Origin of the sequence: Streptomyces sp. NPDC050617, from assembly GCF_040654795.1 — a bacterium.
Classification (GTDB): domain Bacteria; phylum Actinomycetota; class Actinomycetes; order Streptomycetales; family Streptomycetaceae; genus Streptomyces.
On the sequence record NZ_JBFAIS010000005.1, the window covers coordinates 1 to 54,701 of the forward strand.

The 54,701-nt window shown below is 72.2% G+C and carries 53 protein-coding genes and 1 rRNA gene (1 of these 54 running past the window's edge); 22 read left to right on the top strand and 32 right to left on the bottom strand.

What is annotated here, in order from left to right:
* Window positions 1-146: 146 nt before the first annotated feature.
* The 3 genes from rrf (at window position 147) to AB0I49_RS08530 (ending at window position 4,473) form a co-directional block, all read left to right on the top strand.
* Window positions 147-263 (top strand): 5S ribosomal RNA (gene rrf, locus AB0I49_RS08520).
* A gap of 467 nt (window positions 264-730) precedes the next feature.
* Window positions 731-2,533 (top strand): cellulose synthase catalytic subunit, encoded by a 1,803-nt coding sequence (locus tag AB0I49_RS08525; RefSeq protein WP_363226390.1) that lies wholly within the window; start codon window positions 731-733, stop codon window positions 2,531-2,533.
* Window positions 2,530-4,473: a kelch motif-containing protein gene (locus AB0I49_RS08530; RefSeq protein ID WP_363226079.1), complete on the top strand. Its 1,944-nt coding sequence runs from the start codon at window positions 2,530-2,532 to the stop codon at window positions 4,471-4,473. Before AB0I49_RS08525 ends, AB0I49_RS08530 begins: the two co-directional genes overlap by 4 nt.
* A gap of 150 nt (window positions 4,474-4,623) precedes the next feature.
* Here the strand turns inward: AB0I49_RS08530 and AB0I49_RS08535 are convergent, their stop codons facing one another.
* Window positions 4,624-5,781 (bottom strand): glycoside hydrolase family 6 protein, encoded by a 1,158-nt coding sequence (locus AB0I49_RS08535; protein WP_363226080.1) that lies wholly within the window; start codon window positions 5,779-5,781, stop codon window positions 4,624-4,626.
* Between the two features lie 134 nt (window positions 5,782-5,915).
* Entirely contained in the window at window positions 5,916-6,917 is a 1,002-nt protein-coding gene (locus AB0I49_RS08540) for a hydroxyacid dehydrogenase (protein ID WP_363226081.1), read from the bottom strand.
* A gap of 178 nt (window positions 6,918-7,095) precedes the next feature.
* Between AB0I49_RS08540 and AB0I49_RS08545 the strand changes: the two genes are divergently transcribed.
* From AB0I49_RS08545 to AB0I49_RS08560, 4 genes are all read left to right on the top strand, one after another.
* A complete protein-coding gene (locus AB0I49_RS08545; RefSeq protein WP_363226083.1) occupies window positions 7,096-7,662 on the top strand; it encodes a GNAT family N-acetyltransferase in 567 nt (188 codons plus the stop codon).
* On the top strand, window positions 7,659-8,876 hold the full coding sequence (locus AB0I49_RS08550) for a histidine kinase (protein ID WP_363226084.1): 1,218 nt from the start codon (window positions 7,659-7,661) through the stop codon (window positions 8,874-8,876). Before AB0I49_RS08545 ends, AB0I49_RS08550 begins: the two co-directional genes overlap by 4 nt.
* Window positions 8,876-9,547, top strand: a complete 672-nt coding sequence (locus tag AB0I49_RS08555) for a response regulator transcription factor (protein ID WP_363226085.1) — start codon at window positions 8,876-8,878, stop codon at window positions 9,545-9,547. The genes AB0I49_RS08550 and AB0I49_RS08555 overlap by 1 nt, the downstream gene beginning before the upstream one ends.
* Window positions 9,548-9,788: 241 nt before the next feature.
* On the top strand, window positions 9,789-10,964 hold the full coding sequence (locus AB0I49_RS08560; RefSeq protein ID WP_363226086.1) for a serine hydrolase domain-containing protein: 1,176 nt from the start codon (window positions 9,789-9,791) through the stop codon (window positions 10,962-10,964).
* Here the strand turns inward: AB0I49_RS08560 and AB0I49_RS08565 are convergent.
* The 7 genes from AB0I49_RS08565 to AB0I49_RS08595 all read right to left on the bottom strand — a co-directional run bounded on the left by AB0I49_RS08565 (window position 10,900) and on the right by AB0I49_RS08595 (window position 20,059).
* Window positions 10,900-12,399: an amidohydrolase family protein gene (locus AB0I49_RS08565; protein WP_363226087.1), complete on the bottom strand. Its 1,500-nt coding sequence runs from the start codon at window positions 12,397-12,399 to the stop codon at window positions 10,900-10,902. The genes AB0I49_RS08560 and AB0I49_RS08565 overlap by 65 nt on opposite strands.
* Window positions 12,400-12,520: 121 nt before the next feature.
* Window positions 12,521-14,242, bottom strand: a complete 1,722-nt coding sequence (locus AB0I49_RS08570) for a type VI secretion protein (RefSeq protein ID WP_363226088.1) — start codon at window positions 14,240-14,242, stop codon at window positions 12,521-12,523.
* A gap of 1 nt (window position 14,243) precedes the next feature.
* Window positions 14,244-15,656, bottom strand: a complete 1,413-nt coding sequence (locus AB0I49_RS08575; RefSeq protein WP_363226090.1) for an ATP-binding protein — start codon at window positions 15,654-15,656, stop codon at window positions 14,244-14,246.
* Between the two features lie 9 nt (window positions 15,657-15,665).
* Window positions 15,666-17,225 carry an SCO6880 family protein gene (locus tag AB0I49_RS08580; RefSeq protein WP_363226091.1) on the bottom strand — a complete coding sequence of 520 codons (1,560 nt, stop codon included), beginning with the start codon at window positions 17,223-17,225 and terminating at the stop codon, window positions 15,666-15,668.
* Complete coding sequence (locus AB0I49_RS08585; RefSeq protein WP_363226092.1) at window positions 17,222-18,556, bottom strand: hypothetical protein; 1,335 nt, start codon at window positions 18,554-18,556, stop codon at window positions 17,222-17,224. Before AB0I49_RS08585 ends, AB0I49_RS08580 begins: the two co-directional genes overlap by 4 nt.
* Window positions 18,546-19,454: a hypothetical protein gene (locus AB0I49_RS08590; protein WP_363226093.1), complete on the bottom strand. Its 909-nt coding sequence runs from the start codon at window positions 19,452-19,454 to the stop codon at window positions 18,546-18,548. The genes AB0I49_RS08585 and AB0I49_RS08590 overlap by 11 nt, the downstream gene beginning before the upstream one ends.
* Window positions 19,455-19,750: 296 nt before the next feature.
* Window positions 19,751-20,059 (bottom strand): hypothetical protein, encoded by a 309-nt coding sequence (locus AB0I49_RS08595; protein WP_363226095.1) that lies wholly within the window; start codon window positions 20,057-20,059, stop codon window positions 19,751-19,753.
* A 386-nt stretch (window positions 20,060-20,445) separates the two neighbouring features.
* Between AB0I49_RS08595 and AB0I49_RS08600 the strand changes: the two genes are divergently transcribed.
* On the top strand, window positions 20,446-21,735 hold the full coding sequence (locus tag AB0I49_RS08600; protein ID WP_363226096.1) for a serine/threonine-protein kinase: 1,290 nt from the start codon (window positions 20,446-20,448) through the stop codon (window positions 21,733-21,735).
* A 119-nt stretch (window positions 21,736-21,854) separates the two neighbouring features.
* Here AB0I49_RS08600 and AB0I49_RS08605 read toward each other — a convergent pair whose 3' ends face one another.
* Window positions 21,855-22,052 carry a DUF397 domain-containing protein gene (locus tag AB0I49_RS08605; protein WP_363226097.1) on the bottom strand — a complete coding sequence of 66 codons (198 nt, stop codon included), beginning with the start codon at window positions 22,050-22,052 and terminating at the stop codon, window positions 21,855-21,857.
* A gap of 142 nt (window positions 22,053-22,194) precedes the next feature.
* Between AB0I49_RS08605 and AB0I49_RS08610 the strand changes: the two genes are divergently transcribed.
* Both AB0I49_RS08610 and AB0I49_RS08615 read left to right on the top strand, forming a co-directional pair.
* On the top strand, window positions 22,195-23,202 hold the full coding sequence (locus AB0I49_RS08610) for a bifunctional lytic transglycosylase/C40 family peptidase (protein ID WP_363226098.1): 1,008 nt from the start codon (window positions 22,195-22,197) through the stop codon (window positions 23,200-23,202).
* 194 nt (window positions 23,203-23,396) lie between these two features.
* Window positions 23,397-24,086, top strand: a complete 690-nt coding sequence (locus AB0I49_RS08615) for a phosphatase PAP2 family protein (protein ID WP_363226099.1) — start codon at window positions 23,397-23,399, stop codon at window positions 24,084-24,086.
* Between the two features lie 51 nt (window positions 24,087-24,137).
* Here the strand turns inward: AB0I49_RS08615 and AB0I49_RS08620 are convergent, their stop codons facing one another.
* Window positions 24,138-25,712 (bottom strand): FAD-binding oxidoreductase, encoded by a 1,575-nt coding sequence (locus tag AB0I49_RS08620; protein ID WP_363226100.1) that lies wholly within the window; start codon window positions 25,710-25,712, stop codon window positions 24,138-24,140.
* A gap of 78 nt (window positions 25,713-25,790) precedes the next feature.
* Complete coding sequence (locus AB0I49_RS08625; RefSeq protein ID WP_363226101.1) at window positions 25,791-25,979, bottom strand: hypothetical protein; 189 nt, start codon at window positions 25,977-25,979, stop codon at window positions 25,791-25,793.
* 100 nt (window positions 25,980-26,079) lie between these two features.
* Here AB0I49_RS08625 and AB0I49_RS08630 point away from each other — a divergent pair, with 100 nt between their 5' ends.
* Window positions 26,080-26,985, top strand: coding sequence for a hypothetical protein (locus AB0I49_RS08630; RefSeq protein WP_363226102.1), 906 nt, complete (start codon window positions 26,080-26,082; stop codon window positions 26,983-26,985).
* A gap of 108 nt (window positions 26,986-27,093) precedes the next feature.
* The gene (locus AB0I49_RS08635; RefSeq protein WP_363226103.1) at window positions 27,094-27,309 is read left to right on the top strand and encodes a hypothetical protein; all 216 of its coding nucleotides are present in this window, start codon (window positions 27,094-27,096) and stop codon (window positions 27,307-27,309) included.
* Window positions 27,310-27,372: 63 nt separating this feature from the next.
* Here AB0I49_RS08635 and AB0I49_RS08640 read toward each other — a convergent pair whose 3' ends face one another.
* On the bottom strand, window positions 27,373-27,762 hold the full coding sequence (locus tag AB0I49_RS08640; protein WP_363226105.1) for a metal-sensitive transcriptional regulator: 390 nt from the start codon (window positions 27,760-27,762) through the stop codon (window positions 27,373-27,375).
* Window positions 27,763-27,975: 213 nt separating this feature from the next.
* Here AB0I49_RS08640 and AB0I49_RS08645 point away from each other — a divergent pair, with 213 nt between their 5' ends.
* Together AB0I49_RS08645 and AB0I49_RS08650 are read left to right on the top strand one after the other, a co-directional pair.
* Complete coding sequence (locus tag AB0I49_RS08645; protein ID WP_030892276.1) at window positions 27,976-28,596, top strand: DUF47 family protein; 621 nt, start codon at window positions 27,976-27,978, stop codon at window positions 28,594-28,596.
* A 6-nt stretch (window positions 28,597-28,602) separates the two neighbouring features.
* A complete protein-coding gene (locus AB0I49_RS08650; RefSeq protein WP_363226106.1) occupies window positions 28,603-29,601 on the top strand; it encodes an inorganic phosphate transporter in 999 nt (332 codons plus the stop codon).
* Window positions 29,602-30,019: 418 nt separating this feature from the next.
* Here AB0I49_RS08650 and pstB read toward each other — a convergent pair whose 3' ends face one another.
* From pstB to pstS, 4 genes are all read right to left on the bottom strand, one after another.
* Window positions 30,020-30,796, bottom strand: a complete 777-nt coding sequence (gene pstB, locus AB0I49_RS08655; RefSeq protein WP_363226107.1) for a phosphate ABC transporter ATP-binding protein PstB — start codon at window positions 30,794-30,796, stop codon at window positions 30,020-30,022.
* Between the two features lie 58 nt (window positions 30,797-30,854).
* Window positions 30,855-31,937: a phosphate ABC transporter permease PstA gene (gene pstA / locus AB0I49_RS08660; protein WP_363226108.1), complete on the bottom strand. Its 1,083-nt coding sequence runs from the start codon at window positions 31,935-31,937 to the stop codon at window positions 30,855-30,857.
* Window positions 31,934-32,902, bottom strand: coding sequence for a phosphate ABC transporter permease subunit PstC (gene pstC / locus AB0I49_RS08665; protein WP_363226109.1), 969 nt, complete (start codon window positions 32,900-32,902; stop codon window positions 31,934-31,936). Before pstC ends, pstA begins: the two co-directional genes overlap by 4 nt.
* Window positions 32,903-32,998: 96 nt before the next feature.
* Window positions 32,999-34,126 (bottom strand): phosphate ABC transporter substrate-binding protein PstS, encoded by a 1,128-nt coding sequence (gene pstS / locus AB0I49_RS08670; protein WP_363226110.1) that lies wholly within the window; start codon window positions 34,124-34,126, stop codon window positions 32,999-33,001.
* 599 nt (window positions 34,127-34,725) lie between these two features.
* Between pstS and AB0I49_RS08675 the strand changes: the two genes are divergently transcribed.
* Window positions 34,726-35,904: an NlpC/P60 family protein gene (locus AB0I49_RS08675; RefSeq protein ID WP_363226111.1), complete on the top strand. Its 1,179-nt coding sequence runs from the start codon at window positions 34,726-34,728 to the stop codon at window positions 35,902-35,904.
* A gap of 200 nt (window positions 35,905-36,104) precedes the next feature.
* Here the strand turns inward: AB0I49_RS08675 and AB0I49_RS08680 are convergent, their stop codons facing one another.
* Entirely contained in the window at window positions 36,105-36,707 is a 603-nt protein-coding gene (locus tag AB0I49_RS08680) for an O-acetyl-ADP-ribose deacetylase (protein ID WP_363226112.1), read from the bottom strand.
* Between the two features lie 222 nt (window positions 36,708-36,929).
* Between AB0I49_RS08680 and AB0I49_RS08685 the strand changes: the two genes are divergently transcribed.
* Window positions 36,930-38,210, top strand: a complete 1,281-nt coding sequence (locus AB0I49_RS08685) for a fused response regulator/phosphatase (RefSeq protein WP_363226113.1) — start codon at window positions 36,930-36,932, stop codon at window positions 38,208-38,210.
* A 92-nt stretch (window positions 38,211-38,302) separates the two neighbouring features.
* Here the strand turns inward: AB0I49_RS08685 and AB0I49_RS08690 are convergent, their stop codons facing one another.
* From AB0I49_RS08690 to AB0I49_RS08705, 4 genes are all read right to left on the bottom strand, one after another.
* Window positions 38,303-38,650, bottom strand: coding sequence for a DUF2516 family protein (locus AB0I49_RS08690; protein ID WP_363226114.1), 348 nt, complete (start codon window positions 38,648-38,650; stop codon window positions 38,303-38,305).
* A gap of 143 nt (window positions 38,651-38,793) precedes the next feature.
* A complete protein-coding gene (locus AB0I49_RS08695) occupies window positions 38,794-39,366 on the bottom strand; it encodes a hypothetical protein (RefSeq protein WP_363226115.1) in 573 nt (190 codons plus the stop codon).
* Between the two features lie 17 nt (window positions 39,367-39,383).
* Window positions 39,384-39,779: a helix-turn-helix transcriptional regulator gene (locus AB0I49_RS08700; protein ID WP_363226116.1), complete on the bottom strand. Its 396-nt coding sequence runs from the start codon at window positions 39,777-39,779 to the stop codon at window positions 39,384-39,386.
* 103 nt (window positions 39,780-39,882) lie between these two features.
* Window positions 39,883-40,362, bottom strand: coding sequence for a hypothetical protein (locus AB0I49_RS08705; protein WP_363226117.1), 480 nt, complete (start codon window positions 40,360-40,362; stop codon window positions 39,883-39,885).
* A gap of 350 nt (window positions 40,363-40,712) precedes the next feature.
* Between AB0I49_RS08705 and AB0I49_RS08710 the strand changes: the two genes are divergently transcribed.
* On the top strand, window positions 40,713-41,141 hold the full coding sequence (locus AB0I49_RS08710) for a hypothetical protein (RefSeq protein WP_363226118.1): 429 nt from the start codon (window positions 40,713-40,715) through the stop codon (window positions 41,139-41,141).
* Window positions 41,142-41,233: 92 nt separating this feature from the next.
* On the opposite strand, the gene AB0I49_RS08715 is transcribed toward AB0I49_RS08710, so the two are convergent.
* Together AB0I49_RS08715 and AB0I49_RS08720 are read right to left on the bottom strand one after the other, a co-directional pair.
* Window positions 41,234-41,812: a TetR/AcrR family transcriptional regulator gene (locus tag AB0I49_RS08715; RefSeq protein ID WP_363226391.1), complete on the bottom strand. Its 579-nt coding sequence runs from the start codon at window positions 41,810-41,812 to the stop codon at window positions 41,234-41,236.
* A gap of 22 nt (window positions 41,813-41,834) precedes the next feature.
* A complete protein-coding gene (locus AB0I49_RS08720; RefSeq protein ID WP_363226119.1) occupies window positions 41,835-42,680 on the bottom strand; it encodes an alpha/beta hydrolase in 846 nt (281 codons plus the stop codon).
* A 151-nt stretch (window positions 42,681-42,831) separates the two neighbouring features.
* On the opposite strand from AB0I49_RS08720, the gene AB0I49_RS08725 reads away from it, so the two are divergent.
* Window positions 42,832-43,788, top strand: a complete 957-nt coding sequence (locus AB0I49_RS08725; protein ID WP_363226120.1) for an aminoglycoside phosphotransferase family protein — start codon at window positions 42,832-42,834, stop codon at window positions 43,786-43,788.
* A gap of 73 nt (window positions 43,789-43,861) precedes the next feature.
* Here AB0I49_RS08725 and AB0I49_RS08730 read toward each other — a convergent pair whose 3' ends face one another.
* Entirely contained in the window at window positions 43,862-44,161 is a 300-nt protein-coding gene (locus AB0I49_RS08730; protein ID WP_363226121.1) for a muconolactone Delta-isomerase family protein, read from the bottom strand.
* A 135-nt stretch (window positions 44,162-44,296) separates the two neighbouring features.
* Here AB0I49_RS08730 and AB0I49_RS08735 point away from each other — a divergent pair, with 135 nt between their 5' ends.
* A complete protein-coding gene (locus AB0I49_RS08735; protein WP_363226122.1) occupies window positions 44,297-44,644 on the top strand; it encodes an ArsR family transcriptional regulator in 348 nt (115 codons plus the stop codon).
* A gap of 69 nt (window positions 44,645-44,713) precedes the next feature.
* Here the strand turns inward: AB0I49_RS08735 and AB0I49_RS08740 are convergent, their stop codons facing one another.
* The 3 genes from AB0I49_RS08740 to AB0I49_RS08750 all read right to left on the bottom strand — a co-directional run bounded on the left by AB0I49_RS08740 (window position 44,714) and on the right by AB0I49_RS08750 (window position 47,595).
* Window positions 44,714-45,994 (bottom strand): RNA polymerase sigma factor, encoded by a 1,281-nt coding sequence (locus AB0I49_RS08740; protein WP_363226392.1) that lies wholly within the window; start codon window positions 45,992-45,994, stop codon window positions 44,714-44,716.
* A 101-nt stretch (window positions 45,995-46,095) separates the two neighbouring features.
* Window positions 46,096-46,452, bottom strand: coding sequence for a YciI family protein (locus AB0I49_RS08745; RefSeq protein WP_363226123.1), 357 nt, complete (start codon window positions 46,450-46,452; stop codon window positions 46,096-46,098).
* Window positions 46,453-46,602: 150 nt separating this feature from the next.
* Window positions 46,603-47,595: a LysR substrate-binding domain-containing protein gene (locus AB0I49_RS08750; RefSeq protein WP_363226124.1), complete on the bottom strand. Its 993-nt coding sequence runs from the start codon at window positions 47,593-47,595 to the stop codon at window positions 46,603-46,605.
* An 84-nt stretch (window positions 47,596-47,679) separates the two neighbouring features.
* On the opposite strand from AB0I49_RS08750, the gene AB0I49_RS08755 reads away from it, so the two are divergent.
* A complete protein-coding gene (locus AB0I49_RS08755; protein WP_363226125.1) occupies window positions 47,680-48,915 on the top strand; it encodes a pyridoxal-phosphate dependent enzyme in 1,236 nt (411 codons plus the stop codon).
* A 37-nt stretch (window positions 48,916-48,952) separates the two neighbouring features.
* On the opposite strand, the gene AB0I49_RS08760 is transcribed toward AB0I49_RS08755, so the two are convergent.
* On the bottom strand, window positions 48,953-49,942 hold the full coding sequence (locus AB0I49_RS08760; RefSeq protein WP_363226126.1) for a CopD family protein: 990 nt from the start codon (window positions 49,940-49,942) through the stop codon (window positions 48,953-48,955).
* Between the two features lie 303 nt (window positions 49,943-50,245).
* Between AB0I49_RS08760 and AB0I49_RS08765 the strand changes: the two genes are divergently transcribed.
* Window positions 50,246-51,007 carry a phenylalanine--tRNA ligase beta subunit-related protein gene (locus AB0I49_RS08765; RefSeq protein WP_363226127.1) on the top strand — a complete coding sequence of 254 codons (762 nt, stop codon included), beginning with the start codon at window positions 50,246-50,248 and terminating at the stop codon, window positions 51,005-51,007.
* Window positions 51,008-51,387: 380 nt separating this feature from the next.
* Here AB0I49_RS08765 and AB0I49_RS08770 read toward each other — a convergent pair whose 3' ends face one another.
* Entirely contained in the window at window positions 51,388-52,026 is a 639-nt protein-coding gene (locus tag AB0I49_RS08770; protein WP_363226128.1) for an NAD(P)H-dependent oxidoreductase, read from the bottom strand.
* Window positions 52,027-52,121: 95 nt separating this feature from the next.
* On the opposite strand from AB0I49_RS08770, the gene soxR reads away from it, so the two are divergent.
* Window positions 52,122-52,577, top strand: coding sequence for a redox-sensitive transcriptional activator SoxR (soxR, locus tag AB0I49_RS08775; RefSeq protein ID WP_363226129.1), 456 nt, complete (start codon window positions 52,122-52,124; stop codon window positions 52,575-52,577).
* An 86-nt stretch (window positions 52,578-52,663) separates the two neighbouring features.
* On the opposite strand, the gene AB0I49_RS08780 is transcribed toward soxR, so the two are convergent.
* Window positions 52,664-53,932 carry a GNAT family N-acetyltransferase gene (locus AB0I49_RS08780; RefSeq protein ID WP_363226130.1) on the bottom strand — a complete coding sequence of 423 codons (1,269 nt, stop codon included), beginning with the start codon at window positions 53,930-53,932 and terminating at the stop codon, window positions 52,664-52,666.
* A 64-nt stretch (window positions 53,933-53,996) separates the two neighbouring features.
* Window positions 53,997-54,701 carry the 3' portion of an asparaginase gene (locus tag AB0I49_RS08785; protein ID WP_363226131.1) on the bottom strand. The gene runs 282 nt beyond the window's last position, so only the last 705 of its 987 coding nucleotides appear in the window; the start codon falls outside the window, past its right edge — the gene reads right to left on this strand; its stop codon occupies window positions 53,997-53,999.

The following is a 54,701-nucleotide window of genomic DNA, read 5'->3' on the forward strand; positions in this document are numbered from 1 at the left end:
GGTTGATAGGCCAGATATGGAAGCCTGGTAACGGGTGGAGTTGACTGGTACTAATAGGCCGAGGGCTTGTCCTCAGTTGCTCGCGTCCACTGTGTTGGTTCTGAAGTAATGACCTGTGTTGTTGCCGGGTGGTTATTTCATAGTGTTTCGGTGGTCATTGCGTTAGGGAAACGCCCGGTTACATTCCGAACCCGGAAGCTAAGCCTTTCAGCGCCGATGGTACTGCAGGGGGGACCCTGTGGGAGAGTAGGACGCCGCCGAACAATTTTTAGCCGGTGTCCCGGACCTTGTGGTCCGGGACACCGGCATTTTTGCGTTCTGAGGCGGTTGTCGTCGACGAACGGTTTGATCCTCGGCCCCGGCCCCGGCCTCCGGTTCCGGTCGTCGGCCGCCTCTGTGTGCAGTGCCGGCGGCTGGGTGTGTGCTGCCCGCTCATGGGCTCAAGTGTTCTACGGCCTTTCGTGTGATCCACGCCACGCCGAGGTTCGTCCTACGTCCTGATGGTCGGTCAGATTAGTTATCTTTCCTTCGCCATTATTCTATTTTCTGCCCATTTGGGGCAGGAGAAGGACGTGGGGATGCCGTGCCCACCACACAGAGAACTGCCCACCGAGACAAGGACCGTCAGCGCCGGCGCATTCCGGCTCCTGCCGCTGCCCGTGGGGGCGGCCAGGAGGCGGCACGGGACCAGGACCGCGGTCAGAGCTATGACTATGAGCGTTTCAGCCGGTTGGCCGGGCCGCTCACCGAACCAGACCGTACGGGTGACGCGCCGTACCGCGTTCGCTATCACAGCCTGCTCGGGCGCGGGGCGCACCGGGTGCGTACCGCGCTGCTGCTGACCGCGGCGCCGATCGTCTCCCTCGTGCTTCTGGTGTGGCTGGTCCGGCCGGATCACTGGGTGCACCGGCAGTACGTCTCGGGCTGGGAGACCGCCGCCGACTGGGTGATGCTGGTCTCGATCGGGCTTCTGGAGACGTTCCGCTTCGTGAACGTGGTCTCCAACGCCCATGCCACGCTCGTGGCCCGCGATCCCGTTCCGGTGACCGCCGAGCCCGGCACCCGGGTGGCGTTTCTGACCAGCTTCGTTCCCGGCAAGGAGCCGATGGACATGCTGCGCGCCACGCTGGAGGGCGCGATGCGGCTGCGGCACGACGGGACGCTGCATGTCTGGCTGCTGGACGAGGGCAATGACCCCGAGGTGCGGCGGATGTGCGAGGAGCTGGGGGTCCGGCACTTCTCGCGCAAAGGGGTGGAGAAGTGGAATCAGCCCAGCGGGTCCTTTCGGGCGAAGACCAAGCACGGCAATTACAACGCGTGGCTGGACGAGCATGGCTCCGGCTATGAGTTCATGGCCTGCGTCGACACCGACCATGTGCCGCTGCCGGAGTTCCTGGAGCGAATGCTCGGCTATTTCCGCGACCCGGATGTGGCGTTCGTCGTCGGTCCGCAGGTGTACGGGAACTATGACAGCACCGTGGCCAAGGCGTCCGAGAGCCAGCAGTTCCTCTTTCACGCGCTCATTCAGCGGGCGGGCAACGCGTACGGGTCGCCGATGTTCGTCGGGACCAACAACTGTGTGCGGGTGAGCGCGCTCCAGCAGGTCGGGGGGTTGTTCGACTCGATCACCGAGGACATGGCGACGGGGCTGGAGATCCACCGGCAGCGCAATCCGCGGTCGGGGAACCGGTGGCGGTCCGTCTACACGCCCGATGTGCTGGCCGTCGGGGAAGGGCCCTCGACCTGGACCGACTTCTTCAACCAGCAGTTGCGCTGGAGCCGGGGCACGTACGAGACCCTTTTCCGGCAGTTCTGGCGGGCGGCGTTCACGCTGTCGCCGGGGCGGATGCTGAATTACGGGCTGCTTGTCGCGTACTACCCCATGACCGCGGTGAACTGGATTCTCGGCGGGGTCTCCTGTGTGCTGTTCCTGGGGCTCGGGGCCTCGGGAATCCATATCGAGTCGCAGATGTGGATGATGCTGTACAGCGATGCCGCCGCGCTGCAGATCGGTCTCTATCTGTGGAATCGCCGGCACAACGTCAGCCCGCATGAGCCGGAGGGTTCTTCGGGGGCAGCCGGTATGGCGATGTCGGCGCTGTCGGCTCCCTTGTACGCGCGGTCGCTGGTCGGCGCGGTGCTGCGGCGGAAGGCGGGTTTCGTCGTGACCTCGAAGGGCGATTCGGCCAGCCCCGACCGGGTCAGGACGTTCTCCACGCATCTGCTGTGGGCGGGCCTGTTCGGCGGCTCGGTCGTCGCTTCCGGGTTTCTCGGCCATACCCATATCGCGATGCGCACCTGGGCCGGTCTCGCCACGGTGATCTCGCTGGCTCCGGTGGCGCTGTGGCTGGTCGCGCTCGTACGTGAGCGGCGTCGGGGGCGGCGGGAAGCGGCGGTGGTCGAGGCCGTACGGACCGAGGCGGGCGGGGCGGTCCAGGCGGATGAGGGGAAGGCCGGCGGCGGTCGGGTTCCGGCTATGGCCGGGCGGGCGGGGCGAGAGGAAAGAGCAGCAGGAAAGGGAGGAGCGCAGTGAAGTACCGTCCCAGTTCACGCACGCGGAAGCTGGCGTTCGGCGCGGCGGCCGTCGTGGTGCTCGGCGGCATGAACGCCCCGGCCGTCTATGGTTTCGCCGAGAGCGCGTACCACGACTACACGATCAACAAGCCCGAGTACATGGCGCGTTACGGCCACTGGGACCTGGTCGACGTGCCGGAGAAGTACCGGATCAATTCGATCCACGCGGCGCTGCTGCACACCGGGAAAGTGCTGATGATCGCCGGTTCCGGGAACGACGAGAAGAACTTCCGGGCGGGCACGTTCCAGAGTGTGCTGTGGGATCCGGTGAAGAACACGTTCAAGGAGATCGACACTCCGAAGGACATGTTCTGCGGCGGCCACGCCCAACTCCCCAATGGCAACCTCCTCGTGGCGGGCGGCACCGCGCGGTACGAGAAGCTGAAGGGCGATGTCACGCGGGCCGGCGGGGCGATGGTCATCAAGAACGAGGACCCGGACGCCCCGAAGACCTTTCCCAAGGGCACGGTGTTCCGGGGGCCGGGCGGCAAGGAGTACGTCTCGCAGCTCAATGTCCTCGTCCCCCGTGCCGAGAAGAAGTTCGCCGGGCGCGGCAAGGGGAAGCGGGCGAAGGGGAAGGTCACGGTCACCGCCGGGCAGGCCCGCGTTTTCGTGGAGGCCGTGCGCAAGGGCGAGAAGGGTATTTCGAACGAGGCGGCGCAGTACGAGATCGTGGGGGAGAAGGGCGCCGACGCCCGTAACCACTACGGTCTGGCCACCAAACTCGGCCTGGACAAGAAGGACTTCCAGGGGCTGAAGGAGGCTTACGAGTTCGACCCGATCGCCGAGCGGTACATTCCCGTCGACCCGATGGCCGAGGCCCGCTGGTACCCGACTCTGGTGACGCTCAAGAACGGCAAGGTGCTGGCCGTATCCGGGCTCGACGACATGGGCGAGATCATTCCGGGGGACAACGAGATCTACGATCCGAAGTCCAAGAAGTGGTCCGAGGGCCCGCACCGGTATTTCCCCACGTATCCGGCGCTCTTTCTGACCAAGGGCGGCAATCTCTTCTACTCGGGTTCGAACGCGGGTTACGGCCCGGCCGACAAGGGCCGGCGGCCGGGGCTGTGGAACCCCGACGCGAACACCTTCAAGCCGGTGCCGGGGCTGCGCGACAGCGATCAGACGGAGACGTCGGCGTCGGTGCTGCTGCCGCCCGCCCAGCGCCAGAAGGTGATGATCTTCGGGGGCGGCGGCGTCGGCGAGTCGCACCGCTCCACGGGCCGTACGGCCATCGCGGACCTCACGCAGGACGATCCCGTCTTCCGTCCCGGTCCCGGTCTCGGGCGGGGCACTCGGTATTTGAACGCGGTGCTCGCGCCGGATGACTCCGTCTTCACCACGGGCGGTTCGAAGGACTACCGGGGCAAGGGCGCCAGCGACATCCACAAGGCGCAGTTCTACGACCCGGCGCGGCGCTCGTTCCGGCCGGCGGCCGATCCGGCGGTGGGGCGGGACTACCACTCCGAGGCGATGCTGCTGCCGGACGGCCGGATCGCGGTGTTCGGTTCCAACCCGCTCTTCGCGGACCGGGCCAACACGGCCGTCGCCGAGTTCGAGAAGCGCATCGAGGTCTACACCCCGCCGTATCTGTACGGGCGTACGCGGCCCGAGCTCGGCGCGGGGACGACCGAGGTGGAGCGCGGCGGCTCGGCGGAGTTCGCCGTTCCGGCCAAGGCTTCCGTGCGGACGGCGCGGCTCATGCGGCCCAGCGCGGTCACCCACGCCACCGACGTCGAGCAGCGCTCCATCGAGCTGGCCTTCGAGCGGCACGGCGGGCGGATGAAGGTGACGGTGCCGCGCGACCGGGCGCTGGTGCCGCGCGGCTGGTACATGCTCTTCGTCACGGACGGGCGGGGGACGCCGTCGAAGGCCCGGTGGGTCCACGTGCGGTGACGTTTCTCCAGAAGGGAGAGCGGAGCGGGCGGCCCCTCGGCGGGCCGCCCGCTCCGCTTTCGGCTACGCGCGGTCGTCCGCTCCGCTTTCGGCTACGCGCGGTCGTCCGCTCCGCTTTCGGCTACGCGCGGTCGTCCGCTCCGCTCTCGGCTACTCGCGGTCGTCCGCTCGTCGGTCCGGGCCGCCCGCGTCCGGCTCGCCCATCGCCTCGCGCGCGAGCCCCAGCGCGTACTCCGTCCACCACTGCCCCGCGGGCGGGCCGCCGCGGCACGCGCCGTCCGACTCGCCGGGGCGCTTGATCCACAGGTACGCGTCCACGGTCGGGCTGCCGGTCTTCGTGGTGGGCGGCGTGCCCAGGGCGCGGCCGGGGGGATTGCACCACGGCTCGGCGTCGCCGCCGCGGTTCGTGTGCTCCTGCACCGGCCCCTTGCCGTTGCGGCTGGTGTCGATCACGTAGTGGGCGCCGCCGAGCGCGGCGGAGAGCCGGTTCCCGTACTCCTGGCTGGCGCGGGTGGTGTGGAAGCTGGAGACGTTGAGCGCGAAGCCGTCGGCCGACTTGACGCCCGCGTTCTTCAGCGCGTCGGCGATCTGGCCGATGTCCCGGATCCACCCGGCGTTGCCCGCGTCCACGTACACCGCCGCGCCGGGCCGCGCCTTGAGGGTGCGGACGGCGTCGGCGAGCAGCGCGCGGCGGTCGGAGCGGGAGCCGGGGGCGGGGCGGAGGCCGGCCGCGGAGCCCGATTCGGTCGTGGCGTCGACTCGGGACCGGCCGTCGCAGCCGGTCGCGGCCTGCGGCACGGCGTCCGGCTCCAGGACGACGACGGCCCGGCGGCCGCCGATGCCGTCGGCGATCCGGCCGACCCACTGGCGGTATTCCTCGTCGCTCGACGCGCCGCCCGAGGAGTACTGGCCGCAGTCGCGGCCCGGAATGTTGTACGCCACGAACACCGGGACCTGCCCGGCGAGCGTCGCCTCCCGGGTGGCGCGGCGCACCCGTTCCGCCGGGTCCCGTTCGGTGAGCCAGACGGCCGTGGGCTGGTCGGAGATCCGGCGCAGCAGTGCCGCGTCGCTTGCCCGGCCGCGCTTCTCCACCATGCGGGTCTGGTGCAGCGCCTCGCTCCGCGGGTCGATCCAGAAGGGCGAGTACTGACCGGCGGGGGCGCTATTGGGGACGGGGATGGTGGCGGGGGCGGCCCGCGCGTTGTGGCCGGACGCCCAGCCGATCGCGGTCAGCAGCCCCAAGGACATCAGCAGCCCCGAGGCCGCTCTTGCGGAGCGGGACCGTCCGCTCGCGCGCTGCTCGGTCATGGAATGCCTTTCGCTCGCGCCCCGGTGACACCTCGGCAACCGGCCGACCAGACAAGGTTTGCCGCTGACGGGGCGTCATGCCGCATTTTGCTGGGCCGAACGGGGCGGCGGGCCGGCGCCGAGCCGACGGTCCGTCATGCCAGGCGCGGCAGGTCCGCGGCGGTGACGCGGCCGAGGAGCGGTTCGCCGCGCAGGCAGCGGGCGACCTCGTCGACGGCGTACGCGCCGAGGCGGCGGGCCTCGCTGCCCTGGGCCCCGGCGATATGCGGGGTGACCAGCACATTGGGGAGGGCGGGCAGCGGGTGGCCGGCGGGGAGCGGCTCGGGGTCGGTGACGTCGAGGAACGCGTCGAGGCGGCCGGCGGCGCACTCGCGGGTGAGGGCGTCCGTGTCGACGAGGGGGCCGCGCGCGGTGTTGATGACCGTGCCGCCGTCGGGGATCAGGGCGAGCCGCCGGGCGTCCAGCATGCGGAAGGTCTCCGGGAGTTCGGGGGCGTGGACGGTGACGATGGAGGAGGAGCGGCAGAGCTCGTCGAGGGCGACCGGCTCCGCGCCGAGCCGCGCGGCGTCGTCCTCGCGTACGTACGGGTCGTGCAGCAGGAGCCGGTGGCCGCGGCCGGAGTCGCGGAGCCGGGCGAGGACGAGGCGGCCGATGCGGGAGGCGCCGATGACGCCGATGGTGCGGCCGTCGGCTCCTTGGCGGTCGCGGAACGCGGGTCGGCCGGCGGGATGGGCGGCGGCCGCCGGCAGGGCCTTCTTCGCGGCCAGGACGACGGCGGCGAGGGTGAAGTCGGCGACCGGCCCGGCGTTGGCTTCGGCCGCCGACGAGACGATGATGCCGCGGTCCCAGAGCGCGTCGCTGACCAGGTCTTTGACCGAACCGGCGGCGTGCAGCACGGCCCGTAGCCGGGGCGCGTGCGCGAGGACGTCCGCGGTGAGGGCGGGGCAGCCCCAGCCGGTGACGAGGAGGTCGGTGCGGGCCAGGACCGTACGGGCCGCCGGGCCGTCCAGCGGTCCGGTGAGCGGCTCGGGGTGCAGCTCGGTGAGGCGGGCGAGGCGGGCGCGCAGCTCCGGCGGGAGTACGGCCTCGGCCTCGTCGGCGCCCATGGCCATGGCGGCGGTCGGTCGTTCCGGCACGCGCGTCCCCTCGGGTGACGGCGGGCGGTTCCCGCCGGGCGGCCGGAGGCTATGGGGGCGGCGGGGGAGCGGGCAAGGGGGCCTGGGCGCGTACGGGGGCGTGCGCGGGGAACCGGGAGCGCGCGGGGCGGGAGAAACCGGCTTTACCGGGGCGGCGGGGCCGGGCGACGATCTGCTGATGGAGTACACCATCAGACCCATACGCCCCGAGGAGTGGGCGGAGAGCAAGGCGCTGCGGCTCGCCGCCCTCGCCGACCCCGACGCCTCCGTCGCCTTCGTCACCACCCTCGCCGAGGCGAACGCCCGCCCCGACGGCTACTGGCGGGAGCGCACCCGCGAGACCGCCGCGGGCGACACCGCGCTCGCCTTCGTCGCCGAGAGCCCGGACGGAGAGTGGGTGGGCACCGTGACCGCCCAGGTCGAGAAGCCGGACGGCCCGGACGCGGAGCACATCTTCGGCGGGGCCCCGACCGCCCCGCAGACGCAGTTCATCGGCGTCTACGTACGCCCCGAGCACCGGGGAACCGGTCTCGCGCGGGAGTTGGTACGGGCGGGGGTCGAGTGGTCCTGGTCCCTCGCGGACCCGCGCATGGAGCGCGTACGCCTCCACGTCCACCAGCGGAACCCCCGGGCGCTGGCCTTCTACCGCAAGCTCGGCTTCGAGCCGACCGGGAGGACCCCGGACATGCCGGGCCGGCCCGGGGAGCACGAGTACGAGCTGGCCCTGCCGCGGCCGGAGGCGTGAGCGGCGCGACGCTGCCCCGTGTGCTGGGGCGGGCGGGGCGCGGGGCCGGATCGTGGGCCGTGGACGCGGTGATCACGGCCATCGTGCAGGCGGCGGTCACGATCCCCTTCGTGGTGCCCCGCGCCGCCGACGTCCCTCCCGCAACTTGGGCGGCGTACGGGGTGACGACGCTCTCCGTGCTGCCGCTGCTGTGGCGGAGCCGCGCGCCGTTCACGGTGCTGGTGGGCATTGTGGTGGCCGGGTTCGCGTACGTACCGCTGGACGGGCCCGGCCAGCCGCTCCCGTACAGCCCGCTCGTCGCAGTCTTCACCGTCGCCGCCGAGGCGGGGCGGCGGCAGCGCCGGGCGGCGCTGCTGCTGAGCCTGCCGCTGGTCACCGTCGGCACGGCGCTGCACACCGACACCGCCCGCGAGTACCTCTTCGCCTTCTTCGTGTTCGCGGCGGCGTACGCGCTGGGGGCGCTGACCCGCGTCCGGCAGGCGTACACCGCCGCGGTGGAGCAGCGGGCGGAGGCGGCGGAGCGGGCGCGGCGGGCGGCGGCCGAGCGGGCGGCGGAGCGGGAACGGGCCCGTATCGCGCGGGAGATGCACGACGTGCTGGCGCACGCCGTCAGCGTGATGGTGGTGCAGGCCGAGGCCGGGCCGCTGGCCGTACGGGCGGACCCGGACCGGGCGGAGGCGGCGTTCGACGCCATCGCGGACGCGGGGCGGGACGCGATGACGCAGCTGCGGAGGATGCTCGGCGTCCTCAAGGACGAGGCCCCCGAGGACGGAGCGCGCTCGGCACGCGTCCCGCAGCCCTCCCTCGCCGACCTGCCGGAACTGGTGGAGCAGGTGCGCCGTACGGGGCTGGAGGTGGCGCTGGAGACGGTCGGCGAGGCCGCGAGCCCGTCGGCCGATGTGCAGGTGACGGCGTACCGCGTGGTGCAGGAGGCGCTGACGAACGTGCTGAAGCACGCCGATGCCGCCGCCGCGACCGTACGGCTGGGCTGGGCGGCGGACCGGCTGACGATCACGGTGACCGACGACGGGACGGGCGGCCCCCGGCCTCCCGGGCGCGCTTCCGGGCGTACGGGCCAGGGCCTGATCGGCATCCGTGAGCGGGCCGCGGCCCATGGGGGAGCGGCGACCGCCGGGCCAGCGCCGGACGGGCGCGGCTTCGCCGTTGCCGTCGGCATCCCCCTCGTGATCTCCTCCCCGGTGGGGGTGGGGTGATGACGATCCGCGTGGTGGTGGCCGACGACCAGGAGCTGGTGCGCGGCGGCTTCGCCATGATCCTGGCCGCGCAGCCGGACATCGAGGTGGTCGCGGAGGCCGGGGACGGCGTCGAGGCGGTCGCGGCGGTGCGGCGGCACGACGCCGACGTGGTGCTGCTGGACGTCCGGATGCCGCGCATGGACGGCATCGAGGCGGCGCGCACGGTGTGCGCGGAGACCCGGTGCAAGGCGGTCATGCTGACCACCTTCGACGAGGACGAGTACGTCTACGAGGGGCTGCGCGCGGGCGCGAGCGGCTTCCTGCTCAAGGACGTGCGGCGGGCCGATCTGGTGCACGCGGTTCGGGTTGCCGTCGAGGGCGATTCGCTGCTGGCGCCGTCGGTCGCCCGGCGGCTCGTCGCGGACTGCGCGGCGCGCGGCCCGCGCCCCGGCCCGGGGGCCGACCGGCCGCTGGACGTGCTGACGTCGCGGGAGCGGGAGACGCTCGCGCTCCTCGGCCGGGGGCTGACCAACGCGGAGCTGGCGGCGGAGCTGGTGGTGAGCGCGCACACGGTGAAGACGCATGTGAGCAATGTGCTGACGAAGCTGGGGCTGCGGGACCGCGCGCAGGCTGTGGTCTGCGCGTACGAGACGGGGCTGGTCGCTGTCGGGGAGGGCTACCGGGCGTAACTCCCTCTGGGGAGGGGGCCCGCGGTCGGGGAGTTCGCTCGCTCCGGCGATTCGCCGGGGGGCCGCGGTGAACAGGATGGTTCCCGTCCGCAGGAACCGTTCCGCGCAGGGGAGCCGCCTTATGAGCCGTAGCCGAATGAGCCGTAACCGAATGAGCCGTCGCCGATTGAGTCGCAGTCGTTCGAGCCGCAGTCGTTCGGCCCGTAGGAGAATCGCCGTCGCCGCCCTGGGGCTGGTCCTCATGACGCCGGCCGTCGCCTCGGCGCAGACCGGGCGGGCGGCGGCCCATGCCGGTACGTCCCCGGACGCCGCCGCGCTGCGGGCGGCGATCGCCGGGCTGCCGGACGCGGACTCCACGGCCGCGCTCGTACGCGTCGGCGGTACGGGCGGAAGCTGGCGCGGCGCGGCGGGCGAGACCGACCGGCGGACGCACGCCGCGCCCAGGGGCGACGAGCGGTTCCGCGTGGGCAGCGTCACCAAGACGTTCACGGCGGCCGTGGTCCTCCAGCTGGTCCACGAGGGGAAGCTGGCGCTCGACGGCACCGTGCAGCGGTATCTGCCCGGCCTGCTGCCGGCGCGCTACCCGGACATCACGGTCGCCCAGCTCCTCGACTACACGAGCGGCCTGCCGAGCCCCGGCCTGCCCTCCGGCTTCGGCTGGCAGAAGGCGCACCGCTTCACGACCTGGGGGCATCGGCACCTGGTCGAGCTGGCCGTCCGCCAGGACATGAAGTTCGCGCCGGGCACCGCGCAGGACTACTCCAACATCGACTACAACGTGCTGGGGCTGCTGATCGAGAAGGCGACGGGGAGTTCGTACGAGCGGCAGGTGCGGGAGCGGATCATCGAGCCGCTGGGGCTGCGCGGCACGTACAGCCCCAGCGACGATCCGAGGCTCCACGGGCGGCACACGCACGGCTATCAGGCGGTGCGCGGCAGGTTCGGCGACGCGCGCCTCCTGGACATGACGGACTGGAACCAGTCCGTCACCTGGGCCTCCGGGGACCTCGTCTCGACCGCCGGCGACCTGGAGCGCTTCATGACGGCGCTGTTCAGCGGCGCGGTCGTGCCCCAGCACGAGCTGAAGTCCATGTTCACGGTGCCGCGTGTGAAGGAGTACGGGAGCGAGGGCGGCAGGCCGGCCGTCCACTCCAGCGGGCTGACCCGGGCGAAGCTGCCGGACGGCACGGAGGTGTGGGGCAAGTCCGGCGCCCGGTACGGATACAACGCGGGCATCGCCGCCACCCGCGATCTGCGCCGCACCCTCGTCTACTCCGTCAACTCCACCGACGGCAAAGGCGAGGAGGCGAACCCGGCCGTCGGGAAGATCACCGCAGCCGCGTTCGCTCACGTCAAGGCCGAGTCCGCGTCCGGGGATGGGGCCGGGGGTGGAGGGAGCAGCCGCAGCCGCCGCTGATTACGGTGTCGGCGGGGGGCGGCGCGGCGGCGGCGGCTTTTTCGACGGTGGCCAGCAGGCGGCGGCGTTTCGCGGCGCCGATGAGCCGGCCGCGCAGGACCACGGAGTCGATCTTCCGGGTGTTGCGGATGTCGTGCAGCGGGTCGGCGTCGAGTACGAGGAGGTCGGCGGCCCGGCCCTGTTCGACGGTGCCGGTGCGGTCGCCGAGGCCGAGGAAGCGGGCCGGGGTGCGGGTCGCGGACTGGAGGGCCTGCATGGGGGTCAGTCCGGCGTCGACCAGGAGGTTCAGCTCGTCGTGGAGGGCGAAGCCCGGCACCGCGTACCCCGTGCCGGTGTCCGTGCCCGCGAGGATCGGCACGCCGCAGCGGTGCAGCTCGGCGACGAGGCGCAGCCGGTGCGCGTAGGCCGTCCGGACCAGCTCGGCCTGGCGGGCCGTGCGGCCGCCGATCAGGGCCTCCAGGATGTCGGGCCAGGCCGCGGTCATCCAGCGCGGCAGATACGTCCACTCGGGCGCGTGCGAGGGCAGTTCGCCCGGCCGCTCCAGCATGTGATGGACCGTCAGCGTCGGCGTGACGTGCGTGCCCTCGGCGGCCAGCCGGTGGAAGAGGGACCTCGCGCGCTCGCGGTCGTAGGACCGTACGGCCTGGCCCTCCAGTTCGTGGATCTGCTGGAACCAGCGGTGGTAGCGGTCCAGGCTGCTCGGCACCGGTTCCAGGCGGACCTCGGCGAGGCCGCGGCGGATCTCCGTCTCCTGCTCCCGCGAGGCCGTCGACAGCAGGAGCGCGTGCAGGTGCTCGATGCTGCGCTGGCCCGCGCCGCTCGCCTCGGCGACCGGCACGGCGTCGGGGCAGTGCCCGGCGAACGGTATGCCCAGGCGGCGCGCCTCGTCCGCGACCGCCAGATACGCCCCGCGCGAGAGCCGGGAGTAGACCTTCACGAAGTCCGCGCCGTCCGCCTCGGCCCGGCGGACTGCCTGGCGGGCGGCGTGTTCGTCGCCGGCCAGGAGGACGGAGCCCGCGTCGTCGGCCCACAGGGACGGCGTTCCGTCGACCATGGCGCTGCCGATGACCCAGCGGGGGCCGAGCAGCTCCCCGTCGTCGATCTTCCGCCGCCACTCGTGGTGCAGCGGCTCGCCCCACATCTCGCGGACCGTCGTGACGCCGGCGAGCGGGTAGAGCGGCGGGGCGATCTCCTCCAGGGCCGGGCTGTGGACGTGCGCGTCGATCAGGCCGGGGATCAGGTACTTGCCGGTGAGGTCCGCGGTCCGTACGCCCTCGTCCACCGGGACCTCGGACGACCTGCCGACCGTCGTGATCCGGCCGCCTTCGACGAGCACCGTCATGTCGCGGGCGGGCCCGGCGCCGGTGCCGTCGATCACTGTGGCGTGCGTCAGCGCGAGGCGCTCCGGGGCGCCGTTGCCGGATTGTTCTGACACTGGGGGTATTTCGGTGGACATGGGCTCCGCTTTCGCCGATTGCCGGGTGATGCTCCGACTCTGGCGGAGTCCGGCGCGCGAAGCAGTGGGGGCAGCAGGCGGATCAAGGGTGCTGTCAGTGCTACCGCGTCAGGGCGCGGTGCGGCCACCGGGCGCGGGCCTGCTCCTCGGAGCGCATCAGGGCGAGCGTCACCAGCCCCTTGGCCGCGCCGTCGGCGAGCAGGTCCGGCAGCGCGGGCAGCGGGGCGACGGCGGCGACGTCGTCCAGCACGCACGTGAGTGGTGGGTCGAGCCGACCGGCGGGTGACCGTTCGGCCACGCTCCGGCCGTGCTCGACCACGCTCGCGGCGAGTGCGGTGAGCAGCGGCATCGCACCCGGGTGGGTGCGAGGGTCCTCAATCGCCTCACCCACAACGTAAAGCGTGCCCGTTTCCGCGATGAATGACTCCAACGCGAGCGAATCCGCGCGATGTGCGGTGCACGCGTCGCGGATATGGATCGAGGAGAGCGCCGCCAGGGCGCGCGCCACCAACTCCTGCGCCTGGTCGCGGCGGTCCGGGTGCCCGGTGAGCGTGGCCTCCAGTTCGCCGGCCGCGCCGGTCGCCGCCTTGGGGTCGGTGCGCAGGATGCGTACGGGCTCGTGCGCGCCGTTCCCCTGTGCCCAGCGGTGTACGAGCCGGAAGGGCCGGCCGCCCACGGCGGCTGCGTGCAGCCAGCAGCGCAGCAGGGTTTCGGCGGCCTCGGCCGTCGCGGAGTCCAGCGAACCGGAGGGGCGTACGGGCGCCAGGAGCGCGGCGGCGCGGGCGGCGGCCGTCCCGCGGGACTCGCAGCCCTCGGCGGGGTTCCAGCGCAGCCGGTCCGGGGTGTCGAGGAGGTGGCTCGGGTCGAAGGCGTGCGTCGGGCCGAGCTTGGCGCGCGAGTCCTTGGTGTCGGCCCACAGGGCGGGGTCGCTGGTGACGACGAGGACGGGGCCGGCGGCTTCGAGGACGGCGAGCATGGCGGCGTCGCCGTGGGAGGTTCCGTAGCGGAGGCTGGGCGGTGGGGCGGCGGCGCGGGGGGCCGGGACGGGTGCGGGTGCGGGTGCGGTGTAAGGGAGGCCGGGGAGGCCGCTGTCGGGGGCGGTGGCCGCGGGGGCGGGGCGGGGGTTCTGTGGAACGGGTGCGTCCGGAACCGCCGTCGGCGTTGCCGTCTCGGGTGCGGGTGCGGGTGCGGGTGCGGGTGCGGGTGCGGGTGCGGGTGCGGGAGCGGACGCGGACGCGTGTGCGGACGCTGGAGCGGGCGTCTCGGCCGGTGGTGTGGCCGCCGCAGCCGCCTCGTACGGAGTCTCCACGCCCGTAGCGGCAGGAGCCCCGGCCGCGCCCGCCGCCCCCGTAGCGGCAGGAGCCCCCGCCGCGCCCCCCGCCGCCCCCGTTGCGGCGGCCCGTGCCCGGCGCTCCCTTCGGACCGCCTTCCAGCGCGCGTACGTCCCCATCGCGAAGATCGTCAGCACGGTCAGCAGCATCAGCTCGCTGATGAGGACGCCCCAGAACAGCCCGTATCCGGAGAGGGAGTCGTGCGGGGCGTCCGGCCAGGCCGTGGCGAGGTCGTGCGGGGCGGCCAGGAGGCGGCGTATGGCCAGCGGGGTGCGGGTGAAGGCGATGCCGTCGGGCCAGGAGCCGTGGGCGAGGAGGGCCGCGAGTCCGGTGCTCGTCCAGACCAGCACCGTCAGCCCCAGCAGGAAGGCCAGCGCGCCGACCAGCAGGCCGTCCGGGACGCCCCGCTGGCCGTCGCGTCTCTGCTTGGGGCCCGAAGGGCCCGAGGGGCCGGTGGGACCTGCGGGCCCCATGGGTCCTGTCGCGCTCATCTCACGCCACCGTCGGCTCGGACGAGCCGTACGCCTCGTCCGCCAGCCGCTCCTCCATCGCCGCCGCCGCCCGCTCCTCCGCCTCGGCCTCCACCGCCAGTTCCAGCGCGAGGCCGTCCTCCGTCATGGCCCGGTCGGTGTAGACGAGCGGCCGTTCCGCCTCCGTGATCAGGTGTTTGACGACCTGTACGTTGCCGTTGACGTCCCAGACCGCGATGCCGGGCGTGAGCGTCGGGATGATCTCGACGGCCCATCGGGGCAGCCCCAGGACCAGGCCCGTGGCCCGCGCCTCGTCGGCCTTCTGGGCGTAGACCGTGCGGGTCGAGGCCATCTTGAGGATCGCGGCGGCCTCGCGCGCCGCCGAGCCGTCCACCACGTCGGAGAGGTGGTGCACGACGGCGACGAAGGAGAGGCCGAGGCGGCGGCCGAACTTCAGCAGCCGCTGGAAGAGCTGGGCGACGAACGGCGAGTTGATGATGTGCCACGCCTCCTCGACCAGGAAGATCCGCTTCTTGCGGTCGGGGCGGATCCAGGTGTGCTCCAGCCAGACGCCCACGATGGCCATCAGGATCGGCATGGCGATGGAGTTGCGGTCGATGTGCGAGAGGTCGAAGACGATGAGCGGGGCGTCCAGGTCGATGCCGGCCGACGTCGGGCCGTCGAACATGCCGCGCAGGTCGCCGTCGACCAGCCGGTCCAGGACCAGCGCGACGTCCAGGCCCCACGCCCGTACGTCGTCCAGGTCGACGTTCATCGCCTCCGCGGACTCCGCCTCGGGGTGGCGCAGCCGCTCGACGATGTCGGCCAGCACCGGCTGCCGGTCCGTGATCGTCTCGTTCACATGGGAGTGCGCGACCTTGAGGGCGAAGCCGGCGCGCTCGTCGAGCCCGTGGCCCATGGCGACCTCGATGATCGTACGGAGCAGGGCCAGCTGGCCCGTCGTGGTGATCGAGGGGTCGAGGGGGTTGAGGCGGATGCCGCCGTTCAGGGCGGCCATCGGGTCGAGCCGGACGGGGGTGATCCCCAGCTCCTGGGCGATGAGGTTCCACTCGCCCACGCCGTCCTCGCCCTGCGCGTCGAGCACGACCACCTGGCGGTCGCGGAACCGCAGTTGGCGCAGGACGTAGGTCTTCTCCAGCGCGGACTTGCCGTTGCCGGACTCGCCGAGCACCAGCCAGTGCGGGGCAGGGAGCTGCTGCCCGTACAGCTGGAAGGGGTCGTAGATGTACCCCTTGCCGCTGTACACCTCGCGCCCGATGATCACGCCCGAGTCGCCGAGGCCGGGCGCGGCGGTGGGCAGGTAGACGGCTTGGGCCTGGCCGGTGGAGGTCCGCACGGGCGGCCGGGTCGTCTCCACCTTCCCGAAGAGGAAGCTGGCGAACGCCTCGGACAGTGCGGCGAGCGGATCGAGCACGGCTTGCCCCTATCGTCGGATGCCGGTCGCGAACGGCAGCGTGTTGACGAAGGCCCGGTGGTGCTCGCGGTCGCACCACTCCAGCTTGAGATAGCTCTTGCCCGCCGACGCCCTGATCGTCCGCTTGTCGCGGGCGAGCGCCTCGGGTGACCGGGAGGAGACGGTCAGATAGCCGACCAGGTTGACCCCGGCCGCGCCGCTCGCCAGGTCCTCGCCGCGCTGGTCGACGCGGACGTGGTGGGCGCTGTCGCGGGGGTCGATGACGCGGTTCATCTTGGCCTGCCGGGACGCCTCGGCGTCGTCGTTGGTCTTCTCCGTGAGCATCCGCTCGATGGCGACGTCGGTGGGCTCCAGGTCCATGCAGACCGCGACGGTGCGGATCACGTCCGGCGTGTGCACCAGCAGCGGGGCGAGGAAGTTGACGCCCACGGGCGTCATCGGCCACTCCTTGACCCAGGCCGTGGAGTGGCACCAGGGCGCGCGGGTGGCGGACTCGCGGGTCTTCGCCTGGAGGTACGTCGGCTCCATGGCGTCGAGCTCGGCGGGCCAGGCGTTCCGCTTCGACATCGCCTGGATGTGGTCGATGGGGTGGTCCGGGTCGTACATGGAGTGCACGAGCGAGGCGAGCCGGCCCTGGCCGAGCGGCTGGCGGACCCGGATGTCGGCCTCGGCGAGGCGGGCGCAGATGTCGGTGAGCTCGCGGGCCATGACCACGGCGAGCCCGGCGTCCCGGTCGAGCCGCCGCTTGCCGGCCTCGTGCCGGGAGGCGCGCGCCATGGCGTTGGCCTCGGCGGCGAGTTCGCGGGTGAAGTGCATGCAGGCGACGAGGTACGCGCGGTGCTGCTCGGAGGAGGTGGACACCATGGACTGGAGCTGGTCGTAGGAGTCCTGGAGCCACTGCGGTGACTTGTCGGAGCCGCGCCGCTCGACGTCCTTGGCGTGCGCGTCGGGGTCGGCGGGCAGCGTACGAGCCAGCATCTGGATGCGGGTGACGAAGCCGTCCCCGTTGGCGACGTGCTTGAGCAGCGTCCCGAACCGGTCGACGAGCGCCTCCTGGTCCTCGCTGTCGCGCAGTCCGACGCCGGGGCCCTCGATCTCGATGGCGGCGGTGACGGTGCGCCGGTCGGCGTGGAGCAGGACGGCGATCTCGTCGGGGCCGAAGGGCGCGGACAGCCAGTTGATGCGGCCGACGCCGGGCGGCGGGCCGACCTCGACCTCCCGGCCGTCGAGGGAGGTGCCGGCCTCGGTGACGGCGGACCGGTAGGAGGAGCCGCGGCGCAGGGTGCGCTTGAACGAGCGGTTGATCTCGAACCACTTGTAGAAGGTGCGGTTCTTGTACGGGACGTAGACGGCGGCGAGCGCCAGTATCGGGAAGCCGGAGAGGGCCGCGATGCGCAACGGCAGGATCTGGATCACCAGGCCGCCCACCATGCCGAGGAACGCGCCCGCGATAATCAGCGCGATCTCGCCGGTCTCGCGGTTCTTGCCGACGACGGCGTTGGGACGGGCGCGGCCGATCAGATAGGTACGGCGGGGTGCGATCGGCTGGGCCTGTGACTGAGTCGTCAATGCCCGTCACCTCCTGGGGTCTTGCCGGTGCTGCGGTCCTGCGTGCGGGGTGCGGGGGCGGCGGGCTTGTTTCCCGCGCTCCCCGCGCCGCCGCCGGAGCCGCGGCTGCTGTGGGCGGCGACGCCGCCCGATACGGGGTTGGCTGGCTTGGTCTGCTGGCCGCCGCCTCCGCCGCCCCCGCCGCCGTCCGAGCCGCGGGCGCTGTGCGTGTTGATGCCCTGTTTGACGAGGGCGGCCGGGGAGGAGATCACGGCGGCGGCCTGCCGGGACGCGGGGTCCCTGCTGGCGCTGCGGCTGTTGATGATCTCGTCGCCGAAGCCGGGGACGAAGCGGTAGATCATCGCGCTCGCGAAGATGGCGAGGATGATGATGGCGAGGCCGGAGACGACGGCCGAGATGGCGTTCGGGCCGTTGCCGGAGGACAGGGCGCCGGCGAGGCCGAGTACGACCACGATGATCGGTTTGACGAGGATCACCGCGATCATGATGCCCGCCCAGCGGCGGACGTGGCCCCACATGTTCTTGTCGACGAGGCCCGCGTAGACGGCGGTGCCGAGCAGCGCGCCCACGTACAGGAGCGCGGCCCGGATGACCAGCTCCAGCCAGAGCACGCCCGCGGCCAGCACGGAGACGAGGGAGACGACGATCAGCATGATGGGGCCGCCGCCGATGTCCTGGCCCTTCTTGAGGGCGCTCGCGAAGCTGCCGAAGAAGGCGTCGTTGTCCGCGCCGGTGCCCTTGGCGATGACGTCGGTGACGGCGTCGGTCGCGGAGACCACGGTGTAGAGGATCAGCGGGGTGAACGCGGAGGCCAGGACCGTCAGCCACAGGAAGCCGATGGCCTCGGTCAGCGCCTCGGTGAAGGGGACTCCGCGCACGGCGCGCTTGGCGACGGCCAGCAGCCACAGGACGAGCGTCAGGACGGTGGAGGCGGCGAAGACGACGGCGTACTGGCGCAGGAAGTCGCTGTTGGTGAAGTCGACGTTGGCGGTGGACTTCACGGCGCCGGAGAGCTTGCCGACGATCCAGGCGGCGGCGTCGCCGCACCCCTTGGCGAGGGACGACAGGGGGTCGAGGGGGTTGGAGGGGGAGCTGGGGCCGGAGGGGGCGCCGCCCTGCCGCTTCTCGCACTGCTCCTTTATCGAGCCCAGGAGGAACTCGCAGTTCTCCTTGGTCGCGCCGGGGGAGGGGCTGTTGGTCGCGCCGGGGGTCGCGGGCGGCGTGGGGGCGGCGAAGGCTCTGGCCGACAGCAGGACCGCGGTCGTCTGGACCGCGGCGAACGCGCCGGTGATCGTCAGGGCGCGGGCCGGTCGGCGGCGTTTACCGGGCATAGGTGAACCCTCCGAAACCTTGCACAGCGTCGGACATGTCCTTGGCCGAGGATGCGGCCTGGTCGCGGCCGACCGGAGTCGGCCCGTCCTTCTGCGAGAAGGCCGTGACCTTCCAGTCGTCGCCGACCCACTTCAGTTGGAAGGTGCTGGTGTACCAGCCCTCGGAGACGGGGTTCTTCGAGTGCTCGCCGGCCAGCCCGAAGAGCGTGGAGTACCAGACGGCGACGCTCGCGGTGTCGTCCTGGTACGAGACCGTCTTGGTGCCCGCCGGGTTGGTGCGGGAGACGAAGGCCATGCCGGACGGGGCGGTGCCGTCGGCCTTGAGGCCGAGCTTGACGGAGCGTTCGCCGGAGTAGGCCTTGTCGTAGTCGCTCTGCCGGGCGGTGACGACGTCGGGCGCGTAGACGGCGGCGACGATGCGGTGGCGGGTCTCGCCGCGGAACATGCCGTCGGAGCTGAGCGCGACCGCGTAGTTGGCGGCGGCGCTCTGCGCGCCCTGCTCGGTGTGGGCGAAGCCCTTGGCGATGCCGTCGTTCTTGCCGTCCACGGGCTTGACGCCGGTGGGGGCCGTCGCCTGGGCGTGGGCGTTCTTGTCGCCGCCCTTGGGGCTGTCGCCGCCGCCGTCGCCCCCGTCGCCGCCGCTGCGGTTCGCGAAGGCGATGGCGGCGACGAGGAGCACCACGACGCCGACGACGGTCATCAGATTGCGGCTGCTGAGGCCCGTACGGCCGGGCCGGCCGCCGCGCCGGGCGCCGTCGTAGGAGTCGCCCTCGCCCTCGGGCAGCCGGGTGCGGGTCGGGCGGCCCTGGTCGTCGGGGTTGCCCCTGCCCCGGCCCGCTCTGCCGCCCCTGCCGTGGTCACCGCCACTGCCGTAGCCCTCGTCGCCGTCGAGACTCATAGCGCGTAAGCCCCCTCAAACGTCGTCGATGACAGGCTGCCCGTATATGACGGTAGCGGCGCGGAAGGGGTTGCGGGCGAGGAGGGGTGAGTGGGCATCAGCAGGCAGCCTCTGGTGCGGGGGGTGGGACTTGGGGGAGTTCGGGGACGGGAGAAGAGTCTGCGCGGGGACGATGCGCGGCGGGGGCGGGGGGTGGTGGGGTGCGGAGGGGGAACGGTAGTGCTACGTACGGAGTTGTACGGGTTTGTCGTGCCGACTTGCCGCATGGGTTTGCGGACGAGTTTGCGGACGGGGAGTCAGACGGCCATTCCGTAGACGATCGTGAACAGGGTGCCCAGCGATCCGATGATGAACACACCGGTGAGCCCGGCGACGATCAGCCCCTTGCCCTGTTCCGCGCTGAAGGTGTCGCGCAGCGCCGTCGCGCCGATCCGCTGCTTCGCCGCGCCCCAGATCGCGATGCCCAGGCACAGCAGGATGGCGACGGCCATGACGACCTCGACCATGATGCGGGCTTCCTTGCCCAGGGTCCCGAACGGGCCCCAGTTGGGGGCGATTCCGCCGATGATGGTGGTGATGTCGTCTTTTGCGGCTGCCAGAAACATATGTAACTCACCGCCCCTTATGGGTAGTTGTTTACACCCTCCATCGCGGTGACGGAGGTCAGGCCCTATCTTCGCCGACAAAGCCGCCAACGCATGTCGACTTGGCGTCATTTTTTGCAGGACCCGCACGTGCCGCTGATCACTCCGCCCCCGCCCGTGGCGCGCGGCGCTGTCAGTGGGGTGCCCTATCGTCACTCTGTGTACCACGCGTATAGACGCCGAGCAATGATCGTCGAGGTGGGGGCCGGTGCCGATGTTCAAACGACCGCGTGTTCGGTGGGTACGCTGTGGCGGTCTCCCTCATATGCGCTGCGCGCTGCGGCCGTCGAGAGGATTTAACGCATTCACCGCGTCCCGCGCACGCTCGGGATGCAACGAGATCGAGGATGGTACGGGTGCTGGTTGCCGATCGGTACCGGTTGGGAGATCTGCTCGGGCGTGGCGGAATGGGCGAAGTCTGGCGGGCCTCCGACGAGGTGCTGGGCCGTCAGGTCGCGGTCAAGCTGCTGCTGGGGAACGACGGCGACGAATCGGCGGCCATGCGCTTCCGCATGGAGGCGCAGACCGCGGCGCGGCTGAACCACCATCAAGTCGTCGGGGTGTACGACTTCGGCGCCTGGGACGGGCGCTTCTATCTGGTCATGGAGCTGGTGCAGGGGCCCAGCCTGGCGCAGGAGCTGTCCTCGGCGGCGGGCGGGGCGCTCGCCCCGGCGCGGGTGGCGGACATCGCGGCGCAGGCGGCGGCGGGGCTGGCGGCGGCGCACCGGCAGGGCGTCGTGCACCGGGACGTGAAGCCCGGAAACCTGATGACCGACGCCGACGGCACGCTCAAGATAGGCGACTTTGGCATCGCCCGGTTCGTCGACGAGACGTCGGCGGGGCTGACGAGCGCGGGCCAGATCGTCGGCACGAGCACCTACCTCGCGCCGGAGCGCGCCCTCGGCCGTGCGGCGGGGCCGGGCTCGGATGTGTACGCGCTGGGGTGCGTGCTCTATCAGCTGCTGGTGGGGCAGCCGCCGTTCTGGGCCGACACCCCTACCGCGCTGCTCTACCAGCACGTGGACTCCGACCCGGTGCCCCCGCGGCAGTACGTCGGCGGGCTGCCCAGCTCCTTCGAGACGTATCTGCTGCGGATGCTGGCCAAGCGGCCGGAGGACCGGCCGACGGCGCAGGAGGCGGCCGACTGGTTCGGCGGCGGCGCCTGGCGCGACATACCCCAGCCCCTGCCGGTGCCCGAGCCCGCGCCGGTGGTCGCCCCCGCCCCGGCGCCTGCCCTGGAGCGGGAGTCGCTGGCGACGTACGCGCTGCCGTCGGCCGGGCATCGGAGCGCGGGCCGGAGCCCGGCGGGGCGGACGGCGGGCCGGAGCGCGCCGGCGCGCGGCGCGGGCGGCGGCACCCGGGGCGCGGCCCGCGGCGGCGGGCCCAGGGAGCTCACGGCGGGCGGCGGCCGGGGCGGTCCGGCCCCGACGGGGCTCGGCGCCGTGCGGGCGTGGCTGCGGCAGCACAAGGTGCTGTTCGGCGTGGTCGCGGGCGGAGTGGCCTTCGTGGCGGCGATGGCGATCGGCGCGTCCGTGTTCGCCCCGGACGTCACGGGATCGCAGGGCCCCGAGGCGGTGTCGACGGATACGCCGGGCGACGCGGGCCAGGGGCAGGGCCGGGGCGCGGGGCAGCGATGAGCGCTGTGGCCGCGGCGCGCGGCGGCGTACGGGCCGGAGGACCGCCGGCCCCGGAGCCGTACGGCCTCGGCCCGGTCGCCGTCGGCCGCCCGGTCCTCGGTCCCGCGGTCCCCGGTCGCTCAGTCCTCGATGAAGTGGTCGAACTCGCCCGCCTTGACGCCGAGGACGAACGCGTCCCACTTGGCGCGGGTCGTGATGACGACCTCGTCGGGCTTGAGGTTCTCGCGCAGATAGACGTTGCCGTCGTCGCCGAAGGCGACTTCGAGGAACTCCTTCTCGGTGCCGTCGGTGGCCTGCTGCCAGTCGAGCTCGGTCACTGTGCCCCCTTGTGCGGGTCCGGTCTGACGCCGGCACCCACGATAGAGGAGTGGGGCGAGGCACTCTCGCCAGGTGGGGGCGGGTAGCCGTACCGTGCGGAACTACGGATTCGTGGGTGGGCGGGCAGGGGAGGCCGACGGGGTGCGAAAAGTCTGGTTGGGCGTCAGCGTCGGTATCGGGATGTCCCTTTGCTTCATCGGCCTGCTGGTCGTGGGCGTCTATTCGGCCGCCTCGAACCTGATGGGCGGCGGTACGTCCGGGGCCGTCGGGCTGGCGAAGGGCGCGGTGCCGGCGCAGTACCAGGCGCTGGTGCAGAAGTGGGGCAACCTCTGCCCGGCGCTGAGTCCGCCGCTGCTGGCGGCGCAGCTGTATTCGGAGAGCGGCTGGAACCCGAAGGCCGTGAGTCCGGCCAACGCGCTGGGGATAGCGCAGTTCATCCCCGGCACGTGGGAGGCCCACGCCATCGACGGCAACGGGGACGGCAAGAAGGACATCTGGGACCCGGAGGACGCGATTCCGTCCGCGGCGACGTACGACTGCGATCTGGCCAAGTACGTGAAGAACGTGCCGGGGGACGTCTCCGACAACATGCTGGCCTCGTACAACGCGGGCGCGTACGCGGTGATCAAGAACGCCGGGGTGCCGCCGTACCAGGAGACCCAGGGGTATGTGAAGACGATCCGCACGCTGGCGAAGAGCTTCGCCAGGCCGGTCGGCCGGGTCGCGCCCTCGCAGCAGGCGGCCGGGGCGATCTACTTCGCACAGAAGGTGCTCGGCACGCCGTATCTGTGGGGCGGGAACGGCACGGCGGATCAGGGCGGGCGGTTCGACTGCTCGGGACTGACGAAGGCCGCGTACCACTCGGTGGGCATCGAGCTGCCGCGCGTCGCGAACGACCAGTGGAATGCGGGTGAACACCCCAAGCGGGACGAATTGATGCCGGGTGATCTCGTTTTCTTCGCCAATGACCTGAATGACCCGCGCAGCATTCACCATGTGGGGATGTATGTGGGGGACGGTTACATGATCAACGCGCCGTTCACCGGTGCGGTGATCCGCTACGACAAGATTGATAAACCCGATTACATCGGCGCGACGCGTGTGACGGAGGATGGCGCGAAAGCACTGCCCGAACCCAACGCCGCGTAGAAGCCCTGCCCTGAGCTGCGACGATGGGTCACCCTTCGGTAACGTCCTGGTGATCATTGAGTGGAGAACGGAACGTCGGCCGGGGCATTGACGTTCCATTGAAGTGGGCACGCGGCGCGCTGTTACCGGCGTTATCGACCACGGGGGTTGGCAGCTGCACGTAGTGACAGGCGAAAGATAAGGGGCCGCGGCAGATGGCTGGACTCGCGATGGACGGCTCGAACCCCGACGTCAGCGTTCTCTACGACATCAACGGCTTCGCCAAGGGCGCCCCGCACTGGTTCGACCGCGCGATGGAGTTCACCGGCGAGTACGGCATCGTCATCGGGCTCGCCGTGCTGATGCTCTTCGCCTGGTGGGGCGCGCGCAAGCGCGACGACGCCCCGGCGGCCGTGGCCGGACTGCTCTGGGCGCCGGTCGCCGCCGGGCTGGCGCTGCTGGTCAACATCCCCATCCGGGACCTGGTCCAGCGGCAGCGGCCCTTCATGGAGCACCAGGGCCTGGAGGTCCTGGTCAAGGGCAAGACCGACTTCTCCTTCGTCAGCGACCACGCCACGCTGGCGATGGCCGTCGGGGTCGGCCTCTTCTGCGCCAACCGCAAGTACGGCCTGGCCGGCATCGCCCTGGGGCTGCTGGAAGGGTTCTGCCGCGTCTATATGGGCGTCCACTACCCGACCGACGTCGTAGGCGGCTTCGCGCTCGGCACGGCCGTGGCCCTCCTCTTCGCGCCGCTCGCGATGATGCTCCTCACCCCGATGATGACGAGGCTCGCGGAATCGCGCGCCGGATGGCTCGTACGGCCGCGCCCGCCGGCCGCGGCGGCCGCGGACGAGGAAGCGGAACTCCCGGAGCCGCGCCGCCGCGACAACGATCTCGCCGCGTAGCACGGGCCCGGAACATCGCCCCGCGCGGGCGGTCCGGCCCCGCCGGTGCGGTCAGAGCGCCTGCGGGAAGTCCAGCACGCGGTCCGGGTCGTACTGGCCCTTCAGCTTGGCGAGGCGGTCGGCGGCGTCGCCGTAGTAGGCCTTGCGCCAGTCCTTGAGGCCGGGGTCGGCGTAGTTCTGGTAGGCGGAGCCGGAGGCGAAGCGGCGCATGGCGGAGTGGATGCCGTCGAGCCACGGCGTCTGGGCGGAGCCGGAGCCGCCCTGCTGCCACGAGGTCAGGTACTGGGCCAGGAACAGCTGGCGGCGGTGGACGAACGCGGTGGCCAGCGGCTTGACGCGGTTGATCGCCCCGCCCATCGCCGTCAGCTGGACCGAGCCCTTCCCGCTGCCCGCCGTGTGGCTGAACCGCTCGAACTGGCCCACCAGCGTCTGCAGGCCCGCCGCCGTCAGCTCCCGGTCGAAGAAGTCCGAGCGCGCCGCGTACGTCTCGCGCCCCAGCGTCCCGCTCGGCCGGCGGCCCGGCGTGCTGCCGGGCAGATGGCACTCGTCGGCCGACTTCGTGCCGCACCCCGCGTAGCGGCGCATCGTGTCGAGATAGGTGTGCTGATAGACCGTCACGGAACCGGCGGAGCCGCCCGCCGACTCCACCAGCCGGTCCATGGCGTTGCGCAGATCGCCCGCCGTGCCGATGGTGAACGCGGAGACGGCGACGGTCGGTTCCTGCCCGGCCGTCACGGACAGATCGCACGCCGTCCATATCTCGTCCGGCTGCTCCGGCCCCCACTTCTGCCAGGCGCGGAGCACCGCGGCCGCCCGCGACCAGGGGAAGGAGACATAGCCGGTCGCCCCGCTCGCCGCCCGCCGGGTACGGAACCGCAGCTCGGTGACGACCCCGAAGTTGCCGTTGCCCGCGCCGCGCAGCGCCCAGAACAGGTCCGCGTTGTGGGAGTCGTCGCACTCCAGCGTCTTGCCGTCCGGCGTGACGATGGTCGCGCCCGTCATGCTGTCGCAGGTCAGCCCGTACGCGCGGGAGACGACGCCATGGCCGCCGCCGAGGGTCAGGCCGGAGATGCCGACCGTGGGGCAGGAGCCGCCGGGGACGGTGACGCCCTGCCCGGCGAGGCCCGTGTAGACGTCGATGAGCTTGGCGCCCGCGCCGATCGCGGCGGTGGTCGAGGACGTCGTACGGACCGTCTTCAGCCGGGAGACGTCGATGACCAGGCGGCCGTTGCCGCTGGACCAGCCGGCGTAGCTGTGGCCGCCGTTGCGGATGGAGACGGGGGTGCCGTGGCGGCGGGCGAAGGCTAGGCACTCGGCGATGTCGGAGGCGCCGGAGGTGTAGGCGATCGCGGCCGGGCGCCGGCTGTCGTAGCGGGTGTTGTACAGCTGACGGGCCGTCGGGTAGTCGGCGTCGTCCGGGCGTATGAGGCCGCCGTCCAGGCTCTTGCCGAGCGCGGTCCAGTCGGGGTCGTGCGCCTGGCGGCTGGGCGGTACGGACGGCTTGCGGCCGGCGGCCGAGGCGCCGTTGCCGTCGGGGGCCGGGCCCGGGTCACCGCTGCACGCGGCGAGCCAGCCGCCGCCCGCCGCCAGCCCGGCGCCCGTCGCCAGCAGTCTGCGCCTGTCCATCGAGTTCTGTGCCCCCTATGCCGTGCTCCTGCCGTGCCGGGGCGCGCGGTGGCCGCGGCGCCGCTCGGTCACGTCCGTTCAGACAGATGGCCTACCCGCGTGCGGGGTTCCGTCACCTGTTCCGCCCAGGTGGGCCTCGGCGTCCTCGCGGGCGCGCGCACGGGCCCGGCGCGCCGGGCCGTACCAGCCGCACGCACATCGGGCGACGCAGAAGGAGCCGTTCTCCGTGGTGGTCGTGGAGTGGGCGTGGGGGGTCTGTTCGGACACGTGACCACGCTACCGGCCGTGACGGGGCCCCGGGACCGTCGTTGAACGGGGCGGGTGTCCAGGTGCAGCGGGACCAGTGGGACCAGGGGGTCGGTCGTCGATGGCGGTGCAGGAGCGAGGACGCGGGGGCGCGGCCGTCGCCACCGCCGTGACGGCCGGGATCGCGGCGGGGCTGCTGGCGACGGCCGGCTGCTCCACGGGCGCCGCCACCGGGGACCGGGGCGAGGCCGCGGCCGTACGGGCGGTGGGCGCGCCGGCCCCCGGCGAGGCCCTCGACGCCGTGCGGCACGCCGCCGATGTGCTCGCCGGGGCGGGCGGGGCCCGCGTCCGTACGTACCTGGAGACCGTCAGCGGCGGCACCCGGCTGACCATCGCGGGCACGGGCGGCTACGGCTTCGGGGATGCGCTGGGGCGGCTGCGGGTGCGCGTACCGGATCCGGGGGGCGCGGTGCCGGGGGCCGGGTCGGCCGACTCCGCCGGGCACGCGTCGATCACCGAGCTCTTCGCGCCCGGCGCGCTCTATATGAAGAACCGCGGCGCCGGAGTCCCCGAGAACAAGTGGGTACGGCTGGCCACGGGCTCGCTCGGTGACGGAAATCTCGTCGCGAACGGGGCGACCGACCCGCTGGCCGCCGCGGAACTGCTGCGCGGGGCGCGGCGGGTGGAGTACGCGGGGAGCGAGCGGTCCGGCGGGGCCACCGTCCGGCACTTCAAGGGCAGCTGCGACCTGGGGCGGGCCGCCAGAGCCGCCTCGGCGGGGCAGCGGGAGGCCCTGGCAGCGGCGGCGAAAGGGTTCTTCGGCCGTACGGTCACCTGCGACGCCTACCTGGACGAGCAGGGGCGGCTGCGCAAGGTCCGGCACCGCTTCACGGTCTCGGACGCCGAGCACGGCGCGATGGACGTGGCATCGACGGTGGAGCTGTATGCCTTTGGGGCGAAAGTCACCGTGAGACTACCCGCGGCGACGGATATCTATACGGGGAAGGTTGTTTCTCCGGGGAATTAGTCGCGAGCCGTCGGAGCGGGCCATCGAAATGGTCCGTCTGTGCCATGCACGGGGTGTGCGGCGATCCGTACGCTGGTGAGTCGCCGATCGGAGAAGGAGGTGGAACCCGTGGTTTCGCGTCGACCTTCGTCCGGTGCGTCGGACCCCGTGGCTGCCCTCGTCGAGATCGATCTCTACGGCGAGTTGATGATCGCGGCGTCCAGCGCGGACGAGGAACGGCTCAGTCCGGACCGTATCGACGAGGTGCTGAGGGTGGTGCCGCAGCGGCGGGCGGAGTCCGCGCAGGGGCCGGATTCCCGGTGGCGGCCGGATTCCCGGCGCTGACGGGTCCGGCACGGTGGCCCGGTTTCCCGCGGCCCCGACGGCGGTCCGGGTGAATGGGGCCGGTCAGGTACGCAGCAGGCGCGCGATGGCGGCGGTGGCCTCGGCCACCTTGGCGTCGATCTCCTCGCCGCCGCGCTTGGCCGCGTCCGCCACGCAGTGCCGCAGGTGCTCCTCCAGGAGCTGGAGGGCGAAGGACTGGAGGCCCTTGGTGCTGGCGGAGACCTGGGTGAGTATGTCGATGCAGTAGACATCCTCGTCGATCATGCGCTGGAGGCCGCGGATCTGGCCCTCGATCCGGCGCAGCCGCTTGCGGTGCTGGTCCTTCTGGTGGCTGTAGCCGTGCGGGCCGCGGTCGTGGTCGGCGGTGGCGAGCGCCTCGGCGGTCGCGTCGGTCGGGGCGGGCGCATCGGAGGCGTCCGGGGCGCCGTTCACTGCGGCTTCCGTGGTCGTCATGGCGTCCTCCGTCGTCCTGAATGGGCCTTATACCCCCACCGGGTATATGGTACCGATCTTTTGGCTGTTTCGCCGTGCCGAGCACATTGAGGGCGGTACCCCCTGCTGAGCACTCTGCCCGATGGGCGACACTGATGGAATGCCAGTTAGCCGTGGCTTGATGATGCGCCTAGCATCAAGTCGACCGAATCCGCTGCACCCCGAGGACCCCCAGTGCGCTTTCGTCTGACCCCCAGGGAGACGAGCTTCTACGACATGTTCTCCGCCTCCGCGGACAACATCGTCACGGGCTCGAAGCTCCTGATGGAACTGCTCGGGGCGGATTCCTCCGCCCGGGTCGAGATCGCCGAACGGATGAGGGCAGCGGAGCACGCCGGGGACGACGCGACACACGCGATCTTCCACCAGCTGAACTCCTCATTCATCACGCCATTCGACCGCGAGGACATCTACACCCTCGCGTCGAGCCTCGACGACATCATGGATTTCATGGAAGAGGCCGTCGACCTGGTCGTTCTCTATCAGGTCGACAAGTTGCCGAAGGGCGTGGAGCAGCAGATCGAGGTGCTCGCGCGGGCGGCGGAACTCACCGCCGAGGCCATGCCGAATCTGCGCACGATGAGCAATCTCACCGAGTACTGGATCGAGGTCAACCGGCTGGAGAACCAGGCGGACCAGATCCACCGGAAGCTCCTGGCGCACTTGTTCAACGGCAAGTACGACGCCATGGACGTGCTCAAGCTCAAGCAGATCGTGGACGTGCTGGAGGAGGCGGCGGACGCTTTCGAGCACGTCGCCAATACCGTCGAGACCATCGCGGTCAAGGAGTCCTGACCTCCGGTGGACACCTTCGCGCTTGTCGTGACCATCGGGGTCGCGCTCTTCTTCACGTATACGAACGGCTTTCACGACTCCGCGAACGCCATCGCGACCTCGGTCTCCACGCGGGCGCTGACCCCGCGCGCGGCCCTCGCGATGGCCGCGGTGATGAACCTCGCCGGCGCCTTTCTGGGCAGCGGGGTCGCCAAGACCGTCAGCGAGGGACTGATCGACACGCCGACCGGCGGGCAGGGGATGATGATCCTCTTCGCCGCGCTGGTCGGGGCGATCGTCTGGAATCTGACCACCTGGTACTTCGGCCTGCCGTCGTCTTCCAGCCACGCGCTCTTCGGCGGAATGGTGGGCGCGGCGCTGGCCGGTTCCTCGACGGTGTACTGGTGGGGGGTCTGGGAGAAGATCGTTCTCCCGATGTTCCTGTCGCCCGTCGTGGGCCTGGTGCTCGGCTACTTCGTGATGGTCATCATTCTGTGGCTGTTCAAGGGATCCAATCCGCACAAGGCCAAGCGGGGATTCCGGATCGCGCAGACCGTGTCGGCGGCCGGTATGGCGCTCGGGCACGGTCTTCAGGACGCCCAGAAGACGATGGGCATCGTGGTGATGGCCCTGGTCATCGGCGGTGTCGAGGACGAGGGCGACCCCATTCCGATCTGGGTCAAGATCGTCTGTGCGCTGATGCTCTCGCTGGGTACGTACGCGGGCGGCTGGCGCATCATGCGGACGCTGGGGCGCCGGATCATCGAGCTGGACCCGCCGCAGGGGTTCGCGGCGGAGACGACGGCGGCTTCGGTGATGTACACGGCGTCCTTCATGTTCCACGCGCCCATTTCCACTACGCATGTGATCACTTCGGCGATTATGGGTGTGGGGGCGACGAAGCGGGTCAAAGCGGTTCGGTGGGGGGTGGCCAAGAACATCATCATGGGGTGGTTCATTACGATGCCGGCCGCTGCCATTGTCGCTGCGCTCAGCTATTGGGTGGTGAACCTGGTGTTCGGGTAGCCGGGGCGGCTGTCCGAGCCGGGCTGCGCCGCGGCTTCTCGGGGCTCCGCCCCGGACCCCGGTCCTCAATCGCCGGACGGGCTGGATGGGTGGGCTCCGCCCCGACCCCGGTCCTCAATCGCCGGACGGGCTGGATGGGGCTCGGGTGTTCTTGAGTGTCGGGCGGGCTGGATGGGGCTCGGGTGTTCTTGAGTGTCGGGCGGGCTGGATTGGGCTCGGGTGTTCTTGAGCGCTGGACGGGCTGGATGGGTGGGCTCCGCCCCGGGGCCCGGTCCGGGCGGGCTGGATTGGGCTGGTGTGCGGGGCGTGTGTTCGGCCGTGGGGCGGGGGGTGAGGTGTGGGCCCGCCCCTGGGAGCAGGGGCGGGCCCCGTCTTGCGGTGGCACCGCCATGCAGCACCGCTCGACGTGTGGGGCCGGTCAGCCGAAGCGGCCGGAGATGTAGTCCTCGGTGGCCTGGACCGAGGGGTTGGAGAAGATGCGCTCGGTCTCGTCGATCTCGACGAGCTTGCCGGGCAGGCCGACACCGGCGAGGTTGAAGAAGGCGGTGCGGTCGGAGACGCGGGCCGCCTGCTGCATGTTGTGCGTCACGATGACGATCGTGAAGCGCTCCTTGAGATCGCCCATCAGGTCCTCGATGGCGAGGGTGGATATCGGGTCGAGCGCGGAGCAGGGCTCGTCCATGAGCAGGACCTGCGGTTCGACGGCGATGGCGCGGGCGATGCACAGCCGCTGCTGCTGGCCGCCGGAGAGGCCGGCGCCCGGCTTGTTGAGGCGGTCCTTGACCTCTTTCCAGAGGTTGGCGCCCTTGAGGGACTTCTCCACGACGTCGTCCAGTTCGGACTTGCGCACCCGGCCGTTGAGGCGCAGGCCGGCCGCGACGTTGTCGTAGATGGACATGGTCGGGAAGGGGTTCGGGCGCTGGAAGACCATGCCGACCGTGCGGCGTACGGAGACGGGGTCGACCCCGTGCCCGTACAGATCCTCGTCGTCGAGCAGCACCTTGCCCTCGACGCGGCCGCCGGGGGTGACCTCGTGCATCCGGTTCAGGGTGCGCAGGAAGGTGGACTTTCCGCAGCCGGAGGGGCCGATGAAGGCGGTCACCGAGCGGGGCTCGACGGTCATCGAGATGTCCTCGATGGCCTTGTGGCCGCCGTAGTACGCGTTGAGGCCGCCGACGTCGATGCGCTTGGCCATGTGAATCACTTCTTTTCTGCGACCGGCCCCGCTGGCGGAGCCGCGTATCGGGATGGCCTCAGCGGCCGGTCTTCGGGGCCTTCCAGCGCGCGATGGCGCGGGCGACCAGGTTGAGGATCATGACGAAGGCGATCAGTACGAGGGCGGCGGCCCAGGCGCGGTCGTAGGAGGCGTCGTTGCCGTTGGCCCACTGCTCGTAGATGTAGTACGGCAGCGAGGACTGGGCGCCCTCGAAGGGGTCGTCGTTGATCACCTGGGAGCCGAAGACCAGCAGCACGATGGGGGCGGACTCGCCGGCGATACGGGCGACGGCGAGCATCAGTCCGGTGGTGATGCCGCCGATCGCGGTGGGCAGCACGACCTTGAGGATGGTGCGCCACTTCGGCACGCCGAGGGCCAGGGACGCCTCGCGCAGCTCGTTCGGTACGAGCTTGAGCATCTCCTCGGTGGAGCGGACCACGACCGGCATCATCAGGATGGCCAGGGCCAGCGATCCGGCGAATCCGGAGTAGCTGAAGTCCAGCATGATGATCCACAGGCTCAGGATGAACAGGCCGGCGACGATGGAGGGGACGCCGGTCATCACGTCCACGAAGAACGTCACGGCCTTCGCGAGCCGGCCGCGCCCGTACTCCACCAGGTAGATGGCGGTCAGCAGGCCGATCGGGGCCGCGATGACGGTGGCGATGCCGACCTGTTCCAGGGTGCCGATGATCGCGTGGTAGACGCCGCCGCCGGGCTGGATGGTCAGTACGCCGGCCATCGAGTGGGAGAGGAAGGCGCCGTCGAGGACCTTGACGCCGCGCGTGATGGTCTCCCAGAGCAGGGAGACGAGCGGGACGACGGCGATCAGGAAGCAGACCCACACCAGGCTGGTGGCGAGGCGGTCCTTGGCCTGGCGGAGGCCCTCGACGCGGGCGGCTGCCGCGTACATGACGGCCACGTAGAGGATCGCGGCGATCAGGCCCCACTGCACGCGGCTGCCGAGTCCGGCGCCGAGGCCGATGGCGACGCCGGCGGCGACGGCGAGGGCCGCGACGGCGGCCGGGGTCCAGCGGGGCAGCCGCGGCCGGCGCAGGGTGACCTGCGGGAGCGGGGCGCTGTCGGAGACCGTCGGCCGGTCCACGATGACGTCACTCATGCCGTGTACTCCTTGCGACGCGAGATGATCATCCGGGCCGCGCCGTTGACCAGCAGGGTCAGTGCGAACAGGACCAGGCCGGAGGCGATGAGCGCGTCCTTGCCCAGCTCACCGGATTCCTTGAAGCTGCTGGCGATGTTCTGCGCGAAGGTGCCGCCGCCCGGCTCCAGCAGGCTGGCGTTGATCACGAAGGCGGGCGAGAGCACGGTGGCGACGGCCATCGTCTCGCCGAGGGCGCGGCCGAGGCCGAGCATCGAGGCGCTGATGACGCCGGAGCGGCCGAAGGGGAGGACCGACATCCGGATGACCTCCCAGCGGGTGGCGCCGAGCGCGAGCGCGGCCTCCTCCTGCATCTTCGGGGCCTGGAGGAAGACCTCGCGGCTGACGCTGGTGATGATCGGCAGGATCATGATCGCGAGCAGGATCGAGATGGTGAAGATCGACCGGGAGGGGCCGCCGGAGTAGGAGAAGACGCCGGTCCAGCCGAAGTAGTCGTTCAGCCAGCTGTAGACGCCGCCGAGGTGGGGGACGAGGAAGAGGGCGCCCCACAGCCCGTAGATGATCGAGGGGACGGCGGCCAGCAGGTCGATGACGAAGGCCAGCGGGCTCGCGAGGCGGCGCGGCGCGTAGTGCGAGATGAAGAGCGCGATGCCGACCGCGACGGGCACGGCGACGGCCATCGCGATGACCGAGCTGACGACGGTGCCGAAGGCGAGGACCGCGATGCCGAAGGTCGGGTGCGCGGAGTTGGGGTCCCATTCGAAGGTGGTGAGGAAGTTGCCCTCGTCCGCGGAGATCGCGTTGGCGGCGCGGACGGTGAGGAAGACCGCGATGGCGGCCATGATCACCAGGAGCAGGATGCCGGAGCCGCGGGAGAACGCGAGGAAGATCCGGTCACCGGCTCGGGTGGCGGCCTTCGTCGGTCGTGGTGGGGGGCTGGTCACTGGGGTCGGTGATATGTCCATGGGTTTCTCCGGTCTGCGGAGCCGGACTTCCCGGCTCCTGGCGCGGCGGTGCACCGGACGGTGCGGCCGGGCCCGCGGGGCCCGGCCGCACGCGGATCAGGAGAGGGCGGCGACGTTCGAGCGGACCTTGGCGGCGATCTCCGCGGGGAGCGGCGCGTAGCCGAGCTCCTTGAGGCCGGCCTGGCCGGCCTCGGAGGAGACGTAGGTCAGGAAGGACTTGGTGGCGGCGAGGGTGTCGGGCTTGTTGCCCTTGTCGCCGACGATCTCGTACGTGACCAGGGTGATCGGGTACGCGCCCTCGGCCTTGGTGGCGTAGTTGAGCTTGAGGGCGAGGTCCTTGCCGGAGCCGACGACCTTCGCGTCGGCGATGGCCTTGGACGCGTTGTCGGAGGTGGCGGCGACCGGGGCGGCGGCGCCGGTGTCGATCTTCACGGTGTCGATGCTGTTGGCGGTGGCGTAGGAGAGCTCGAAGTACGAGATGGCGCCGTCGTTCTGCTTCACCTGCGACGAGACCCCGGCGGAGCCGTCCGCGGACTGGCCGCCCTTCGCGGCCCACGCCTTGGCGGGCTCGTACGGCCAGGACTTCGGCGCGGCGGCCTTGAGGTACTTGGTGAAGTTGTCGGTCGTGCCCGACTCGTCCGAGCGGTGGAACGCCTGGATCTTCAGGTCCGGGAGCTTCGCGTCCTTGTTGAGCTTGGCGATCGCGGGATCGTTCCACTTGGCGATCTTGCCGTCGAAGATCTTGGCGAGGGTGTCGGCGTCGAGGACGAGGTCCTTCACGCCGGGCACCTTGTAACCGATCGCGATGGGGCCGCCGACCATGGGGAGGTTGATGCCCTGGCCGCCCTTGAGGACGCCCTTGGACTTCGTGACCTCCTCGGGCTTGAGCGCCGAGTCGGAGCCCGCGAAGGCCGTCTTGCCCTGGAGGAACTCCTGGACGCCCGCGCCGGAGCCGGTCCCCTTGTAGTTGATCTTTATGTCGGGGCAGGCCGCCGTGAAGTTCTTGGTCCAGAGGTCCATGGCGTTCTTCTGCGCGGTGGAGCCGGAGGCGAGCAGGTCGCCCTTGCCCTCGCACTTGATGTTGCCCGCGGCCTTGCTGGAGGCGGAGCTGCCGCCGTCGCCGCTGTTGTCGTCCGAGCCGCACGCCGTGAGGACCAGGGCGCCGGAGACGGCGAGGGCGCCAAAGGCGGCGGCGCGGAGCCGGTTCTTGCGCTGAAGCTTCACTTTCGGGGGTTCCTTCCGGGAGCCGCCGCTGGGGCGGCGTGCGAAGAGGTTGTCGAACGGGAGTCTGCGCTGTTCAGCCTGGCTGTCCAGCACGGGGTCCAGCTATGGAGTTCTGCTGGGCGATGCGGGCCTCGGACGGTCCGGCTCGCACGGTGTACGGCTGAAATTAGGCAGAACAGGTGAAGTGGTCGAAGGGGGTGAGTGAACGGGGGGTGAACCTCGGCCGTCAGTGTGGTGGCCTGCCGGGCGGGGGCGGCTCCGGCGGGGTCAGGGGCGGCCACGGGGGAGCGCGGGGCCGCCGTGCGCCGCGCGGAGCGGGCGGCGGCGCGGGAGAGCGGCGACGTAAGGCTGTGCGAATACGGGCCGCTCTCTGTTGAATCACGGGGCGGCATGGCACCATCCGAGCCTATGTGACGGCACGTCAGGTATGGGCTGCGCGAAGCGGAGGCTGACGGGTGATGAACGTCGATGGCGGGTGGGGGGCGACCGAAGCCCGGCGGACGGGGCGGGGAGCCCGGGGGCGGGTGGTTCCGCGCGTAGGGGGGGATGGGCGGGAGCGGGCGGTTCCGCAAGGACGGCCGACGGTTCCGGTGCGGGCGGTGGCGGAGGTGCGGGCCGCGGTGCGCGTACGGGCGGCGGCGCGTGTACGGGGGGCCGGGGCTCCGGTACGGGCGGCGGTGCGCGTACGGGCCGGGGCTCCGGTACGGGCAGCGGTGCGCGTACGGGTCGCTGCTCGCGGCGCGGTGGTCGCCGCCGCCGCGCTCGCGTGCGTGACCGGGGCGCAGACCTGGCCGGGCTCCGCGTACGCGGCCCCGCAGCGCCCGGGGGACCCCGGCGCGCAGCGGCGGAGCCTGGAGGAGGTGCGTACGGAGATCGACGCGCTCTACCGGAAGGCGGAGGCGGCCACGGACGCGTACAACGCGGCGGGCGAGCGGCAGGGCGAGCAGGAGCGGGCCATCCTGAAGATCGCGCGGGCGGTGGTGGCCGCGCAGGCGAAGATGGACGGGCTCAGGAACCGGGCCGGGGCCATGGCCCGCGCCCAGTACCGCAGTGGCGGGCTGCCGGCCGAGGCCCGGATGCTGTTCGGCGGCGATCCGGCGCGGTTCCTCGACGACGCGGCCCTCGCCCACAAGGGGCAGCAGGCCGCCCGCGGCCTCATCGCCGACCTCGCCGCTACGCGGACCGCCCTCGACGGGTACGCGAAGGCGGCGAGCGAGCAGTGGGAGAAGATCGCGGACGAGCGGGCGAAGAAGGCGGACGCCAAGAAGGAGATCGAGGGGCGGCTCCGGGCGGCCCAGGGCCTCGAATCGCGGCTGGCGGCGAAGGAGCGGAACCGGCTGCGACAGCTGGAGGAGGAACGGGCGTACGCGGCGCAGGAGAAGTGGCTGGGCGCCGGGGCGCCGAAGGGCGGCGGGGGCGCGGCGAGCGGCCAGGGCGAGCGGGCGGTCGCGTTCGCGACGGCGCAGATCGGCAAGGACTACGTGTGGGGAGCGGTCGGCCCGAACACCTTCGACTGCTCCGGCCTCACCCTCCGGGCGTGGGCCGCGGCGGGCCGCTCCATACCGCGGACCTCGCAGGAGCAGTGGCGGCTGCTGCCCAAGGTCGACGCGCGCGACATGCGCCCCGGCGACCTCGTCATCTACTTCCGCGACGCGAGCCATGTCGGGATGTACGTGGGCGGCGGGGCCATCGTGCACGCGCCGCGGCCGGGCCGCCAGGTGACGCTGGCGGGGGCGGGTTCGATGCCGGTGCTGGGGGTCGTACGGCCTGACGCGTGACGTGGGGGGTGGCGAGCTTAGGGCCGGCGGGGCTGGTGGGATCGGTGAGGCTGGTGGGTCGCAGGGGTGTGAGGGGTGCTCGGGCGTGAGGGGCATAGGGGGATGTGAGGGGCGCGCGTACGTGCGTAGGCGCGCGGGTAGAAGGGGGCGGCGGGCACGAGGTCAGGGGTCAGAGGTCAGGGGTTAGGGGGCAGTGGTGGTCAGCGGAGCTCTCGCAGGGCGTCGTCGAAGGCGGCGTACGCCCGCGCGTCGAAGAGGACGAAGCGGACCTCGGCGATGCCGGTGACGGTGATGCCGGTGGCTGTGCTGCCGGTGCCGGTGCCGGTGTCGCTGTCATCGACTGTTTCGAGGACCGTACGCAGCGCGATGCGGGCGGCGTCCGCGAGCGGCCAGCGGTAGACGCCCGTGGAGATCGCCGGGAAGGCGACCGTGGCGGCGCCGAGTTCGCCGGCGACGCGCAGCGACTCGCGGTAGCAGGAGGCGAGGAGACCGCTCCGGTCCCCGTGCCCGTACCCGTACCCGTCCTCGCCCCCGCCCTCGGTGAAGACCGGGCCGACCGTGTGGACGACCCAGCGCGCGGGAAGGCGGCCGGCGGTCGTCGCGACGGCCTGTCCGGGAGGCAGCCCGCGGCCGTAGCGGGACGCGCGCAGGGCGCGGCACTCGGCCAGGATCTCCGGCCCGCCCCGGCGGTGGATGGCGCCGTCGACCCCGCCGCCGCCGAGGAGGGAGGAGTTGGCGGCGTTGACGACGGCGTCGACGGCCTGCTCGGTGATGTCGCCCTGGGCCAGCGTGATGTTTGTCATTGCCCGATTGTCGCGTGGCAGGCGAAATGCCTGGCGGGGGACGTCATATGGCGCGGCCGGATCGCGTGATGCCATTCCGTTGGGCCGCGCCCTGGCGCTATGGTCGCGTCCGGCGGCCCGCTGATCGAACGGACCGCCGCACCCTGAGGGGGCCGCGCCTCCCGGGGCCCCGTGCCCTCCGGCGTGCCATGGATTCATGGGGGAGGGAAGGGAAGCGAACCGATGTCCGTACCCGTGCCAGGGCCGCGGGCGGCTCCGCCGGGCGAGGCACGGACGCTGCCGCAGCCCCGGACCGCCGCGCAGTTCGACGGCGGTCTCTCGCTGCTCGTCATCGAGGACGATCCGGCGGGCGTGCTCTCCGTGCCCGAGATGCTGGACGCGTCGGGGAAGCCCGTACGCATCCGTACGGCCCGCAATCTGACCGAGGCGGAGCGGCTGCTCACGGACGACGTGCACTGCATCCTCCTCGACCTGGCGCTGCCGGGCGCCTGCCCCGAGGCGGGGGACGGGGGCGAGGACGGGGCCGCGCCGGACACCCTGGAGACGCTGCGGCAGGTGCTGCGGCTCGCGCCGCGCCACGCGGTGCTGGCGCTGACCGCCGAGACGGACGTGGAGCGGGCGACGGAGGCTGTACGGGTCGGGGCGCAGGACTACCTCTTCCGCGACGAGCTGGACGAGCGGGTGCTGAGCCGCGCGATCCGCTACGCGGTCGAGCGCAAGCGCGCCGACGTCGCGCAGCGGCAGCTGAGCGAATCGCGGCTGCGCGCGCAGGAGAACGCCCGGCTGGAGCGCGGCCTGCTGCCCACTCCATTGTTGGAGGGCTCCGACCTGCGCTTCGCCGCCCGCTACCGCCCCGGCCGCAGCCGGGCGCTGCTCGGCGGCGACTTCTACGACACGGTGCGTACGCCCGACGGCACGGTGCACGCGATGATCGGCGACGTCTGCGGGCACGGCCCGGACGAGGCGGCGCTCGGCGTCGAACTGCGCATAGCCTGGCGGGCGTTGACCTTCGCCGGGCTGAGCGGCGACGAACTGCTCTCGACGCTCCAGCGGGTGCTGGAGCACGAGCGCGCGAACGAGGAGATCTTCGCGACGCTCTGCACCATGGACATCGCGCCGGACGGCGGCAGCGCGGGCATGTTCCTCGCGGGCCACCCGACGCCGTTGCTCGTACGGCCGGATCAGCGCTTACCGCTGCTGCTCCCGTACGAGGACGGCGGCCCGGCCCTCGGGCTGCTGCCGGAGGCCCGCTGGCCGCGGCACGATCTCGAACTCGGCTCCGAGTGGAGCCTGTTGATGTACACCGACGGCCTCATCGAGGGCCGGGTCGGCGCGGGGACGCAGCGGCTCGGGCAGGAGGGGATGGCCGAACTGATAGGCCGTCAGTTCGGGGAGGGGCTGCGCGGGGAGAAGCTGCTGGACGCGGCGGTCACGGAGGTACGGGACCTGAACGGGGGCGAGTTGACGGACGACGTGGCGGTGCTGTTGCTGGACCGGGGCTGACGGGCCGGGGCCGGCGGCTGATGGCCGACGGGCCGAGGGGCTCACCGGCCGAGGGGCTGCCCGCCGGGTGGCTGCTCGGCGGCTGGGGTGAGTCAGCGGCCGCCGTTGTACGGACCGTACGGGCCGTCCGAGCTGGAGCCGCCGCGGCGCGGGCCGCCGCGCCGGCCGGAGACCCGCTTGAGCGCGGGGCGCACGTCCACCGTGTAGACGATGGTGGCGATGAGGCCCAGGATCGGCAGGAAGGCCATGACGCCGCCCATGAAGAAGTTCAGGGCGGCCGAGATGCCGAGGATGATCAGCCAGAAGGGCTTGGTCTGCTTGTCGGCCGCGCGGTAGGCGTCCTCGCGGTGGACGGCGGCGTCGATGAACGCGACCACGGTGAAGACCAGCAGGGCGATCGACACCCAGTACATGACGCTGCCGAAGGCTTGCACCAGCACGCCGTTCACCTCTCAGTCCTCTCGTCCTTCGTGGGGCCCGTACGGCCTCGCCTCGCGGCCCGGTGGCCCCGTGGACGTACAGCCGCCACCGTACCCGTACAACGGGCCGGACACGCTGGGCGTGCCCGGCCCGTTCGCGGGGCCTACTGGTCGGCGCCCTTGGGGGCGGGCTTCTTCGCGGCGGCGGGCTTGCGGGCGGCGGGCTTCTTGGCGGAGGCCTGCGGGCCGGTGGCCTCGCTCTTGGCCCCGTCCTTGGCCGCGCCCTTCGTCCCGCTCTCCTCGGGGTCGGGCTCGATGGCGACGGCGATCTCGGCGACGTCGTCGGCCGCCTCGCCGCGCCAGGTCTGCACGGCCTCGCGGCCGCGCTCGGCCAGCTTCTCGTACGTCTCGCCGGCCTTGGCCGCGTACCCGACGGCCTGGCCCACGCCCTGCAGCGCCAGGTCCTGCGCGGTGTCGCGCCACTTCCTCAGGTCCGTGTCGAGGGACCCGAACACCTCGGTGACCTTGGTCTGCACGGTCACCTGGGCCTCCTTGGCCTGCTTGGTGACCCGCTCCTGCACGGCCTTGGGGTCGGTCTCCCGCAGCTCGGCGATGAGACCGGGCGCCTCGGCGATCAGCTGCCCGATCTTCTCGGCGGTCGCGTCGGCGGCCCCGGCCGCGGCGTAGAGCGGCTTCGGGTCGGTGAGGGTCTTGCGGATGTCTTCGGCGATGGCCATGGCGATGGTCTCCCGGATCAGCTAGAGGATGTGCCTGCTTCGTCGTCGCCGTCTTCTTGGTCCGGCGCGAGCCCGTTCTCCTTGCGGAAGGACTCGTAAATCTGGAGCAGCACCTGTTTCTGCCGCTCATTGATCGAGGGATCGGCGAGGATCACACTCCGCACCTCGGCCTCGTCCCGGTCCCGCTCGTCGAGGATCCCGGCCTGCACGTACAGGGTCTCGGCGGAGATCCGCAGCGCCTTGGCGAGCTGCTGCAGGATGTCCGCGCTCGGCTTGCGCAGCCCGCGCTCGATCTGGCTGAGATACGGGTTCGACACCCCGGCGGCATCGGCGAGCTGCCGCAACGACAGCTGCGCGCTGCGCCGCTGCTCCCGCAGGAACTCGCCGAGATTGCCGACGTTCAGTGATGCCATGCCTCGATGCTGCACCACCCTCGCTAACTATTGCAAGCGGATGCTTGCAGAAGTTAGCTACGCCACTTCGGGGCTGCGCGCCCGAGGCGGCCGGTTGAGCGCCTCACCTGGCCACTGTGGGTTGCCGATCGGCTCCGAGATCGAGGCGCATAGCGTCACGAAGTCGCGCGAGCGCAGCCTCGTATTCGGCGCGGCCACCCGAGTAGACCTCGTCTCCGGCGAGGGCGCCGGCCGCAGCGATATCCCGCACGTCCCGTAGCCGGCGAAATGCGTCCTCGGAGGCGACGAATACATTCGACGCGGCCGTGATCGACATCTGATAGCGCACGCTGTAGCACGGGGCGAAGCTGTCGCGTGCGGAGCGCTCGCGTTCGGCCAGGCCCACGGTCTGATCGCGGGCCAGGCTGCGGAAGTCGTTGCGGGCCTGGGAGAGGCACGTGAGGTACTCGCCGTATAGGGCACGTCGTGCGCTGATGAGGCGATCATCTTGCTCCCGTCGCCAGCGACTGCGATCGAGCAACGCGGCGGAAGCGGTCGCGATAAAGGCGCCGACTACGGCACTGGCCAGCGTCATCCAGGGCATGGCCCAGAGTAGGACGCGTCCCGGCATGCCAAAAGCGTGCCGCAGCACCCCTCCTCAGGGAAGCTGCGGCTTGCCGGCCGCTTCTGAGCCGGCGTGGCCGACTGAAATGCTCAGCGGCCGGCCCGGATGTTCAGTCGCACATGTGCGCGCGGTGGTGGGTGTGCTCCGTCTGACTCTCAGGTATGAGGGCGGGCGTCTCGGAGTAGGCACGCGGGGCCGCGAGGCCGCGGTTTGCTATGGATCTGTAAAGGCGTGGGGCCGGAGGGAACGGGGGGTGTGGGTGGGGCATCTCTGGGGGCAGCGGGGCGCGTTGGGCGTCTTCGTGGGGGAGATCCGCAGGAGGTAAGTCCATGACCAGGACGAAGAAGACCGGGATGACGGTTCGGGGCGGGCGTGCGGCCGTGATCGGTGCGCTGGGGCTGGCCTCGGTGGCGCTGGCCGCCGGGCCCGCGTTCGCCAAGGGCGACGTGAGCATCAAGGCGCCGCACACCGCGCAGGTCGGCAAGACCTTCACGGTGTCGGCGAGCGCGGACGACGACGCCTCCAGCTATCTGCGGGTATGCCTGGAGGGGCGTAGCGGCAAGCAGGCTTGGGCCCAGGTGACCTGCGGCGCCGTGGTCGAGAGGGGCGACGGCGACGCGAAGGCCGCAGCGAACGTCAAGGCCGCGCGCAGCGGCGCCCTCGAATACCGCGCCGTCGTGTACGGGCTGCTCTCCCCGAAGGACAAGCACCCCGTGCGCCAGCGGACCTCCGACGTCGCGACGGTGAACGTCCGCTGAGGACGACCAGGGTGATGAGGGTGATGGCGCCGGCAGTGGACGTGCGCTGACAGTGACAGTCCTGCCATGGGCCGCAGTTGGGGTTTTTGGCGTCAACTGCCGTCCTTGGCCTGGCTGTTCCCTGTCCCTTCAGTCTGCGCGTACGACCGCAGGCCCCGGTCCGCGAACGCGATCAGCCACTCGAAGCTCTCGTCCACGTCGGCGCTCCACTGGAAGCCGTCCGCCGCCTGCAAGGTGGCGAAGCCGTGGCAGAGGCTGCGCAGCGCGCGCAGGGCGTGGTCCACGTCGGGTTCGGGTACGGCGTAGCCGCGCAGGACCGCCGTGAACGCGTTGAGCAGCCGCGCGCCCTCGACGGCCAAGGGGTCGTCGGGGCCGGTGGGTTCCATGCCGACGGTCGCCGCGTACCGGCCGGGGTGGTCCAGGACGAACGCGCGGAACGCGCGGGCCGCCGCCGCCAGGGCGTCGCGCCCCGCGTACCCCTGGACCGCGCCGCCGACGGCGTCGGCCGCCTCGCCCACCGCCAGGGCCGCGATGCGCCGGTTGAGATCCTCCTGACCGCCCACGTGTTTGTACAGGGACGGCGTACGCACCCCGACCCGCTCCGCCAGCAGGCCCATCGTCAGGTGGGCGATGCCCACCTCGTCGGCCAGGGCGGCGCCCGCCGCGACCACGGTCGCCGCGTCCAGGCCGGCCCTAGGCACGGGCGGCGTCCGGCTGTGCCTGGAGGAAAGCGAGCATCAGGGAAACCACCTGGTCGGGGAACTGGTCGTGCGGGTAGTGGCCCGCGCCCTCGATCATCTCAAGGCGGCCCAGGCCCGGCGGCAGGGCGTCGACGATCGCCGCTCCCTCGGCACGCGGGTCCGCCCAGTCCGGGTCGAGCGTGCCCATCACGACCAGAACCGGGCAGCGTACGTCGCCGAGTCGCGCCCCGGCGTCGGTCGGGGCGCTGCGTCCCATGCCCTGGAGCGCCTTCATCCGGCCCGGCTCGCGCAGCAGCGAATCGACGCGGTCGAGCCGCTCACCCCAGTCGGCCGGCTTCCTCCCGGGGTAGGCCACGTCGAGGTACGAGCGCCACAGCGGCACGCTGCCGAGCGCGAGCACGCCGAGCAGCCGCAGCATGCCCCGCCGGAAGCGCCTCACCCGCAGGTCGCCGAGGCGCGTCGACTGCTTGCGCGTGAACGTCCCCAGCTCGACGACCGCGCTGATGACGGAGGGTTCCCGCGCCGCGGCGATGGTGGCGGCGCCGCCGGACATCGAGTGGCCGACGAGTACCGCCGGGCCGCCGCCGAGGTGGCGGATCACGGCGAGCAGGTCGCCGGCGATGGCGGTGCGGCTCCAGTCCGGCCAGTCGGCGCTGGACTCGCCGCAGCCGCGCAGGTCGACGGCGGCGACCCGGTAGCCCGCCGCCACCAGTCGCGGGGTCACGGCGCGGTAGGCCGCGCGGCTGTCGCCCATGCCGTGCGCGAGGACGATCAGCGGGCCGGCGCCCGCCACCTCGTACGCGATCGTTCCGCCGTCGACGGTCAGGTACTCGGTCATGGTGTCCCTCCGCGGGCGGTGACTGTCGGCCGTTGGCTAATGTTGTTAGCTTGAAGCTAATTGTGTTAGCTGTGTCTGTCAATGTCCGGCAGTAGTCCCTCCGGCAGTAAGTCGCTGGCTTCCCGTCCCTCCCGTCGCCGAGACTTCCCGCGTGACGCTTCACGAGGACGAGATCCCCGCCGACGAGCCCCTGGTCCGTTCGCTGCTGAAGGCGCAGCGCCCGGAGTGGGCCGGGCTCCCCCTGTCGCCCGCGGGCGCGGGTACGGACAACACCATGTACCGGCTCGGCGCCGACCTGCTCGTACGGCTTCCGCGGACCGCCGGCAACGCGCAGTCCGTACGGAAGGAACAGGAATGGCTTCCCCGCCTGGCGCCCCGCTTCTCCTGGCCGATTCCCGAGCCCGTGCACGCCGGGACGCCGACCGGCGACTTTCCGCTGTTGTGGTCGGTCTACCGGTGGATCGACGGGGACGTGGCCGGGCCGGAGACCGTACGGGACTGGGCCGCGTTCGGGGCGGACCTGGCGGCTGTCGTGCGGGAGCTCCATCGCGTCGACCTCATGGGGGCGACGCGTGCGGACGGTCTCAACTGGTACCGCGGGGGCGGCTTGGGGCCGTGTGACCAGTGGGTCAGCGGGTGTTTCGATGAGTGCCGAGCCCTCGTGGGTTCGGAGCCCGGTGCCGAGCTCGATGCCGAACCCGGTGCCGAACCCGATGCCGAGCTCGACATCGACGCTCTGGAAGGGATGTGGCGGGCCGCGCTCGCGCTGCCCGAGTCCACCGGGCCCCACGTGTGGCTCCACGGCGACCTCAAGCCGACCAATCTCCTGGTCAGGGACGGGGAACTGCACGCGGTCATCGACTTCGGAGGGCTCTCGATCGGTCTCCCCGACGCGGAGCACTCGCCCCTCTGGGATCTTCCGCCGCAGGCACGGCGGGCCTACTGGGACGCCCTGAACCTCGACGACGCCACCTGGGCCCGCGCCCGCGCCTGGGCGATCGCGGTGGGCGTCAGCGGCATCGCGTACTACTGGCGCACCTTCCCGGCCTTCGTTGCCGAGTGCCGGGCGCGGCTTGAGGCGATCCTCGCGGACGCCGCGGCGCGTTGATTTCCCCCTGCGCCGGGTGCGCCGAGTGCGTCGAGTGCGCCGGTTGCGCCGGATGCGTCGGACAGGCGGGTCCTCAGGCTGTGGTCGCGGCCTCCTTCTCCTTCGTCATCGGATGCGTCGCGAGCGGCGTGATGTCGATCTCGGCGTACGGGCGGATCGGCAGGCTCTCCAGCGCCTCCTCCAGCGCGTCCACGTCCGCCGTCGTCCAGATGCCGATGTTGGCGCGGCGGCCGGGGAGGCGCCAGAAGTGGCGCAGTACGCCCTGGCTCATGAGCTCGCGGCCTCGGACGCGCTCCCGCGTGATCAGGTCCTCCCGCTCGTCGGCGGGGAGTTCGTAGGCGCGGGTCGTGTCGATGCGTACGAGGAAGTCCATTGGGTTTCCCTACCTCTCGTCGTTGTTCGTCGTCGTGCGCCGTTTTGCGTCGCCCTTTGGTGCCGGTGCTCCGCCACAGCGCGATCGACCATACATCGATGTTCGTCGAACATCGAAGAAATGTATTCTGGCCCCATGCCACGACAGATCCACCACCCCGACCCGCAGGACATCCACCTCGCCCAGGCCCTCGCCGCCCTGGGCGACTCGGTGCGGCTGCGGATCGTCGGAGTGCTCGCCGACCGCCGCGAGCACCCTCGGGAGGACTTCGAGCTCGGGGTGGGGCCCTCGACGGTCAGCCACCACATGAAGATCCTCCGGGAGGCGGGGTTCACCTGGCACCGGCTGGAGGGGACGCGGTGTTACGTGTCCCTGCGCGAAGAGGCGTTCCAGCGGTTTCCGGGTGTCCTGGACAACGTGCTGCGGGTGTTCGCGGCACAGGGGACGGGAAGCCGGCCGGGTCGCGGACCGGCGGGCGACTGAGGCGGTGTCAGGGGCGGTGTCAGGGGCGTCGGAGCAAGGCGACGCCCGCCTGCTCACGGACGTACGCGACTACCTGCGGCCCGCCCGTTCCAGCAGGAGTGCCTGCTCGCGGGCGTTGCGGGTCAGGGACGCCGCGCGGGCGAATTCCGTACGGGCCTCGTCGGCGCGGCCCAGGCGCTCCAGCAGATCGCCCCGGACGCTCGGCAGGAGGTGGTACCCCTTCAGGGCCGGTTCGTCGGCCAGCGCGTCCACCAAGTGCAGGGCGGCCTCCGGGCCTTGGGCCATCGAGACGGCGACGGCGCGGTTCAGCTCCACCACCGGGGACGGGGCCAGGGCCATCAGCCGCCCGTACAGCGCGGCGATCGTCGCCCAGTCCGTGTCCTCGTAACGGACCGCCTGCGCGTGGCACGCGGCGATCGCGGCCTGGACGGCGTACGGGCCGTGGCCCGCGCGGTGCAGGGCCTCGATGCCGCGGCGGACGAGCATCCGGTTCCACCTGCTCCGGTCCTGGTCGGCGAGGAGCACCGGCGCGCCGTCCGGGCCCGTACGCGCCGCGATGCGCGACGCCTGGAACTCCAGGAGCGCCGCCAGACCGTGCACTTCCGGCTCGCCGGGCATCAGACCCGCGAGGACCCGGGCGAGGCGGAGCGCCTCCTCGCACAGCGCCGGGCGCACCAGGTCCTCGCCGGCCGTCGCCGAGTAACCCTCGTTGAAAATGAGGTAGATGACCTCCAGTACCGAGGAGAGGCGTGCCGCCCTCTCGGCGGCTCCCGGCACTTCGAAGGGGACCCCGGCCTTGGCGAGCGCGCGTTTCGCCCGGACGATGCGCTGGGCGACCGTCGGCTCCGAGGCCAGGAAGGCGCGGGCGATCTCCGCCGTCGTCAGCCCGCCCAGCAGCCGCAGGGTGAGCGCGATCCGCGCCTCGGTCGACAGCACGGGGTGGCACGCCGTGAAGATCAGCCGCAGCAGATCGTCACCGATGGCCCCGGCGTCCGCGGCGCCTTCGGAGTGCTCGGGGTCTTCGGGGTGTCCGGGGTCTTCGGGGTATGGCGGCGCTACGTCGGTCAGCGCGCGCCCGACCTCCGCGAGCTTGCGCGCGTACGTCTCCTTGCGGCGTACGAGGTCGATCGCGCGGTGCTTGGCGGTGGCCATGAGCCAGGCGCCCGGCTTCTCCGGTACGCCCGACTCGGGCCACTGTTCCAACGCGGCGACCAGGGCGTCCTGCGCCAGCTCCTCGGCGATGCCCACGTCCCGTACGATCCGGGCGACACCGGCGATGATCCGCGCGGACTCGATCCTGAACACCGTCTCGACCGATTCGGCTGCCTTGGCCGTCTTCGAGGTTCGGATCGTTTCCGTCGTCCTGCTCGTACTCGCTGCTGCCGTCACGGCCACTTATCAGAGCAGCCGCGCAAGGGTGGGGCAAGCGTGTTCGAGCAGGCGCGGCCGGGTCAGGCTTCGATGATCTCGCGGACTTCAGCCGTGATGGTCCAGTAGTCCTCATGCGTCCGCAGGAACCGCTTGGTCCACTCCACCGCCTCGGCCTTGTCCTTGGCCTGGATGATGGAGTAGCCGCCGATGACCTCCTTGCTCTCCGTGAAGGGCCCGTCGGTGCAGCTCATCTTGCCGCCGGACCAGGTGACGCGGGTGCCCTCGGCGGTCGGCTTGAGACCGGCCGTGTCCAGCATGACCCCGGCCTTGGTGATCTCCTCCAGCAGTGCGCCCATCCGCTCCAGCAACTCGGGGCTGGGGCCGTCGGCGGGGGAGTTCCGCTCGTCGATGCGGATCATCGTCAGGTAGCGCGGCATGGTGACTCCTCGGTCGGGAGGGCGGGGGCTCTCCCCGCCTCTCACCCTTGCGTCGAACGGGAGACGCCCGGATCGACAGCTCCGCCGAAGTTTCTCGGAGAATTTTTCGTGCCCGCCCCGGAGGTTCGGGCAAGGTGTCGCGTCCCCCGCTTACGTGCCTGCCCCTCGTCTCAGTGCGCGGCGGCAGGCGGCCACGGCCGGGTGGCCGCTGCTGCCGCGGCGTACGGCCGTGGCGAGGCGGCGCGAGCGGTGGCCGCGGGGGAGGCGGTGCAGGGGGACGGTCGGGGGGCGGCCGTTCCATACGAGGTCCGGCAGCAGGGCGACGGCGTGGCCCTGTTCGACGAGGCGCAGGTGGAGCAGGAGGTCGGTGGATTCGAAGCGTACGTCGGGCTCGAAGCCGGCCGTGCGGCACAGGGCCATCGCCCAGCAGCGGGCGGCCGTGCCCTCGGGCTCCAGCACCCAGGGGCGGTCGGCCTGTGCACGGAGCGTCGCTCGGGGGCTCGTGGCCGTGGTGTTCGCCGTTGCCGTGGGGCTCGTGAGGTCTGTGGGACCCGCGGGGCCCATGAGGTTCGTAGGGCCCGTGAGGTCCGTGGAGTCGGTGGGGGCCGGGGGCGGCGGCGTGGCCAGGTGCATGGGGTCCTCGTACAGGTCCTCCCGCTCCAGGCCGTCCGGCCGGGGGCCGGGGCTGCCCGGGTACTCCTCGGCGATGACCAGGTCGAAGTCGCGGGCGAGGAGGGCGGGCAGCGCCCGTTCCGGCTCCATCTGGGTGACGTGCACGCGCAGCCTGGGGTGCGCGTCGCGCAGCAGCGTCAGCGCGGCCGGGACCAGGGTGAGCGCGGCGGTCTGGAAGGTGGCGACGCGCAGGCTGCCGGAGAGGTCGGTGAGGGAGGCGGCGATGTCGGCCTCGGCGCGTTCCAGGCGTTCGAGCACCGCTTCGGTGTGGGCCACGAGGATCTCCGCCTGCTCGGTGAGCCGGACCCTCCGCCCCACGGGCTCCAGCAGCGGAACGCCGACCTCCGCCTCCAGCTGGGAGAGCTGCTGCGAGACGGACGACGGGCTGTAGGAGAGGGCCGCGGCGACCGCCGCGAGGGTCCCGCGGTGCTTGAGCTCGCGCAGCAGCCGCAGCCGGTGCAGGTCGAACATCGGCGCTCCCTTCGGCTCACCTGACGAATATAGGTCGGAAACATTTGCTGGACCGATGGGTTGCCCGGATCGCAAGCTGGCCCCATGCCGAAGATCGCTGCCGCCTCCGCCCGTACGCCCGCTCGTACGCCCGCCGGCGGGCCTGCCGCGCGTACGCCCGCTCGTACGCCCGTCCGTACGCCCTCCTGGTACGCGCGTCCGGCCGCCCGCGCCTGGACCTGCGAACCCGCGCCCGCCGACGTACGGGCCTTCCACGCCTCGCTGCCCGGATACCGTCCCACGCCGCTGACCGAACTTCCGGAGATCGCCGCCGAACTGGGCGTCGGCCGGTTCTTCGTCAAGGACGAGTCGTCGCGGCTGGGGCTGCCGGCGTTCAAGGCGCTGGGCGCGTCGTGGGCGGTGCACCGGGTCCTGTCGTCCCGCGGGGCGGGAGACGGCGCTCCGCTGCGGCTGGTCACCGCGACCGACGGGAACCACGGGCGGGCGGTGGCCCGTACCGCCAGGCTGCTCGGGCACCGGGCGCACGTCTTCGTGGCGGCCGGGGTGCATCCGGGGGCCGTGGCCGCCATCGCGGGGGAGGGGGCGCGGGTCACCGAGGTGCCGGGCGTCTACGACGACGCCGTGCGCGCCGCGGAGGCGGCGGCCGCCGCGCCGGACTCGGTCCTCGTCCAGGACACCGCCTGGCCCGGCTACGAGGAGATCCCCGGCTGGATCGCCGAGGGGTACTCCACCCTGTTCGCCGAGGTCGACGACCAGCTGACGGCCGCGGGCGCCGGGGCGCCCTCGCTCGTCGCCGTCCCCGTCGGCGTCGGCTCGCTCGCCCAGGCCGCCGTCACCCACTACCGCGGCCGGCGCTCGGCGGGCGGGGCGGCGTTGCTGTCGGTGGAGCCCGAGAACGCGGCGGGGGTGCTGCACAGCCTGCTGGCCGGGCGGCCGCTCACCGTGGCCACCGGCGCCACGACCATGGCCGGCCTCAACTGCGGCACTCCCTCCAGCCTGGCGTGGCCCTATCTGCGCGACGGCCTGGACGCGGCCGTCACCGTGACGGACGCCGCCGGCGCCGTCGCGGCCAGGGCGCTGGCCGCGCACGGCGTCTCCTCCGGCCCCTGCGGGGCCGCCTCCCTCGCGGGCCTGCGCGCCGCCCTCACCGGCGAGGGCGCCGCGGACCGCCGTACGGAACTGGGGCTCGGGTCCGGCGCCGCCGCCGATGCCGCCGCCGATAGCGATACCGCCACCGACGTCGGTACCGATGTCGCCACCGATGCCGTTGTCGTCGCCTTGAGTACGGAGGGCGCGGCCGCCAACCCGCATGGCGGATGAGGGAGTTCGACGACAGGGGCCACGGCCCCGCCGGTGGTCAGCCGTTCGCCGCCGGCAGCGGCAGGGCCGTGATGATCGCCGAGACCAGGATGACCGCCGCCAGGGCCACCGCCTCCGCGCGAGCCGGACGGGTGGGGCCGGAGGGGGCGTTGGGGTCCGGGGAGCGGGGGAGGCGGAGGCGGGCGGCGAGGGCCAGGGCGGCTACGACGGCCACCAGGGCCAGCTTGGCGAGCAGCGCGCGCCCGTACGCCGTCGTCAGCGCCGCTTCGAGCGGCAGTCGGCGCAGGGTGCTGAGGGTGCCCGTCACCGCCAGGGCCGCGAAGAGGACGGCGGCCGGCCGGGCGTAACGGCGCAGCAGCGCCTTGGCTGCGTCCGGTCGGCCCCGCCACAAGCGCATCGTGCGCAGTACGTGCACCAGCCCGCCCGCCCACAGCGCCGCCGCGCTCAGGTGAATGAGCGTCAGCAGCGAACCCAGCAACGGACTGTCGGCCTCCGGGTGTGCCCGTAGCGCCTCCCCGACGGCGACCAGCGCCAGCGGGGCCGGGGCGAGGCCGGGGCGGCGCAGCGCGATGCAGACGGCCGCGAAGAGGAAGCCGTTGGCTTCCAGCAGCGCCAGCCCGCCGGGCCGCGTCGCGTACGTCCCGACGAGGTCGCCGCCCGTCAGCCCCGCCGCCAGTGAGCCGTCCCCGGCGAGTACGGCGATCTGGCCGGCCGCCGCCGCGCACCCGGCGACGGACGCCGCCAACCCCCAGCTGCGCGGGGTTAGTTCGGGCGCGTCGGGGACCGTGCGCGCGAGCCGGTTGGCGGCTGCTTCGCCCAGTTGGAGGGAGAACGCGGCCAGCAGCACCGTTCGCAGCATGGTCGTGATCCCCGCGCCCGGCACCGTGATCTCGTTCGTGCCGGACAGGGCGGCCGTGGCGCCGAGCAGCGAGACGATGAGGAACACCGCCGCGGGTGCCGCCACCGCGGCGATCAGTCTCGCGCGCCGGCGGCGGGTGTCGGTGACCGAAGAGCCCGGAAGCATCATCGGGCGATCGTCCCCGGACCGTACAAATCCGGCAAGACCGGCGCGCGCCACGCTGGTCCACCTGGGTACGACGGGTCCCCCGGCCGCAGCCAAGCGGCTGGCGCCGCGGTCAGCGGCCGGGGTGTGCCGTTGCCTGCGGCCTGTGGCCTGCGGGTGGGCGGTCGCCTCCGGCCGGGCCATGCCGAGCCCGGCCATCGGTCACTGCCATCGGTCACCACCTGCGGTCGATGCCCCTGCGTGCCCGCGCCTGCCCGTGCGCCCCGCTTACCGTGGAGGCCGGACCCCCCGCCTGTGAAGAGAGACATGACCGACGTGAACGCCGTTAATACCGACACCGCCGCCTGGCTCGACGCCGCCGCGATCGATCCCGCCGTGCGGGAGCTGCGCCCCGACTACCGCGCCCTGCTCATCACGGCCGAGGGGCTGGTCCCCGGCCCCAGCGACGCCGTCGGGGAGCGGATGCTCGCGGCGGCCGAGGAGTCCGCGCGCAAGTGGCTCGCCGACGGGCGGGCGGCCGAGGAGCACCCGCACCTCGCGGCCTGGCGCGAGGCGTTCCGCGCCTTCGGCGCGAAGCCGCAGCGGACCCGGCCCAGCGCGGAGGCGCTGCTGCGCCGGGCCGCCGACGGGCTGCCGCGCGTGGACCGGCTCACCGACATCTACAACGCGGTCTCGGTCGCGCACGTCGTGCCGCTGGGCGGCGAGGACCTCGACCACTATGAGGGCGCGGCCCGGCTCGTACGGGCTGACGGCACCGAGGAGTTCGTGACGGCCGCCGGGGGCGAGAGTGTCGTCGAGCACCCCGCCGCCGGGGAGGTCGTATGGCGCGACGACGCGGGCGTCACCTGCCGCCGCTGGAACTGGCGGCAGTGCGTCCGTACCCGCCTCACCCACGACACCACCCGCGCCTTCTTCCTCCTCGACGCGCTCGGCCCCATGGACGACGCGGCCCTGACCGCCGCGGGCGACGCGCTCTCCGAGGCCCTGGCCGAGTCCAGCCCCGGCGTACGCCTCGCCACGCGCCTCGTCGCGGCGACCGGGGGCGGGAACGGGGGCGGGGGCGAGTAGCGGCTGCGCCGGGCGGGGCGCGGGTGTACGGGAGGCAGCCCCGCGACGGCGGCGCGACGCGCTCGAAGCCAGGCCGGCGCTCACGCACCGGTCCAGCGCCCGAGCGTCGGGTCGGCGCCCGAGCGTCGGTCCAGCATCCGCGGACCGCGCCAGTGAGCGCCCACGCACTGGTCCGGCGCTCGTCACCGGGCGCACCCGCCCCCGGCCGACACCCGCCCCCCCTGTGTACGGACCCCGGCTCCCCACGGCCCGCAGACGACGTACAGCCGCCAGCCCCCAGCCGCCAGCCCCCAGCCGCCAGCCCCCAGCCGCCAGCCCCAGCCCCCAGACGCCAGCCGCCAGCCCCAGCCGCCCCACCCCCCCGCCGGAACGCGCCCGTCTCAACTCCCGTACGGTCGCGCCTCCCGCGCCGTCATCAGGGCCCGTGCCCACCACCCGAGCTGGTCGAGCATGGTCTTGGTGGCCGCCGCGGCCGCCGCGCCGTCCTTGTGGCTGCCGTCCTCGTCGAACTGGCCCCAGGGCATGTGGAAGCTGACCGTGTCGCGGACGGTGACCGTGTGGAGTTCGGCGAAGACCGGGCGCAGGTGCTCGACGGCGCGCAGGCCGCCGGAGAGGCCGCCGTAGGAGACGAAGCCGACGGGCTTGGCCTGCCATTCCTCGCGGTGCCAGTCGATGAGGTTCTTGAGGGAGGCGGGGTAGCTGTGGTTGTACTCGGGGGTCACGACGACGAAGGCGTCGGCGGCGGCCAGGTGCGGGGTGACGGCGGCCAGGGCGGCGGCGGACTCGGCGTCGGGCTCGCCGCTGAGGTTCATCGGGAGCGGGGTCTCGGCCAGGTCGACGACGTGCGTCTCGACGTCGTCGCGGCGCGCGGCCTGGGCGATGAACCAGTTGGCGACGGTGGGGCCGAAGCGGCCCTCCCGCGTGGAGCCGATGATCACGGCCAGCCGGTAGGGGCGTTCGGGCGCAGCGGGTGTCGCGGGCGTGGTGTGCGTAGCGGGGGTGACGGGCGTGGTGGTCATGGCGAATCCTTCCCCAGGCGTTCGGAACGGCGGGTGTGCCGTGGGAAAGAGCCTCCAACTTAAACAATGGTTTAAGTCAAGTTAGTCTGGTCCCCATGACCCAAGTCCCCTGGCAGGCCAAAGAACTGACCGTCGGCGAACTCTCCGAGCGCAGCGGCGTCCCCGCCTCCGCGCTCCGCTTCTACGAGCGCCAGGAACTCATCAACAGCCGCCGCACCAGCGGCAATCAGCGCCGCTACGCCCGCGATACGCTCCGCCGCGTCGCCTTCATCCGGGTCTCGCAGCGGCTCGGCATCCCGCTCGCCGCCATCCGGGACGCCCTCGCGATGCTCCCCGAGAACCGCACGCCCACCCGCGAGGACTGGGCGCGGGTCTCCGAGTGCTGGCGGCAGGATCTGACCGAACGCATCGATCAGATGACCAGGCTCCGCGACCATCTGACCGACTGCATCGGCTGCGGCTGCCTGACCATCGACCGCTGCATCCTCGCCAACCCGGGCGACCGGCTCCAGGCGGAGGGCCCGGGCCCGCGCAAGCTCATCGGCTCGTAAACCCGCGCAAGCTCATCGGCTCGTAGGCCCGCGGGGCCGTACGGTCGCCGCGTCGCACGGCCGCGCGCCCCGCAAGCCCTCACGCGTCAGAAGACGTCCGGGCACCACGGGCGGCGCGACGTCCGCAGCAGCGCGTCCGCCGTCGCCGCCGCCCCCTCGCGCTCCTCCCGCACCCGGCCCAGCGCGGCGAGCCGCACCGCGGACTCGTCGCCTAGGTACAGAGTTCCCAACTCCCCGACGTCCAGGGTCAGATCGGGCGAGCGCGTCGTCGGGGCGCAGGTCGCGCCGTCGGGGGCCGCGTCCAGGAGGTAGCGGCCGGAGGCCAGGCCCGCGGGGTCCCGTACGTCCAGGACCAGGGCGGCCGTCGTTCCGTACGTACGGGCCTCCAGCAGCCGCGGCACGTCCAGCGGCCGGAGCCACAGATAGTCGGCGTGGGTGATGACGCGGGCCGCGCGGGGGTCGCCGAGCAGGAGCGGGAGCACGTCGTCGGGGGCGCGGTGGCCGCTGCGGACCTTGGATATCCAGTCGACCGACAGGACGAAGTGCCACAGGGCGCGCTCGGCCGCGGGCGAGGCGGCGAGCAGGCTGCGCACGGCCGCCGTGTTGTCGGGCAGCTTGCCGTCCCAGCCCTCCTCGACCTGGTACGAGAGCAGGCCGTCGACCGTTCCGTCCGGGCCCCGGTAGACGGCGTAGAAGGGTTCCTTCCACGGCTCGTCCGACGAGGTGGGGGACAGCGCGCCGGTCTCCAGCCGCCACCAGCGCTCGCTGCGGTCTATCAGGCCGGGCCGTACCGCGCGGAGCCGTTCGTGGAAGGCGGGGCCGAGTTCCCGTACGGCCTCGGGGGTCGCGAAGTCCACCCGGCCGCCGTCCGCGGGGCCCGCGTACCGCCGGTCGAGGGCGGTGCGCGCCACGTCGATCTCCCACTCGGTGATCCAGGTGGCGGGGCCGAAGCCGTACCGCCCGTAGATCGGGTATTCGGCGGAGATCAGCGTCGCGACGGCGTCGCCGCGCTCCTTGGCGAGCCGCAGATCGGCGTCCATCATGCGGCTGAGCAGGCCGCGGCGGCGGTGCGTCGGCGACACCGTCACATTGCTGATCGCGTCGGCCGGCACCGCGGCGCCGCCGACCACCGTGAGCTGCTGCGCGAAGCTGCGGAAGGTGGCCACGCAGCGGCCCGCGCCGTCCGGACCCGCCGCGAACGCGCCTTGCGTACGGGCGAGGTCGATGCCCGCCAGCCGGACCTCGACCTCCTCCTTGGAGACCGTGGGACGGCGCAGGAACCCGACGTGCATCGCCCGGCACCAGTCCGGGACGTCGGATTCGGCGATCGTACGGACCTGGACCTCTGGACTCATGGGCACACGCTAGGTGCGCCCGTCCGGGCCCGCACCCGAATTTCCCCGGGGAGGCGGGACCGCCTCAGAACGCCGCGCGGACCTCGCCCACCCGCTCGCCGCCGCCGAGCAGCGGTGCGTCGCCGATGCGGGCGACGACGGGGGAGTCGACGCCGAGGAGGATGAGCGCCCGCGCCAGTACGGGGCCGAGCGCGCGTCCGGATCCGTCGTCGATCTTGAAGGCGAGGGCCCGGCCGTCCGGCAGCGCCACGGCCTGCACGGCCTCCGCGCCCATCTTCGACAGGGCGCCCGGCACCTCGCTCATCAGCCAGGTGTCGGGGCGGCGGGTGCCGGCCACGTACTCGGGGTGGGCGCGCATCGCGTCCGCGACCCGCCGCTCCGCGCTGCCCGGCGCGGCCAGCACGAACGTGCGGAAGGCGCGGGCCAGGCCGGTCAGGGTCAGGGACATCAGCGGCGCCCCGCAGCCGTCCGTGCCCACGTGCGCGACGCGCTCGCCGCTCGCCTCCTCGACGACCTGGAGGACGAGCCGCTGGAGGGGGTGGTCCGGGGCGAGGTAGGAGTCCTGCGGCCAGCCGTTCGCGGCGCAGGCGGCGAGCATGGCGGTGTGCTTGCCGGAGCAGTTCATCGTGACGCGGTCGGGGGTGTGGCCGGCGGCCAGGTACGCCTGCGCCTCGACGGGGTCCAGCGGCAGGTCGGGCGAGGTCTGGAGGTCTTCCTCGGAGAGGCCGTACTCGGTGAGCAGCTTGCGCACCAGATCGAGGTGAAACGA

Excerpts from the sequence above, each read along its gene's own strand:
- AB0I49_RS08535 (WP_363226080.1), bottom strand. The coding sequence starts at position 5,781 with ATGACCGAGCAGCGCGCGAGCGGACGGTCCCGCTCCGCAAGAGCGGCC.
- AB0I49_RS08545 (WP_363226083.1), top strand. The coding sequence starts at position 7,096 with ATGGAGTACACCATCAGACCCATACGCCCCGAGGAGTGGGCGGAGAGC.
- AB0I49_RS08555 (WP_363226085.1), top strand. The coding sequence starts at position 8,876 with ATGACGATCCGCGTGGTGGTGGCCGACGACCAGGAGCTGGTGCGCGGC.
- AB0I49_RS08560 (WP_363226086.1), top strand. The coding sequence starts at position 9,789 with ATGACGCCGGCCGTCGCCTCGGCGCAGACCGGGCGGGCGGCGGCCCAT.
- AB0I49_RS08570 (WP_363226088.1), bottom strand. The coding sequence starts at position 14,242 with ATGAGCGCGACAGGACCCATGGGGCCCGCAGGTCCCACCGGCCCCTCG.
- AB0I49_RS08585 (WP_363226092.1), bottom strand. The coding sequence starts at position 18,556 with ATGCCCGGTAAACGCCGCCGACCGGCCCGCGCCCTGACGATCACCGGC.
- AB0I49_RS08590 (WP_363226093.1), bottom strand. The coding sequence starts at position 19,454 with ATGAGTCTCGACGGCGACGAGGGCTACGGCAGTGGCGGTGACCACGGC.
- AB0I49_RS08595 (WP_363226095.1), bottom strand. The coding sequence starts at position 20,059 with ATGTTTCTGGCAGCCGCAAAAGACGACATCACCACCATCATCGGCGGA.
- AB0I49_RS08600 (WP_363226096.1), top strand. The coding sequence starts at position 20,446 with ATGGTACGGGTGCTGGTTGCCGATCGGTACCGGTTGGGAGATCTGCTC.
- AB0I49_RS08615 (WP_363226099.1), top strand. The coding sequence starts at position 23,397 with ATGGCTGGACTCGCGATGGACGGCTCGAACCCCGACGTCAGCGTTCTC.
- AB0I49_RS08620 (WP_363226100.1), bottom strand. The coding sequence starts at position 25,712 with ATGGACAGGCGCAGACTGCTGGCGACGGGCGCCGGGCTGGCGGCGGGC.
- AB0I49_RS08630 (WP_363226102.1), top strand. The coding sequence starts at position 26,080 with ATGGCGGTGCAGGAGCGAGGACGCGGGGGCGCGGCCGTCGCCACCGCC.
- AB0I49_RS08640 (WP_363226105.1), bottom strand. The coding sequence starts at position 27,762 with ATGACGACCACGGAAGCCGCAGTGAACGGCGCCCCGGACGCCTCCGAT.
- pstB (WP_363226107.1), bottom strand. The coding sequence starts at position 30,796 with ATGGCCAAGCGCATCGACGTCGGCGGCCTCAACGCGTACTACGGCGGC.
- pstA (WP_363226108.1), bottom strand. The coding sequence starts at position 31,937 with ATGAGTGACGTCATCGTGGACCGGCCGACGGTCTCCGACAGCGCCCCG.
- pstC (WP_363226109.1), bottom strand. The coding sequence starts at position 32,902 with ATGGACATATCACCGACCCCAGTGACCAGCCCCCCACCACGACCGACG.
- AB0I49_RS08680 (WP_363226112.1), bottom strand. The coding sequence starts at position 36,707 with ATGACAAACATCACGCTGGCCCAGGGCGACATCACCGAGCAGGCCGTC.
- AB0I49_RS08685 (WP_363226113.1), top strand. The coding sequence starts at position 36,930 with ATGTCCGTACCCGTGCCAGGGCCGCGGGCGGCTCCGCCGGGCGAGGCA.
- AB0I49_RS08695 (WP_363226115.1), bottom strand. The coding sequence starts at position 39,366 with ATGGCCATCGCCGAAGACATCCGCAAGACCCTCACCGACCCGAAGCCG.
- AB0I49_RS08700 (WP_363226116.1), bottom strand. The coding sequence starts at position 39,779 with ATGGCATCACTGAACGTCGGCAATCTCGGCGAGTTCCTGCGGGAGCAG.
- AB0I49_RS08705 (WP_363226117.1), bottom strand. The coding sequence starts at position 40,362 with ATGCCCTGGATGACGCTGGCCAGTGCCGTAGTCGGCGCCTTTATCGCG.
- AB0I49_RS08710 (WP_363226118.1), top strand. The coding sequence starts at position 40,713 with ATGACCAGGACGAAGAAGACCGGGATGACGGTTCGGGGCGGGCGTGCG.
- AB0I49_RS08720 (WP_363226119.1), bottom strand. The coding sequence starts at position 42,680 with ATGACCGAGTACCTGACCGTCGACGGCGGAACGATCGCGTACGAGGTG.
- AB0I49_RS08730 (WP_363226121.1), bottom strand. The coding sequence starts at position 44,161 with ATGGACTTCCTCGTACGCATCGACACGACCCGCGCCTACGAACTCCCC.
- AB0I49_RS08735 (WP_363226122.1), top strand. The coding sequence starts at position 44,297 with ATGCCACGACAGATCCACCACCCCGACCCGCAGGACATCCACCTCGCC.
- AB0I49_RS08745 (WP_363226123.1), bottom strand. The coding sequence starts at position 46,452 with ATGCCGCGCTACCTGACGATGATCCGCATCGACGAGCGGAACTCCCCC.
- AB0I49_RS08750 (WP_363226124.1), bottom strand. The coding sequence starts at position 47,595 with ATGTTCGACCTGCACCGGCTGCGGCTGCTGCGCGAGCTCAAGCACCGC.
- AB0I49_RS08755 (WP_363226125.1), top strand. The coding sequence starts at position 47,680 with ATGCCGAAGATCGCTGCCGCCTCCGCCCGTACGCCCGCTCGTACGCCC.
- AB0I49_RS08760 (WP_363226126.1), bottom strand. The coding sequence starts at position 49,942 with ATGATGCTTCCGGGCTCTTCGGTCACCGACACCCGCCGCCGGCGCGCG.
- AB0I49_RS08765 (WP_363226127.1), top strand. The coding sequence starts at position 50,246 with ATGACCGACGTGAACGCCGTTAATACCGACACCGCCGCCTGGCTCGAC.
- AB0I49_RS08770 (WP_363226128.1), bottom strand. The coding sequence starts at position 52,026 with ATGACCACCACGCCCGTCACCCCCGCTACGCACACCACGCCCGCGACA.
- soxR (WP_363226129.1), top strand. The coding sequence starts at position 52,122 with ATGACCCAAGTCCCCTGGCAGGCCAAAGAACTGACCGTCGGCGAACTC.
- AB0I49_RS08780 (WP_363226130.1), bottom strand. The coding sequence starts at position 53,932 with ATGAGTCCAGAGGTCCAGGTCCGTACGATCGCCGAATCCGACGTCCCG.